We start from the raw sequence: 56,260 nt of genomic DNA on the forward strand, positions 1-56,260 counted from the left end.
GATCGGCGTCATGGGTGGCCGTCAGCGACTCATGCGCGCTGACCAACAGTTCCAGATTGTCACGGGCCATCAAATCCAGGCAGTCGCCAAGGTCGATGATCGCGCCAACGACCGCCGGTTCGGCAAACGCCCCTCGCGACACTTTCCATTCCGCCCATTCCCAGGCGCGGCGCGGATCGGCTTCCCAGAAATAGATTCCTGGCCCCAGCCAGTCATAATCCCGCGTGCTGGACGCCAAAACCGTTCGCCCCGCCAGAACATCTTCAGCGGTGGCGACGTCGCACCCGTGATAGCCGAGGATAAAGGCGGTGTGCAGACGGCTCATCCCGCGCGCTCAACCCTGGGACGAGGCGCTCGCGTCGCGGTAGTTGGGCGACAGCGTGCCGTCGGGCAAATAGATCCCCTCACGCACCAGCGTGGCGCGCGCGGCCTCCGGCGAGGCCGTGGCCTTCTCGGTGTAACGCGCCAGACCAGCCTTGATGCGGTCCCGCTGGCTCTTGGTCATGCCGCTTGCTCCTGATGATCCACACTGAGAGTAAATGGGAACGCCCCCGCTCGCAAGCCATGGGCGAATCCGCGCAAAAAAGCGGGCGGAACCCCGAAGGATTCCGCCCGCCGTCACAACCCAAGCGTCGCTGAAACGACCGAACCCGGCTTACGCCAGTTCGCGCACGTCAGCCAAATGGCCCGTCACCGCCGCCGCCACGGCCATGCCGGGGCTGACGAGGTGGGTGCGACCGCCACGGCCCTGACGGCCTTCAAAGTTGCGGTTGGAGGTGGACGCGCTGCGCTCGCCCGGGGCCAGACGGTCGGGGTTCATCGCCAGACACATCGAGCAACCCGGCTCGCGCCACTCGAAACCGGCCTCGACGAAAATCTTGTCCAGACCCTCTTCCTCGGCCTGCTCCTTGACCAGCCCCGAACCGGGGACGACCAGGGCGCGCACGCCCTCGGCCACCTTGCGGCCCTTGGCCAGATCGGCGGCGGCGCGCAGATCTTCAATGCGCCCGTTGGTGCAGGAGCCGATGAACACCGTGTCGACCTTGACGCTGGACAGCGGCTGGCCGGGGGTCAGGCCCATATAGGCCAGCGAGCGTTCGACGGCGGCGCGCTTGCCCTCGTCGGCGATGTCCGCCGGGTTCGGCACGGTCGCGGTGATCGGCAGCACGTCTTCCGGGCTGGTGCCCCAGGTGACTTGCGGGGCGATGTCGGCGGCGTTCAGCACGATGGTGGCGTCATAGACCGCGCCCTCGTCCGACGGCAGCGTCTTCCAATAGGCGACGGCCTGCTCGAACGCGCCCGCCTTCGGGGCCAGCGCGCGGCCCTGGACATAGGCGTAGGTCTTGTCGTCCGGGGCGATCAGACCGGCGCGCGCGCCGCCTTCGATCGCCATGTTGCAGACGGTCATGCGGCCTTCCATCGACAGATCGCGGATCGCCTGACCCGCGAATTCGATGACGTAGCCGGTGCCGCCCGCCGTGCCGATCTTGCCGATGATGGCCAGCACGATGTCCTTGGCGGTGACGCCGGGGTTCAACGAACCGTCAACCCGGACCAGCATGTTCTTGGCCGGTTTTTGCAACAACGTCTGGGTGGCGAGCACATGCTCCACCTCCGACGTGCCGATGCCGAAGGCCAGCGCGCCGAAGGCGCCGTGCGTGGCCGTGTGGCTGTCGCCGCAGACGATGGTGGCGCCGGGCAGCGTGAAGCCCTGTTCCGGCCCGACGATGTGGACGATGCCCTGGCGGACGTCGTCCATCGGGAAATAACGGATGCCGAAATCCCGCGCGTTCTTGTCCAGCGCCTCGACCTGGATCCGGCTCTCTTCCTCGACGATGCCCTTGGAGCGGTCGGTCGTGGGGACGTTGTGATCGGGAACCGCGAGAGTGGCCATCGGGCTGCGCACCGGGCGACCGGCCACGCGCAGCCCCTCGAACGCCTGCGGGCTGGTGACTTCATGCACCAGATGGCGGTCGATGTAGAGGATGCAGGTGCCGTCATCCTGGCGATGCACGACGTGGCTGTCCCAAATCTTGTCGAACAGAGTGCGCGGCTTGGACATCGGAAAAACTCTCTCTCGCGGTACGAACAGGCGCGGAACCATGGAAGGCCGCACAATAGCGTTGTGTCGCGGCGGGGACAAGCGCGGCCAAGCGTCTTTCGCCGCAAGCCTGTCCCCCGCAACATTCTGACGATCCCGTCGCCCTTTCTACGCGGCGCGGTCCTCACGCCGCCGCGCTCATTCCGGCGAGCGCCGCAGGAACAGCGAGGCCAGCGCCGCCGTCACGCAGACCGCCGCCGTAGCGAGAAAGGCGGCGTGATAGCCCGCCAGGGCGGCGGCCACGCTCCCCGCGCCCGCCGCGTCGCGCGCCACGGCCTGCGCCAGCGTCGCCAACGCCGCCACCCCGACCGCCCCGCCCAATTGACGCGCGGTGTTCAACAGGCCGGACGCCAGACCGACGTCCTTGCCGGGCACCCCGGCCAGCGCGGCTTGCGTGGCCGTCATAATCATCAAACCCAGACCGCCGCCCACCAGCAGCGTCGGCCCCAGCAGATCGGCGGCATAATCGGGAACCGCCGGAATCCGGCTGAGCCACGCCATGCCGACCGCGCCGACCAAGCCGCCAACGAACGGCAGCCGGTTGAACCCGGCGTCGCGCAAGGGACGGGACGCGATGGCGGCGACCGCCAGCGACAGGCTCATCGGCAGCATCGCCAACCCGGCGTCAAGCGCGCCATAACCGGCGATCCGCTGCAACACCACCGACAGCAGGAACATCGACGCGGTCAACGCCGCCCCCAGCCCCATCACCAGCGCGTTGCCGAACAGGATGTTGCGCAGCCGGAAGATCCCCAACCGCACCAACGGCTGCTCCACCCGCGCCTCGACGACGACGAACAGGACCAGCAGCGCCAACGCGCCCCCCAAGGCGCCGCGCACCAGCGGCGACTCCCAGCCCCAATGAACCGACTGGGTGACGCCCAGGATGAAGGATCCCAGGCACAGCGTGATCGCCAGCGCGCCGACGACGTCCAGCGCGGGCCGTTGCGCCGCCGGGGCGGGCGGCTTCAGCGACGCCGCCACGATCAGGCTGAGCAGCGCCCCGACCGGCGCGTTGACGAACATCACCCAACGCCAATCGGCGAACGCCGTCAGAACCCCGCCGATGGTGACGCCAAAGGCCGCCGCCAGCGCGCTGGACGCCGCCCACAGGGAAATCGCCGTCTCCCGCCCGGACCCGTTGGGGTGGACCGCGACGATCACCGCCAGGGTGGAGGTGGCCAACGCCGAGGCCCCCAACCCTTGAAAGGCCCGCGCCGCCAGCAACGCCGGACCGGACGCGGCGAATCCCCCGGCCAGGCTGGCCAGGGTGAACAGGACAAGGCCGGATTGCAGGATCGCCTTGCGCCCATACAGGTCGCCAGCCCGCGCGGTCAGCAGCATGAAGCCGCCCAAGGTCAGCAAATAGGCGTCGACCACCCATTGGAGTTCAACGGCGCTCAAACCCAAATCGGCCTGCATCGCGGGCAAGGCGACGTTCACGATGGCCCCGTCCATCACCACCATGAAGGAGGACAGACAGGCGACGGCGACCGCGACCCAGCGCGGACAGCCGGGATGAAGCAACGGCGAGGGAGCCGCCAAGGCGGCGGAGGATGCGGACATGCGGCGAAACTCCGAAGAATTGGGAGGATTGGACAGCGCGCCCGTCGCCCTTCGATCCGGGGCGGGCGCGTCTGACGGTCATCCTCGCCGCGACGCCGCTTGTCACGGTATCGGCATCATGACAATAAACATCGAGAAACTGCCAAACCGCCTCACGCCCACCTTGCCCCCCCTCCCTTGGTCCCCTCCATGACCGACCCGTTTCCGCCAACCGACGACGTCACCGAATGGGCCGATGGTCCGGCGCTGGTCGTCCAGTGGGGCGACGACGGCGACGCGCGCGAGTTTCGCCTGGGCACCCGCGAGTATGATTGGCACAGCCACCGGCGCGGTCAGCTCTCCTGCATCGAAAGCGGGCTGGCCCATGTCCGCACCGTGCATGGATCCTGGCTGTTGCCGCCGCACCGGGCGGGTTGGCTGCCGCCGGGCGAACCCCATCGCGTCGCCGTCAGCGGCGCGCTCAGCGGTTGGACGGTGTTGATCGCGCCGGAGGCCGCCCGCGCGCTGCCCGACCGGCCCTGCGTGGTCGGCGTCGGGGAATTGATGCGCGCCCTGGTCCGGCGGGCGGCGGGATGGGAGTTGCGGGACCGGCTGGATCCCGATCAGGAACGGCTGACGGCGGTGCTGTTCGACGAGATCCGCCGCGCCCCGCAAGAGCCGTTGCACCTGCCGATGCCGTCCGACCGCCGCCTGCTGCGCATCGTCAACGGCTTGCTCGACCATCCCGACGATGGGCGGACGCTGGAGGCGTGGGCCAAGGCGGCGGGCCTGTCGCCGCGCACCGCCCGTCGGCTGTTCCTGACGGAAACCGGCTTCACCTTCGCCCAATGGCGCCAACAGGCGCAATTGACCCACGCGCTGGAACGGCTGGCGCGCGGGGAGCCGGTGGCCGAGATCGCCGACGCGCTGGGCTACGCCACGCCCAGCGCCTTCATCGCCATGTTCAAACGCAGCTTCGGCGTTCCCCCGGCCCGCTATTTCGCCAGCCGGGGGACGCCGCCGTGATGATTACGCCGTGATGATTACGGCAGCATCTTGCCGGGGTTCAGCAGGCCGTTCGGGTCCAGAGTCGCCTTGACCGCGCGCAGCAGGTCGAACTCGACCGGCCCCTTGATCGTCGGCATCTCATCCTTCTTGAAGCGCCCGACGCCGTGTTCGGCGGAGATCGAACCGTCCAGCGCGAAGATCACCTCGTTCACCACATGGCAAATCTCGTCCCAGCGGGCCAGATAGGCGGCGCTGTCGGCCCCTTCGGGCTGGCTGAGGTTGAAGTGGATGTTGCCGTCGCCGACATGGCCGAAGGGGGTTGGGCGGATGCCGGGGCAGGCCTTGGCGACGGCGGCCTCGGCCAGTTCGATGAACTCGGCGACGCGCGACACCGGAACCGACACGTCGTTCTTGATCGAGCCGCCCTCGAACTTCTGCGCCTCGACGATGGCCTCGCGGATGAACCAAAGCTGTTTGGCCTGGGTTTCCGATTGGGCCAGCGTCGCGTCGGTCGCCAATTCGGCCTCGAACGCCTCGCCCAGCGCGGTTTCGACCGTCTCCTGGAAGGCGTCGGACTGGGTGCCCGCCGTCAGTTCGGTGATGACGTACCAGGGCGAGCGCTCGGTCAGCGGGTCGATGGTCCCGGCGACGTGCTTCAACGCGAAATCCAGGCAGCGGCGGGACATCAACTCGAACGCCGACACGGCGTCGCCCGACGCGGCGCGCAGCCGGGCCAGCAACTCCACGGCGGCGGCGGGGCTGGGCACGGCGACGAAGGCGGTGATCGACTGGCGCGGGCGCGGGAACAGCTTCAGCACGGCGGCGGTGACGATGCCCAGCGTGCCTTCGGCGCCGATGAACAGATTTTTCAGGTCATAGCCGGTGTTGTTCTTGCGCAGACGGCGCAGACCATCCCACACCCGGCCATCGGCCAACACGACCTCCAGCCCCAGCACCAGATCGCGGGTGTTGCCATAGCGCAGGACGTTGATGCCGCCCGCGTTGGTCGAAATCAACCCGCCCATCTGCGCCGTGCCTTCCGCGCCCAGGCTGAGGGGGAACAGCCGGTCCACCTCGGCGGCGGCGTTCTGCACGCTGGTCAGGACCACCCCGGCCTCGACCGTCATCGTGTAGTTCAGGGGGTCGATCTCGCGGACGCGGTTCATCCGCGACAGGCTCAGCACGATCTCGCGCCCCTCCTCATAGGGGATGGAGCCGCCGACCAGACTGGTGTTGCCGCCCTGCGGCACGATGGGGATCCCGGCGTCGGCGCAAATCCGGACGACGGCGGCGACCTCCCCGGTGTTGGCTGGACGGACCACCGCCGGGCTGTTTCCCTTGAAGCGCCCGCGCCACTCCGCAAGATAGGGGGCCATGTCCGACGCCTCGGTCAGGATGCCGGTCGGGCCGACGACGGCGCGAATCTGGTCCAGGGCGTTCTGAAGAGCGGCGGCGGAAATGCTGGTCATGGTGCGGGGTCCGGCGATGGTGAGGGGCCTCGTGGCGCTTCCCTTCTACAATCTCCCGCCCGCCATTTCCATCGACGATGGGCGCGCGTCAGGAACGCGGCGCCGCCGCACGGCGCAGGCGGTCGTTGATCGCCACGCCCAGCCCTTCGTCGGGGATCGCCATCACGGCGATGCGGGGGGCGCCGCTCTGGTCGAGTTGACGCAAGTGGCTGAACAGGTTGGCCGCCGCCTCGTTCAGGTCGCCTTGCGGGCTGAGATTCAGGCGGGCGGTTCCGCCAAAGACGAAGCGGTCGGGGCCGAAGGTCAACAGCGCCTCGTCCTCCTCCGCCGATTTGGCGTTCAGCCGCACCGCCGCGTTGGGGGCGTAGTGGCTTTCCAACTGGCCCGGCGCTTTCGGCGCGGTCGGGTCGCCCGCCGACAGACGGACCGGGCCGATCAGCCGTTCCATCTCCTCGGGCAGCACCGCGCCGGGGCGCAGGATCACCGGCTCCGGCCCGGTCAGGTCGATGACGGTGGATTCCAGCCCGACCGCGCATTTCCCCCCGGTGACGACGGCGTCCACCCGGTCGCCCAGGCTTTCCAGCACATGATGCGGCGTCGTCGGGCTGACCGCGCCGGAACGGTTGGCGCTGGGCGCGGCGATGGGCCGCCCCGCCGCCCGCAGCAGGGCTTGCGCCACCGGATGGCCCGGCACGCGGATCGCCACGCTGTCCAGACCGGCGCTGACCAGCAACGACAGCGCCGAATTGGCCGGGCGCGGCAGCACCATGGTCAGCGGGCCGGGCCAGAACTGATGCGCCAGCTCCAACGCCCGCTCGTCAAACAGCGCCCAGGATTGCGCCGCCGCCAGATCGGGAAGATGGGCGATCAGCGGGTTGAATTGCGGGCGGCCCTTGGCGGCGAAGATCGCGGCGACGGCGCGGTCGTCGGTGGCGTCGCCGCCCAGCCCGTACACCGTCTCGGTCGGAAAGGCGACCAGCTTGCCCGCGCGCAGCAGCTCGCCCGCGCGGGCGATTCCGGGCGGCGTGGTCGGCAGCAACGCCGGGCGCTTGTCGGCGACAGGAGCGGCGGCGGAGTCGGGCGTGGTGGGGGCTTGGTCGGTCACGGGGGTCTTTGTAGCGGGTGGCGACGCTGTGTCAATTCGCACGGGTTGCGCCCGCGTCATGGCAGGGCTATGACGGAAGCAGCGTTGGCGCGACGACACAACAATCAACAACAATGATGGGTGCGGGCATGACGGGCAAGGTCTTCACCGTGGCGCAGCAAAAGGGTGGCGCCGGCAAGACCACGCTGGCCGCCCATCTGGCCATCGCCTGGGCGCAGTTGGGCCATTCGGTGGCCACCGTGGACATCGACCCGCAAGGCAGCCTGACCCGCTGGCACGCCGTGCGGACGGAGGCGACCGGCGGCAAGCCCGGCTTCACCCATGTGCAGATCAACGGCTGGCGCACCCAGGCCGAGGTTGAGAAGCTGGCCCGCAGCCACGCCATCGTGGTGATCGACAGCCCCCCGCACGCCCAGACGGAGGCGCGGATCGCCGTGCGCGCCGCCGCCCTGGTCGTCGCCCCGGTGCAGCCCAGCCCGATGGATCTGTGGGCGGTCCACCCGACCATCGAATTGGCGACTCAGGAAAAGCGCCGCCTGCTGCTGGTGCTGAACCGCGTGCCGCCGCGCGCCAAAATCGCCGACGAGCTGATCGCCAAGGTCCATGAACTGGCCAACCCGCCCGCCGTCCAACTGGCCGAGGCCCAAATCGGCAACCGCACCGCCTACGCCGGAACCCTGATGAGCGGCTTTTCGGTGACGGAAGCCGCCCGCAAGTCGCAGGCGTCGGCGGAAATGCAGGCGCTGGCCGAAGAGATTTTGCGGCGGGCGTGACGCCGCCCGCTCAATAGCGCGCCGCGACGAAATACAGCCCATCGGGCGGACAGGTCGGTCCGGCCTTGCTGCGGTCGCGGGCCTCCAGCGCGGCGCGCAAATCGGCGGCGGTCCATTTGCCCGCCCCGACCAGTTCCAGCGTGCCGACCATGTTGCGCACCTGATGGTGCAGGAAGGAGCGGGCGGCGGCGTGGATCCGCACCTCCTCGCCCACCCGTTCGACGTCCAGGCGGTCGAGCGTCTTCAACGGTGATTTGGCTTGGCAGAGCGCGGCGCGAAAGCTGGTGAAGTCGTGCGCGCCGACCAGAACCTGCGCCGCCTCGTGCATCGCCTCGGCGTTCAGCGGGCGGGTGACGTGCCAGGCGCGGCCCGCGTCCAGCGCCAGCGGCGCACGCCGGTTGACGATGCGGTAGACGTAGGAACGCCCGATGGAGGTCAGCCGGGCGTGGAACTGCTCGTCCGCCGCCTCGACCTCCCGCACCGCGATGGGGGCGGGTTTCAGGTGGAAGTTCAGCGCGTCGCGCAGCTTCAGCCCGGTGAAGGGTTTTCCCAAATCAAAATGGCAGACCTGCCCCAGCGCGTGGACGCCCGCGTCGGTGCGGCCCGAGCCATGGACGCGCACCGTCTCGCCGGACAGGCGGAACACCGCCTCTTCCAAATTCTGCTGCACCGAAGGGCCGTTGTCCTGCCGTTGCCAGCCGACGAAGGGCCGACCGTCATACTCGACGGTCAGTTTCCACCGCTGCATCAGGGGGCGCCGATCACGGAGCCGACCGGCAGGGCGAAACCGCGCAGGAAGGCCGCGCCATCGACCGGGGCCTTGCCGGGCCGCTGCACGCGGGTCAAGCGCACCGCGCCATCGGCGCAGGCCACCGTAAGACGGTCGTCCAGCAACGTTCCCGGCGCCGCCATGGCCGCGCCGCCCGGCTCCGCCGCCAGAACCTTGATGCGCTCCGCCCCAATGTCGAACCAGCAGCCGGGCCAGGGGGTCAGCGCGCGGACCTGCCGCTCGACAAAGGCGGCGGGTTGGCTCCAATCGAGCCGACCATCCTCGCGCGTCAGCTTGGCGGCGTAGGTCACGCCCTCCTCGGGTTGCGGCTGCGCGGTCAGGCTGCCGTCGGCCAGACCGGCCAGCGCCGGACCGATCATCCGCGCGCCCAGCGCCGCCAAATCATCGTGCAGGCCGCTCGCCGTCGTCGCGGGCGTGATCGCCACCGCCTCTTTCGACAGCATCGCCCCGGTGTCCAGCCCGACGTCCATCTGCATGATGGTGATGCCGGTTTCCGCGTCGCCCGCCAGAATCGCCCGCTGGATCGGCGCCGCCCCGCGCCAACGCGGCAACAAGGATCCATGGACGTTGACGCAACCCAGACGCGGCGCGTCGAGGATCGCTTGCGGCAGGATCAAGCCATAGGCGGCGACCACCGCCGCGTCGGCGTTCAACCCGGCGAACTCGGCCTGCGCCTCGGCGTCGCGCAGGCTTTTGGGCGTGCGAACGGGGACGCCCTTTTCCTCGGCGAAGCGGTGGACGGGGGATTTCTGCACCTGCTGCCCCCGCCCGGCGGGGCGCGGCGGTTGGCTGTAGACGCAAACGATCTCATGCCCCGCCGCGATCAACGCGGCCAGACTGGGCACGGCGAAATCGGGCGTGCCCATGAAAACAAGACGAAGCTGGGTCATCGGGACATCGCGCGCCAGAGGGGGATCAGGCGCTCGCCTTCTGCTGCTTCTGCACCTTGCGCAGGATCATGTTGCGCTTGAGCAGCGACAGGTGATCGACGAACAGCACGCCGTTCAAATGGTCGATCTCATGCTGAAGGCAGGTCGCCAGCATGCCGTCCGCGTCAAGCTCGCGCCGTGTGTTGGTCTCGTCGAGGTAGCGGACGCGCACCGCCACCGGGCGGATGACGTCGGCGTATTGTTCGGGCACCGACAGGCACCCTTCCTCGCACGGGCCTTTGTCCTCCGACGACCAGATGATTTCCGGGTTGGCGAGGCGGATCGGGTTGCGCGGCTGGTCCTTTTCATGGACGTCGACGACGATGATCCGCTCCAGCACGCCGACCTGCGGCGCGGCCAGCCCAATGCCGTTGGCGGCGTACATGGTTTCCACCATGTCGTCCATGAACGCGGCGACGCGCGCGTCCACGGCGGCGACGGGCTTCGCCTTCTGCTTCAGGACCGGGTGAGGAGCGACGAGGATCGGAAGGACGGCCATGGGTGCTCGACAGGGAAGAAAGGGGGAAATGGCGACCAGCGCCCGCGACAAACCATCAAATTAAGTGCAGCGCGTCACTGGGTCAAGGAATCGCCCGCGCGCAAACGCGCAGGCCCGCCTTGCGACGGCGCCGCAAAGATAGCCAAACCCATCGCCTGATTGAACGTTTTCGCTTATGGTTTTCCCGCTGAACGGGAACATCCCCGCTTCGGCGCACCGGAAGGAGGTGACGCGTTTGAGAAAGTTCCTGAAATGGTTCGACCGTTTCTGGTTCAAGGTGAAGATCGAGTTGGAAGCCGGCTTCAACAAGGACCAGGATAAGTAAGAACCCAAGGGCGGGGTCGGGAAACCGGCCTCGCCTGTTCAGGGAACCGAAGGCGCGTCACCTCCTTGCCACGCAGGATAGCACGGACGTTCGGAACTTCAAGGACGACCCGATCTTTTGGGCAGACCCAACGGGCCGTCACCGACGGGAATCGGCTCCGTCAGCAAGGCGCATGGTGGTATAGACCATCATCCCATCCTGATTGAGGCGAGCGTCCCATCATGATCGTTCTGCACGGTTCCGCCGGTTCTCCCTATGTCGCCCGCGTGCGGATGCAGGGCTACGCCAAGGGCATCGACATCGCGCTGCGTCCGGCCGCGCTCGGCACCCCGGAATTTCAGGCGATGAATCCCATCGGCAAGATGCCGGTTCTGGAGCACAACGGCTTCATCCTGCCGGAAAGCCTGATTATCTGCGAGTATCTCGAAGACCTACACCCCACCCCATCGATGCTGGGCGTCACCCCGCAGGAACGCGCGCTGGCCCGGCTGATCCCGCGCACGGTGGATCTCTATTGCGCCAGCCTGTTCAGCCTGCTGCGCGCCGCCTCCGATTCCAGCTTCAAAATCGAGGAGGCGACGGAGCGCGCCAGCCTGGACAAGGGCTTGAACGCGCTGGAGCATTTTCTCCAACCCACCGGCTACGCCGCGCGGGCGGACTTGTCGTTGGCCGATTGCGTGCTGGTTCCCTGGCTCTATTACGGCAACAAGCTGGCGGCCTTTGGTGACGACACCCTGTCGCGCTTCGCCAAGCTGTCCCGTTACATTGAGACGGTGGCCGACGACCCCATCGCCCAACGGGTGTGGGCGGAGATGGACGAGGCGTTCCGCGCCTTCATGACCAAATGGAAGGCGGAGCAGGAGGCCGCCGCCCAAAAAGACTGATCCAAGAAAGACTGACCCCAGAAGGACGGGCTGGGCGCCTTTGACCCGGCAGAGTCGGCGCCCATACCGGCAAAAGCTGCCGGTCAGGCCGCGACCTTGACCGTCGCGGCGGATGAGGCGGCGGCGGTCGACGCCGAGGTCACGGTGTTGACCAGACCGCCCGGCGTCGATTCCGACCCGACGACGCGGCCCAGCCCCAGACCAAAGCCGACGCTGACCCCGGCGTCGGCGGCCTGGTCGGTGCGCACCGGCTCGTCGCGCATGCGGCGGTGCTCCTTGTCGCGCGGGCGGGTCTGCTTGCCGTTGGCGCCGTCCACCTCGTCGGGGGTTTCCAGCGCGTTCAACGCCAAGACCTGATAGATCGACAGCGGCGTGCCGTTCAGCGCCTTGCTGGGCATCATCGGCACCTGGGTGGTGAAGCCGTCGGTCATGTCCTGCTTGCGCACCGCGTCGGTCGCGGCCTGGGCCGGGGCGAATTTGGCGACCGGGTTTTCCGAGAATTTCGAGGCGAAGCGGTCGTAAATCTCCTTCAACGACTTGCCCTTGCCCGTTTCCTTGTCGGTGAAGACGTTTTTGTTGGCCGCCGCCGCCTCTGGGAACAGATCGCGGGCGGAGCGGTTGGGATTCTCCTGCATCGCGTTGAGGAATTTGGAGGCGCCGCCCGCGCCCAGGAAATGCGCCATGTAGAGTTCGGTCGAGCCAATGTTGCCGTTCACCGTCTCTTCCAGATAATCCTTGTTGTCCTTGGTGAAGGCCGCCGCCATCAGGGCTGACGTGTTGGGATCCTTGCGCAAATCCAGGATCTCCTGCTTCATCGCAGGGTCGGCGACGTAAGGGCGTCCGTCGCTGCGGGTTTGGATGGCGTTGGCGTATTTGCCAAGGCCATACTCCGCGCCATGCTCCTTCATCGTCTGCAACCAGGTGCTGTCGATGAACTGGTACAGCCCGGTCGCCGAGGAGGAGGAGGACTTTACGTCCGTGCGATAGCCGCTCTCCACGGCAGCTTTTTCCATCAGATAGGAAAAATCGACCCCCGTCTTGGCGCTGGCGTTGCGCACCGCCGCCTCCACATTGGCCGGGCCGCGCGGGGCGTTGGCGGCCTGAGCGGCTTGGGCGGCGGCGGCGTTGCTGGACAGGCCAAGGGCGGAAGCGTAGGTCATCGGGCGATCCTCTCTCGCGGTCGATGATATCAATGCAGGGAGCGTGCCAATTTCCCGCCCGCCCCCCGCACGCAACCGCTCCGGCTTACAGGGACGCGCCGAACGTCACCGGCACCGGCTGCCACCAACTGTCCGTGACCCCGGAACCCTGATTGCTGATGCTCCACAGCGACAGGTTCGGACCAGGGCCGGGGTTGTTGTTGTTGGTCAACCACACCGACACGCCCGTGGTCTGCGGGCCGGGCGCGCAGGCCAGGCAATAGCCGCCCATCACGGTGGGAACCGGGAACCAGACCGAGGGCGTGCTGGACGACGGCGCGGCGGCGAGGGTGACATGGGCGGTCGCCGTGTCGCCGTTCAGGAAGCGCGCGCCGGTGTGGGTGGACAGCGAAATCAGATAAATCCCGGCCAGGGTCTGGCCGTTGTAGGTCGCGGTCTGCCCGGCGTCGGCCACCTGCCAATAGGCGCCGTTCGCCGCGCCCGACGTGGAGGACGCCATGGTCAGAGCGCCGGTCGACGGTTGAGCGACCAGGATCGACGACAGGTTTGATCCCGCCGTCAAGGATTGCAGAAGGATTTGCGAACCCGGCACGAACCCGGTGGTCACAGAGCTGGTCATGTCCGATTTCTCCTGACGAAACTGTGGGATGCGCGTTTCCGGCTACGCCTTTTGCGGGAAAATCCCGTGGCGGTCTCGGTAGAAACAAGCGTCGCTTTTGCAATTTCAGTTCGTCAAATGATTGTTTTAGTCAATTATAGTTATACATACGCAGGCGTTCCACCAAGGGGCGGGTTTGCCGCGCCGCGCGGCTTGCCGCCGGACGATCCCCGGCATAGCCTTCGCGTCAATCGTGACCAGACGCCGCGTCAACAGCGCCCCTCGCCAAACGCCATGCGATGCTGTATGTTGACGTATACGTCAATTAATCAACGCCACCAAATCAACACCCTGGGAGGCCGCGCCGCCATGAGTTCCTACACCGCTCCGGTCGATGATCTGCGCTTTGTCCTGAATCATGTGGTCGGGCTGGACGCCATCGCCGCTCTGCCGCATTGCGAATCGGCGGCCCCCGATCTGGTGGACGCGATTTTGGAAGAGGCCGGGAAATTCTCCTCCGGCGTGCTGGCCCCGCTGAACCGGGTGGGCGACAAGGAAGGCTCGCGTCTGGAAAACGGCGTCGTCCGCACCCCCGCCGGCTGGAAGGAGGCTTACAGCCAGTTCGCCGAGGCCGGGTGGAACAGCCTGCCGTTCGAGCCGGAGCATGGCGGCCAGGGCCTGCCCTGGACCGTCGCCTTCGCGGTGAACGAGATGTGGCAGTCGTCCAACCTCTCCTTTGGCCTGTGCCCGCTGCTGAATCAGGGCGCCGTCGATCTGCTGACCGAACACGCCAGCGCCGAGCAAAAGGCGCTCTATTTGCCCAAGATGATTTCGGGCGAGTGGACCGGCACGATGAATTTGACGGAGCCGCAGGCCGGATCCGACCTCGCCGCCGTCCGAACCCGCGCGGTGCGGGCCGAAAATGGGACCTACCGCATCACCGGCCAGAAGATCTTCATCACCTATGGCGAGCATGACCTGACGGACAACATCATCCATCTGGTGCTGGCCCGCCTGCCCGACGCCCCCGCCGGGATCAAGGGCATCAGCCTGTTCATCGTGCCGAAATTCCTGCCCAACGCCGATGGAACGCCGGGCCGCCGCAACGATCTGCGCTGCGCCAGCCTGGAGCACAAGCTGGGCATCATGGCCAGCCCGACCGCCGTCATGGCCTATGGCGACGAGGACGGGGCCGTCGGCTTCCTGGTCGGCCAGGAAAATCGCGGCATCGAATACATGTTCACCATGATGAACAACGCCCGCCTGGGCGTCGGCATCCAGGGCGTGGCGGTGGCCGAACGCGCCTACCAGCAGGCCCGCGATTACGCCAAGGCGCGGGTGCAAAGCAAGGATCTGGCCGACGCCAAGGGTTCGGCGGTGTCGATCATCAAGCACCCCGACGTCCGCCGCATGCTGCTGGACATGCGCGCCAAGACGGAGGCCGCGCGCGCCCTGGCGCTTTACGCCGGAACCCAGCTTGACGCCGCCCGCCACCACCCGGACGAGGCCGCGCGCGCGGCGGCCACCGCGCGGGTGGACGTGCTGACCCCCATCGTCAAGGCGTGGTCCACCGACATCGGTTGCGACGTGGCGTCCACCGGCGTGCAGATCCATGGCGGCATGGGCTTCATCGAGGAAACCGGCGCCGCCCAGCATTACCGCGACGCCCGCATCACCCCGATTTACGAGGGCACCAACGGCATCCACGCCAACGATCTGGCTTTCCGCAAGACCGGGCGCGACAAGGGCGCCTCGGCCAAGGCCTTCATCGCCGAGATGCGGGCGACGGCGGACTCCCTGGCCTCCGTCCCCGGCGACGACGTCGCGGTGATCCGGGCGGAGCTGTCGGCGGGTCTGGACGCGCTGGATACAGCGGTCGATTGGATCGTCGCCACCCAGGCCGAAGGCGACCTGCGCGGGGCCGCCGCCGGGGCGGTGGCCTATCTGAAGCTGTGGGGCAACGTGGCGGGCGGCTGGATGCTGGCCCGTTCGGCGGTCGCCGCGCTGGACGGCCTGCGCGCCCCCGGCGCCAACGCCCCCTTCCTGGAAACCAAGCTGATCGTCGCGCGTTTCTACGCCGAACAGATCCTGGCCCCGTCCCCCGCCCTGCTGCCGACCATCCGCAGCGCCCGCAACACCGTGATGGCGCTGAGCGAAGACCAGTTCTGACCACCGCAAATCCCTCTCCTCCCCTCGGGGGGGAGAGGGATCGCGTCAGGGCGCTGGCCGCGAAAGGGAAGCCAGCCGTTGGTTGAACGCGGCGGTCACAGCGTCGGGCGGCATATCCCCTGCCGTCAGAGCGGCCTCCGAACAGGGCGCTTGGAACTTTGCCCATTGCCGATCAAACGAATTTCCCGGACGCCAGACATAGACCGCCGTCTCGTTGCCCACATACCAACCGACCAGAATCTTGTCGGCCAAACGACGGTAAAAAGTGTCCTCGAAATTGCGCAGCGGGGGAAAGCCGCCGATGCGCGCGTGGGCGGCGCGGCGGATCGCGAAGGGGCCGATGGCGGCGGCGGAGATCGCCGGGATCCAACTTGGGTCGATGGGGCGGCTTGTGGTGAAGCGGGTGCAGACAAAATCAATGTTCGGCCGCTGGCCGAAGGCTCCGGCGCACACCGCCAGATGAGACGGCAGATATTGATCGTCGGCGTCCAGAAAGCACAGGATGTCTCCCGTCGCCTGAGCCGCCCCGGTGTTGCGGGCGCAGCCAGCCCCCTGGTTTTCCGTGTGATGCAGGACTCGAATCGGCAGGTCGGGCGCGTCGTGGGCCACCGCGATGGCCACGCTGTCGTCGGTGGAGCGATCATCGACGACGATCACGTCGCAGGCGCCGACAGCCCCTCTGTCACGGGCGAAGCGCACCGCCGCGCGGATGCTGGCCAGGGTGTCGCCGATGGTGTCGGCGGCGTTGTAGGCGGGCACGACGATGGTGAAGGAAAGCGACGCGGTCATGAAGGCTGCACTCTCGGTCCTGTTTGACGGATGCGTTGTTCCACAACCGAACACCGGCGTCGCGAACGAACCCCATCCGGTCGGATTATAGAACCCGCCGGCATCACCTCCAACGGCGATTTCAGAGCGCCGCCATCAACGCGCTGCGGCTGACCGGCCCGATTGGCCGCTGGTTCAACCGCGTCGCCGCCTTTTGATTCCTCACCCCAACGGCGCGCGCGCGAACCAGACGCTGAGAAAGCGGATGCAAGCGCGCAGCCGCCCGGACTGGTCGAGCCGTTGGGCGTAGAGCGCCGTCACGTCGGCGTCCTGCCGATAGGCGGGCAGCACATGCGTCAGCCGCCCGGCGCGCAAATCCGCCGCCACGTCCCAAATCGAGCGCAAAAACACCCCATGCCCGTCCACGCCCCACTGATGGACGACCTCGCCGTTGTTGGACGACAGGCCGGGCGGCGGCCTGACGCTCTCCACCCCGTTCGGCCCGCTCAAGCGCCAAACGCCGGACTGGTCGCGCTCGCGGATCACGATGCAGCGGTGGCGCGTCAAATCCGCCAGCGTGTCCGGCGCGCCCGCCGCCGCCAGATAGGACGGAGCGGCGCACAGCACCCGCCAATTGCGCGCCAGCGGCTTTGACAGCAGGTTCGGTTCGTGGACGCCGCCGACGCGGATGTCGACGTCGAAACCCTCCCCCACAATGTCCACCGGGCGATCCAGCAACTCCAGTTGGACGCCCAATTCGGGATGGACGCGCATCAGCTCCGACAAGGCCGGGGCCAGCCGGTTGCGGCCAAAGCCGGTGCTGCTGGCGATGCGCAGGACGCCGCGCGGCTGGTCGTGCGCCTTCATGATGACGTCCTGCATCTGGCCGACATCGTCCAGGATCTTCACCGACCATTGATGCAGGGTTTCGCCGTCGTCGGTCAGGCTGACGGCGCGGGTGGTGCGGTGGAACAGCCGGGTTTCCATCGCCGCCTCCAGAATCGCCACCCGTTTGCTGACCAGCGCGGGCGACACCCCCAGCGCGCGCGCCGCCGCCGCGAAACTGCCCGCGCGGATGATTTGGCAGAACAGATCCATGTCCTGCAACGTCAGCCGATTGTTCACGATACGTGAACTCCTTCTTCAGAAATCAGCCAATTGTGAACCAAAAACCGTTGCGGATACCATCAATCCATCCACCAAGGGAGGCATGGAGTGCCGCAACACACAATCGCGGTCATCCCCGGCGACGGCATCGGCGTCGAGGTGATGATCGAGGGCGTCCGCGTGGCCAAGGCCGCCGCCGCCAAACACGGGATCGAGCTGGTTTTTGAAGAGTTTGACTGGTCGTGCGCCGCCTATTACCAGCGCCACGGCAAGATGCTGCCCGACGATTGGTTCGAGCGGCTGAAGCCGTTCGACGCCATCCTGTTCGGCGCGGTCGGCTGGCCGGAGGTGGTGCCGGACCATATTTCGCTGTGGGGGTCGCTGCTCCAGTTCCGCCGGGGTTTTGACCAGTACGTCAACCTGCGCCCGGTGCGGTTGATGGAGGGGGTTCCGTCGCCGCTGGCCAACCGCAAGCCGGGCGACATCGACATGATGATCGTCCGGGAAAACACCGAGGGCGAATATTCCTCGGTCGGCGGGCGGATGTTCGAGGGGACCGACCGCGAATGCGTGATGCAGCAGTCGATCTTCACCCGCAAGGGGGTGGATCGGATTTTGACCTACGCCTTTGATCTGGCCCGGACGCGGGCGCGCAAGCACGTCACCTCCGCCACCAAATCCAACGGCATCGCCGTCAGCATGCCCTATTGGGACGAGCGGACGGAAGCGGTGGCGGCGGCCTATCCCGATGTGACGTGGGACAAGCAGCACATCGACATTCTGGCCGCGCGCTTCGTCCTGCACGCCGACCGCTTCGACGTGGTCGTCGCCTCCAATCTGTTCGGCGACATCCTGTCGGACCTTGGCCCGGCCTGCGCCGGGACCATCGGCATCGCGCCGTCGGCCAATCTGAACCCCGAACGGGCCTTCCCGTCGCTGTTCGAGCCGGTGCACGGCTCCGCCCCCGACATTGCGGGGAAGAACATCGCCAACCCGATCGGCATGATCTGGTCGGCGGCGATGATGCTGGATTTCCTGGGCGACGGGACCGGGGCGCACCGCGCCGCGCACGACGACATCCTGCGCGCCATCGAAACCACCCTGCGCGACGGCCCGCGCACCCGCGACCTGACCGGAACCGCCACCACCACCGAGGTCGGGGCCGCCATCGCCGCGCGGATCGCCTGACGCCACACCACAACAAACAGGGAGGACAACGCCATGACCAGCAAGGCCATGACCAAGAACCGCTTTTTCGCCGCGCTCCTGACCGGGGCGCTGCTGCTGGGCGGGAGCGTCGCAGCGTGGGCGCAGACGACGCCGATCATCATCAAGTTCAGCCATGTGGTGGCGGCGGACGCGCCCAAGGGCAAGGCCGCCCTTCAGTTCAAAAAACTGGTGGAGGAGCGATCCAACGGGCGGGTGAAGGTGGAGGTCTACCCCAACAGCCAGCTCTACAAGGACAAGGAGGAGTTGGAGGCCCTGCAACTGGGCGCGGTGCAGATGCTGGCCCCGACCATCAGCAAATTCGGCCCGCTGGGCGTGAAGGAGTTCGAGGTGCTCGACCTGCCCTATCTGTTCAAGGACATGGCCGAAGCCAAAAAGATCACCCAGGGGCCGGTCGGGCGCGACCTGCTGGCCAAGCTGGAGCCGAAGGGCATCGTCGGGCTGGCCTTTTGGGACAACTCGTTCAAGCAGATGACGGCGAACACGCCGATGAGGACGCCCGCCGATTTCAAAGGGTTGAAGCTGCGCATCCAGTCGTCCAAAGTCCTGGACGCGCAAATGCGCCAGATCGGCGCGTTGCCGCAGGTCATGGCCTTTTCCGAAGTCTATCAGGCCCTGCAAACCGGCGTGGTCGATGGGCAGGAAAACCCGATCACCAACATCTACACCCAGAAATTCCACGAGGTGCAAAAGCACATGACGCTGACCAACCACGGCTATCACGCCTATGTGGTCATCGCCAACAAGAAGTTCTGGAGCGAGTTGCCCGCTGACATTCAGGGCGTCTTGAACAACGCCATGGCCGAATCCTCCGCTTACTTCACCGATCTGGCGGCCAAGGACGACCTTGAGGCGCTGGAGGCCATCCGCCAATCCGGCAAAACCGCCATCCACACCCCCACCACCGAAGAAATGGCCGCCCTGCGCGCCGCCTTTCTGCCGGTCCACGACAAAATGAAGGACCGCTACGGCGACGCCGTGTTGACCGCGATCAACCGCGCCCTGGGCCGCTGATTCTGTCCAGCGGGAAGAGGGGCCGGACCTGGGGCGAATGGAACGTTTGAAACGCTGTGAAACAGTTTTCGGAGCTGGTGGACCGCTGGTGGACCGCCCCCCAATTTTGAGATTCTGCTAAAGTGTTGCGGCGGACGGACGCGGTGAACAGGACGGAAAAGCGGTCGTCGGCGAGCATGGGGAACTCCGGGCGGATATAGGGTATAATTCCTATATCGCCCGCGCGTCCCGAGCAACGATCCGCCAAAAATCCAGGCGTCCGCCACCCAGTCCCACACGCCGTTTCCCCTCTCCCCCCGGGGAGAGGGTCAGGGTGAGGGGGAACCCCCGCGTCCACTCGCGGGACAAACCTTGATGTTCCACGCCCGCAAGCGGGAGAACCCTGGCTTCTCCTCTCCCGCTTCGGGAGAGGGTGGCGCGCGGTGCCGGGTGAGGGGTTCGCGCATCCCGCAACATTCTGCCCCGCATCCCCCTCACCCATCCTCTCCCCGGGGGGAGAGGGGTTTTCTGGGGGGATTGGGCGCAAGGGCGCGAAACACGCGGCGCTTGTTGTTCCATCCATCCACATGGCACGATGCGCGCAGCCACAGCCGAAAACGCGCGTCACCATGCCGGAGTCTCTTCTCACCTTCGCTCAATCGCTTTGGTCGGCGCTGAACGCTGGGCCGGAGGTCGCCGCCGCGCTGCTGGCGGTGGGAAACGTCACGGGCAGCGGCCCGGCCAGCCTTGCGGTGGGCGGCGACGCGAACCACAGCACGCTCACCACCACCATCCACAACCACGGCCCGACCCCCGAACAGATCGCCGCCATTTTCGCCGGGATCCGCGACCTGTCCCCAGCCTCGGAGGCGCAAGCCGCCGCCGCGCTGTACGGCACGCTGAGCCGGGCGGCGCTGTCGTCCTTCTTCGCCATTCTGCGCGAACAGGAGGTTCCCCCCGAACAGCTCCCGGCCAAGCTGGCCGAAATCGCCCTGCGCCACCGCGAGGCGCTGGAGCGTCTGGACGCCCTGCGACTCGATTCGCCGGACGACCCGCAACGCCTGTCCGACGCCCGCGCCGCCATCGAACAGGGCGAATACGACCGCGCCGACCAACTCCTCGCCGCCATCGAAGAGGAGCAAGCCGCCGCCCACGCCAAGGCGCAAGCCAACGCCGACGCCCTCGCCCGCCGCCAAGCCGCCACCCGCGCCGAACGCGCGCGGTTGAGCGCCCTGCGTTTCGACCACCGCGCCGCCGCCGACCATTTCCTCGCCGCCGCCAATTTGCTGCCAGTTGGCGACACGGAGGCGCGCAGTGATTACCTCACCTCCTCCGCCGATGCCCTTCGGCAGCATGGCGATGAGCGCGGCGACAACAACGCTCTGCACGCTGCCATCACCCGCTTCCGTGAGGCTTTACCACCGCGCGACCGTTACCCTATCCTGTGGGCGCGCGTTCAGAACAATCTCGGAAACGCTCTATCAATCATCGGAGAGCGCGAGGGCAACAACGCTCACCTGCGGCAGGCCGTAGACGCCTACACAAAAGCTTTGCTCGAATGGACTCGTGATCGCGCTCCCCTTGATTGGGCTCTGACGAAGAACAATATGGGAAATGCCTTGCAGATCCTCGGGCAACGTGAGGACGACTGCACACAGTTGCGACAGGCTATAGACGCTTACACAAATGCCTTGCTCGAACGAACACGCGACCGTGCTCCCCTCGAATGGGCCGCAACTCAGAACAATCTTGGAAACGCCCACTCAATCCTTGGAACGCGCGAGAACGACAGTACGCGGTTACAGCAGGCTGTGGACGCCTACAGGAACGCCTTGCTCGAACGAACACGCGCCCGTGCTCCCCTTGAATGGGCCACAACGCAGAACAACCTCGGAAACGTTCTCCAAACTCTCGGACAACGCGAAAATGGTAGCGAACGGCTGCAACAAGCCGTGGACGCCTACTCAGATGCCTTGCTCGAACGAACACGTGACCGCGTTCCCCTCAATTGGGCCATGACCCAGAACAATCTCGGAGGCGTTCTCTCAATCCTCGGGAAACGCGAGGATGACAGCACACGGCTGCAACAAGCTGTGGACGCCTTCCAAAATGCCCTGCTTGAACGAACACGCGACCGTGTTCCTTTCAACTGGGCCGGAACGCAAACCAACATAGGCATCGCCTTGCAAGCCTTGGCCGAATTGACCCGTAACATAGACACCGCCAAGCAAGCCGTCACCGCCCACGAGGCGGCCCTGGAGATGTTCACCCGCCTGAACACCCCCTATTACATCACCCTCACGTCCAACAACCTCGCCCGCGCCCGCGCCACCCTCGCCAAGCTCGAAGGCGGCGCGGACTCGCCCCCTCACCAGTAACGCATCGCCGCCGCGTACAGCCCGCGCAGATCCTCGTCGGACACCGGGCGGGGGGCGATGGTCAGCAGGCGTTGTTGGGCGGACGCGCCCGTCACCAGACCGGGAATGTCGGCCTCGCCATAGCCCAGCGCCGACAGGCCGTTCGGCAGGCCGGTGGCGCGCATCATGGCGATCAGGCGGGTGGCGAGCAGGTCGCCGCCATCCTCCGGGCTGGCCCCGCGCGTGTCGGCCCCCAGCGCTTCGGCGGCGCGGAGATGGGCGGCGGGGGCGGCGGGGCCGGTGAAGCGGAAGGCGGCGGGGGCGTTCAGCACCACCGAAACACCGTGCGGCACCATCGGGTCCACCGCCTCGTAACCCGTGGCGGTGAAGCTGTGATTCATCCCGGCCACCGAATAGGACATGGCGTGCGGGATGTGAACGCCCGCGTTGCCGAAGGCCAGACCGGCCAGCGTCGCCGCGAACATCAGGGCGTCGCGCGCCTCGGCGTCGGTGGGGTCGTTGACGGCGCGCTCCAGCCAGAGGCCGCCCAGCCGGATCGCCTGAAGGCTGCCAATGTCCGACCAGGGATTCGCCCCCTGATAGGGCGGGCGCAGGGAGGCGTTCTCCGGCCGGGGGCGGGAGCGGTAGGGCCGCGCCGTGTGGCTTTCAATCGCGTGGGTCAGCACGTCGAATCCCGTCGCGGCGATGGCGCCGGGGGGCAGGCTGTCAATGGTGCGCGGATCGACCACCGCCAGCGTCGGGCGCAAATGGCGGGAGGAAATGCCGGTCTTCACCTGTTTTTCCACATGGTCGAAGATCGCCACGCCGGTGGTTTCGCTGCCGGTGCCGCAGGTGGTCGGGCAGGCGATGTGCGGTTTGACCGGGCCGGGGACCGGGCGGCCCTCCCCCAACGGCTTGTTGACGTAGGCCAGAAACTCCGCCGGGTGGGTGGCGTAGAGGTTGGCCGCCTTGGCGGTGTCGATCACCGACCCGCCGCCGATGGAGACGTAGCCGTCGAAAGCGCCGTCGGCGGCGAAGGCGGCGGCCTCCAGAAAGGACGCGCTGGTCGGCTCCACCCGGCAGGCGTCGAACACCGCCACGTCCAGCCCGGCGGCCTTCAAGGAGGCCAGACCCGCCGCGAAGGGGGCGGTCGCCGCCACGCGCGGATCGGTGAACAGCGCCACCCGCCGCATGCCCAACGCCTGGGCGTCGCCGCCCAATTCGGCCAGCATGCCGGGGCCGAACTTCATGCGCGCGGCCTCGACGGTGAAGCCGACCTCGCCGTTCGGGTCGATGGGGTAAGCGTCGGGTGCCGGGGCCATCGCGGATGCTCCTGTCTTGCGCCAAGCGGGTCTTGCCGCCCGGCCAAAGGGGAGCGCGCCGCCGCGCCGCTGTCAATGCGTCTGTTCGTCCACCGGATTGTCAGCCTCCGCCGCGACTGGCGCCGCCACCGACGGCCCGCGCAGGCGCTGGTAGAGGAAACCGACGCCGACCAGACAAACCCCCAAGCCAAGGAAGGAGGCGACGCGGTACAGGCCGGTCAGCCCCTCCATGTCGCTGACGAACACCTTGGCGACCACGGCCAGCAGCAGGGCGAGGCCGACATGGCGCATGCCGCCCCAACCAAAGCGCAGCGCCGCGACCAGCAGCAGCACCGCCACAATCAGGAAGGCGGCGGAATAGCTGTACCATTCGGCGTCCGACAGGCCACCGCCCGACAGCACCGGCCCCTGGAAGACGCGGCGGATCTCAAGGGCCAGATTGGCCGCCAGCAGCGCGCCGACCAGCGCCGACGCCGCCCGGCGCAGCTCCGCCGAGGTCAGCGGATCGACCCAGAGAATCAGCGTCATCAGCGCGGCGGGCGCGCCATAGGCCAGCAGCAGGCGGTTGACCAGCAGCCAATCGCCCACCGATTCGCCGCTCCACAACGGGTTGAAACCGCCCAGATGGACGACCAGCGCCATCCCCGCCGCCAGCGCCAGCAGCAGACGCCGCCCCCAACGCGCCACCGGGCGCAGGCTCCAGCGCCGATCCACCGTCAGCAGCAGCGCCAAGCCCAGCCAGGACAGGGTGTGCAGCGACGCCTCGACCAAAGTTGACGGCCGGTCGGTCAGGTCGGCGACCATCCAACGATGGACCGCCAGCGACGCCAGCAGGGTGGTGAAGACCAGCGCCCCGGCCTCCAGCACCATCACCGTCAGATCGTCGGCCTTGTCGTCCGGGGCCTGCCGCATCCAGCGCGCCGCCGCCAGAAAGCCCAAGGCGGGCAGACCATAGCCGTAGACGATCCAGGCGACGCCCTTGTACTCCAGCACCAGCGGGTTGAACGCCAGCCGGACCAGCACGACCAAAGCGACCAGAAAGGCGACGCGGCGCAGCTCGCGCAGGGTGAAATGACGCTCCAGCCACGCCAGGACCGGCACTTGCGCGGCCAACGCCACCGTCAGCCAGGCGTCGCGCAGGATCATCGTCGCGCCCAGCGTCATCGCCCCGACGGCCCCCGCCGCCAGCGCCGCCAGCGCCAGATCGACGTCCGCCCGCGCGCCGCGCTGGCGGGCCAGGGGCGTGACGGCGGCGACCAGCAGCGCCGCCAAGGCGACGGCGGCGGCGGGCCATTCCACCGCCGAACGGTCGGGCCAAAGCAGCTCGTAGAGAAGCGCCAGCAAGGCCAGCGGCAACAAGGCCGACAGCGACGCCCACAACGCGACCCGTCGCCCGCCCAGCATGGCGAGGAAGCCGCCGACGCCGAACAGACCGGCGAAGCCCGCCGTGATCCACAAGGCGCGGCGCACCGAATCCGCCAAAGCCGCCGGAACCCCCGCGACCAACGGACGGCCATCGGGGCCGAGGGGAAGCGTCGGCGGCGGCAGGGGCGGCAGTTCCCACGGCAGCAGCGCCACGCCGACGGCCAACCCGGCGATCCAGCCCAACCCGGCCAACCGCTCCACCCGCCGCCCGGCGACCAGCCCGCCCAGCGCGAACAGGGCCAGCGTGGCGAGCGCCGCGTCGCCATGGCCGTCCGTCCACACCAAATCCACCATCAGAACGGCGAACACCCGCGCCGCCGTCATCGCCAGCCGGTCCAGCGGGTGACGGCGGCGACGCCCCAGCCACGCGGGCAAGGCGGCGCGCCAGCCGACGGCGGGCGGCGGCGGCTCCACCGGCTCCGCGTCGATCCAACGGCTGAGCAAAGCGGGCGTCAGGAACAGCGCGGCGGACAGCGTCACATACAGCCCGACCACCAATGGATCGTCGTAGCGCCCCCGGTCATCAACCCATGTCTGAAACAGCCACAGGGCGGGCCAGCCCGCCGCGCCGATCAGCGTCCCCCAGCCCAGCCAGCGCCATTCGCGCCACAGCACCAGCGCCACGCCCGCCGCGTTCAGCGCCAGCAGATAGGGGAACAGCCCCCAGGCCATCGGGTCGCCCGACGACACCAGAATCGGCGTGGCGAATCCAGCCAGCAGCCCCAGCGCGGCGATGAACGGCCCTTGCAGCAGCGACAGCGCCACGCCGCTCAAGGACAGCGCCGCCAGCAGGGCGAAGGCGACCAGCGGATCGAACAGGCCGAACAGGGCGTAACCGCCGTACACGCTGGCGAAGGCGGCGAACAGACCGGCGCCGGTCAAGGCCATCGGCACATAATCGGGGCGAAGCGCGGCGAAGGCGCGCTGCGTCGGCTGGCGGCGCAACCACTCGCCGCCGACGATCAAGCCGGCCCCGCTCAGCAGCCCCAGCGCCACGCGGACGCCCGGCCCCAGCCAACCATGCTCGACCGACAGCTTGATGAAAAAGGCGGCGGCCAAGGCCATCGTCGCCCCGCCCAGCCAGATCAACCAGCGCGAGGCCAGCGATTCCTCCAGGTCGCGCCACAGCGGACGGGCGGGCGGCGCCGGAGTTTCCGGCGGCGGCGGCGGTTCTGGCGGGGCCTCGTCGGCCAGTGGGGCGGCGGTCGCGACGTCTTCGGCGACAGGCGGCAGGGCGGCGGCGGGTTCCGGGGCAAGGTCGGGGGCAAGGTTGGCGACGACGGGCGTCGCTCCGGCTTGCGCCGACAGGCGGGCCACGGTCTGCCGCAAGTCGTCGATGGCCTTGTCCTGATCCCGCAGCCGACGGTCCATGCGGAGAACGACGAAGCCGATCACCAGAAGCAGCGCAAACAATTCCATCGTGACGCCGCCCCATCGCCGGTTCAACCGCCGATCAGGATAGCCTCACGCCGCGCGCTTGTCTTGGGTCTGAGGCCGCGATCAAGGACCGCGCAGCGTCCGCCACAGGCAGACCGCGCCGTAATAGCCGGACGAGGCCAGCCACAGGCCGAACAGCCAGCCGGGCCGGTCGGGCGACAGCACCACCAGCGCGCCGCAGCACAGCAGCCACACCGTGGTGACGCCGATGTTCAGCGGCATCAGGGCTTTGACGCGGAACGGGTGCAGGAACTTCATCGTCGTGAAGGTCAGCAGCCCCAGCGCCAGCACCACCGCCGCGTTGATCCAGGGATCGAGGTTCAGCAGCCAGAGATACAGCGCCACCACGTTCCAGATCGCCGGAAAGCCGACGAAATAATTGTCGCCGCTCTTCATTTGCACGTTGGCGAAGCAATAGAGCGAGGTCAGCAGCACCCAGGCGGCCAGCGCGATGCTGACAAGCCCCTCCGGCAGCAGCCCGAAGCGGTGCATGAACACCGCCGGGACGACGACGTAGGTGAGATAGTCGATCACCAGATCCAGAACCGACCCGTCGATTCCCGGCAGCACCTGCTTGACCGAGGCGCGGCGGGCCAGCGTGCCGTCCACGCCATCGACCACCAGCGCCACGCCCAGCCACGCCAAACACAGCTTGGCGTCGCCCGCCGCCGTCGCCAACAGCCCCAACAGGCCCAACACCGCCCCGCTGGCGGTGAAGACATGGACGCCCCAGGCCGACAGGCGGTGGGTGATTCCGTAGGCACTCATGCGGGGATTCCGTTTCGGCGGGCGGTCAAGATCGGGAGCAAGGCGGTTTTTTGACACAGACGCGCCCAGTAAAACACAGATTTATGGCGCTGCGGAATCCCCCACGCCGCAGACCCCAGGGTTATCGCCTTTGGCGTCGAATTTCCCTCTCCCTCTGGGAGAGGGAAGGGGCCTGCCGCGAAGCGGTGGGAAGGGTGAGGGGTGATCCAAGGAACCATGCGGTTTTGGCCTTTTGGGCAACCCCTCACCCTCCCCACTTCGTGGGTCCCCTCCCTCTCCCGGAACGGGAGAGGGCGATGATCGCCAAATGCGTGCGCCAGCAGGGCAGCGCGCCGGTCAGGCCGTTCCGGCCAGCGCCTCGGGCGTCGGCCCGCCGGTCGCCCAATCGAGCAGTTCCACCGTGTGGACCACCCGCAGCGTGGCCGACGGCGCGGCCCCCGCCGCGATTTGGGCGATGCAGCCCAGATTGCCCGCCGCCACGATCGCCGCGCCCGTGCTGGCGATGGCGGCGATTTTGCGGGCGCGCAACTCGTCGGCCAGATCGGGTTGCAGCAGGTTGTAGGTGCCCGCCGACCCGCAGCAGAGATGCCCGTCGGGGATCTCCTTCACCGCGAATCCGGCGGCGCGCAGCAGGGCGCGCGGCGGCTCCTTCAGCTTTTGCCCATGCTGCATCGAACAGGCGGAGTGGTAGGCCACCGCCTGCCCGGTGGCGATCACCGGCGCGATCAACCCCACGTCCGCCAACAGTTCGGTGACGTCGCGCGCCAGCCCGGCAATGTGCGCGGCCTTGGCGGCGTAGGCCGGATCGTCGCGGAACAGATGGCCGTAATCCTTCACGCTGGTGCCGCAGCCCGAGGCGTTGACGATGACGGCGTCCAGCCCCTCCCCCGCGACCTCGGCGATCCAGGCGTCGATGGTCGCCTTGGCCTGTTCGCGCGCCATCGCCTCCTTGCCCATGTGATGGGTCAGCGCCCCGCAGCAGTCAGCCCCGCGCGCCACCACCACCTCGACCCCATGGCGGGTCAGCAGACGGATGGTCGCCTCGTTGATCGACGGGGCCAGCGCCCGTTGCGCGCAGCCCAGCAGCAACGCCACCCGCTTGCGCCGGGTTCCCTGCGCCGGATGGACGCCGGGCCGGTCGCTGGCGCTGGGGTTGGGGACGGTGGCCGGGGTCAGCGCCAGCATGGCGCGCAGCCGCTTGGGCAGCAGGGCGCGGAAGGGCCGCGCTGCGGAAGCGCCCAGCATCGCCACCCGCAGCGCGCCGGGGTTGGTCAGCAGCCGGGCCAGCAACGCCCGAGTCGCCCGGTCGGCCAGCGGGCGGCGGTGGGTGTGTTCGATGTGGGCGCGGGCGTGATCGACCAGATGCATGTAATGGACGCCCGACGGGCAGGTGGTCATGCAGGACAGGCAGGACAGGCAGCGGTCGAGATGCTTGACCGTCGAATCGGGCGGCGGTCCGCCCTTTTCCAGCATGTCCTTGATCTGATAGATGCGCCCACGCGGGCTGTCCAACTCGTCGCCCAGGATGGTGTAGGTCGGGCAGGTCGCGGTGCAGAAGCCGCAATGGACGCAGGCCCGCAGAATCGCTTCGGACTCGCGGATCGCCGGGTCGGCCAGTTGGGCCAGCGTGAAGTTGGTTTGCATCGCCGCCGTCTCCTCACACGCCCGCGTAGAGGCGACCGGGGTTCAACACCCCCTTGGGATCGAAGCTGTCCTTGACCCGGCGGGTCAGCGCCATCAACGGATCGGGCAGCGGTTGAAACACGTCCGTCGCGGCGCGGACGTCGTCCGGCGCGCGGACCAGGGTGGCGTGCCCCTGCGCGCCGACCGCGCGGCGGATGGCGGCGACCGAATCGGGCGGCGCGGTCAGCCAGACCAGCCCACCGCCCCAATCATAAAAGGCCTCCACCGCCAGCGTTCGCCGAATCGCCGCGACCACCGAGGGGCCGGAGGCGGGGGGGACGGAGAGTTTCCACAAATGGGGGGTGTCGCCCCCATTGCCTCCTATGCCCCCTCCCCAACCCTCCCCCGCTGGCGCGGGAGAGGGAGTCAGGCGCGTGTCCAGATCGGCCCCCTCTCCCGCCGAAGGCGGGGGAGGGTTGGGGAGGGGGCCAGGGCGACCAGCGCCAAAACCGCCCCCATCCCCCACGCCCCCCAAGCACCCCACGTCGCGAATCTCGCGCCACGCCGCCCGCGACTCGGGCGCGTCCAGCACGGCGTCGGCGCGCAACTCCGCGCGCAGCGCGGCGACCCGCGCGGCGACGGACGGGCCGAAGCCTTCCAGCCGCACCAACGTCACCGCCCCGCCCGCCCGCGCCAGCGCCGACACGGCCGAGCGCGCCGCCAAGCCGTCAGGCAGATGCGCCGCGCCCGACACGTCGTAGGGGCTGCGCAGCGCGCGGTCCAGGACGTCGACCGCCGCCGAATCGCCCAGCCCGAACAACAACAGGGTCGCCGTGTCCTCCGGCGCGGGCAGCACCTTCACCGTCAGTTCGGTGAAGGCGGTCAGCGTGCCGAAGGATCCCGCCATCAGCTTGGGCAAATCATAGCCGGTGACGTTCTTCACCACCTTGCCGCCGCCCTTGTAGGCCTCGCCGCGCCCGCTGACTCCGGCCACGCCCAGCGCGTGGTCGCGCGCCGATCCCGCCGAAATCCGCCGGGGACCGGCCAGCCCGCAGGCGATCACCCCGCCCAGCGTGCCGCCGTCCGGCGGTTCAAAGGCCAAATGCTGCGCCCGTTCGGCCAGCAGCGGCAGAATCAGCGCCATCGGCGTTCCCGCCCGCGCCGTCAACACCAATTCCTCCGGCTCATAGGCGACGATTCCCGACAGGCCGGACAGGTCGAGCGCGTGGGTCGTCCGCAGCGGACGGCCCAACCCGCGCCGGGAACCGCTGCCCAAAACCTCCAGCGATTCGCCCGCCGACAACGCCCAGCGCACGGCGTCGACGACCTGCGCGTCGGTGTCCGGCTTCAGAATGGTGATGGTCATGCCGGGTCGCCCCTTCAAAAGCGCGGGATGTCGGGGAAGCGCAGTTCCCCCTGGTGAACGTGCAGGCGCCCAAGCTCGGCGCAGCGGTGCAGGGTGGGAAAGACCTTGCCGGGGTTGAGCAGCCCGTCGGGATCGAAGGCGCATTTCAGCCGCTGCTGCTGCTCCAGATCCGCCGCGTCGAACTGGTCGGTCATCAGGTCGCGCTTTTCCACGCCGACGCCATGCTCGCCGGTCAGCACGCCGCCGACCTCGACGCACAGGCGCAGAATGTCGTTGCCGAAGGACTCGGCGCGCTCCAACTCGCCCGGCTGGTTGGCGTCGTAGAGAATCAGCGGGTGCAGATTGCCGTCCCCGGCGTGGAAGACGTTGGCGACGCGCAGGCCATAGCGCGCCGACAGCTCCGTCATCCGCATCAGAACCTGGGGCAGCGCCTTGCGCGGGATCGTGCCGTCCATGCAATAATAATCGGGGCTGATTCGCCCAACCGCCGGGAAGGCCGCCTTGCGCCCGGCCCAGAAGGCCAAGCGTTCCTCTTCGGAGTTCGAGACGCGGGTGCAGACCGCGCCCTTGTCGGCGGCGATGGCGGCGACCCGCCCGATCAGGTGATCGACCTCCGCCGCCGGGCCGTCCAACTCGACGATCAGCAACGCCTCGACGTCCAACGGGTATCCGGCGTGGACGAAGGCCTCCGCCGCGTGGATGGCCGGGCGATCCATCATCTCCATGCCGCCGGGGATGATTCCCGCCGCGATGATCGCCGCGACGCAATCGCCGCCCTGCTCGCTGGACGGAAAACCGATCAACACCGCCCGCGCCGTCGCCGGTTTGCGCAGGATGCGCACGGTCACTTCGGTGACGACTCCCAACAACCCTTCCGACCCGGTGACGATTCCCATCAGGTCATAGCCGCCCGCCTCCAAATGCTTGCCGCCGAGCCGGACGATGGTTCCGTCCATCAACACCAGCTCCACCCCCAGCACATTGTTGGTGGTCAGCCCGTATTTCAGGCAATGCACCCCGCCGGAATTTTCGGCGACGTTGCCGCCGATGGTGCAGGCGATCTGACTGCTGGGGTCGGGGGCGTAGTAAAAGCCCTCCCCCGCCACCGCGTTGGAAATCCCCAGATTGGTCACGCCCGGCTGAACCACGGCGCAGCGGTTGGCGTAGTCGATGTCCAGGATGCGCTTGAACTTGCCCATCCCCAACAGCACCCCGTCGGCCAGCGGCAAGGCCCCGCCCGACAGCGAGGTTCCCGCCCCGCGCGGCACGACCTTCACCCCCATCTCCTGGCAGGTCTTGAGGATGCGCGAGACTTGATCGACCGTGCTGGGCAGCACGGCGACCAGCGGAAGCTGGCGGTAGGCGGTCAACCCGTCGCATTCATAGGCGCGGAGTTCCGCCTCGTCGACGATCACCCCCTCGCCGGGGACGATGGCGCGCAGCGCCTCGACGATGGCGCGGCGGCGGGCGATCACGCCGCTGTCCGGGACCGGCATCTTCATCGGCGGGCGTCCTTCTGTCCGAAACGGCTGATCCGTCCGTAAGACGTATCATCCGCGCGCGCCGGGACACAAGACGCCGGGACGCAAGACGCTGAAAAGCCGCCCAAAACGCAAGAGCCGCGCCCGAAGGCGCGGCTCTTGCGAGAAACCCGTTGGCGAAGAGGCCGGGGAGTGGTCCCAGGCCGCCCAGCCGGATCAGCCCTGACGGGCCTTGAAACGCGGGTTCTGCTTGTTGATGACGTAGACACGGCCCTTGCGACGGATGACCCGGCAGGCCTTGTGACGCGTCTTCATCGACTTCAGAGAATTGACGATTTTCATGATGATGTTCCTGGACGCTCTGGCGGCTCGATCGAAGGCGCGCACCATAGTGCGGCGTCCCCCACCTGTCAACGCCCGGCTTTGGATGAGTTTCCATCCTTCCGCCAAGATCCGGCGGCCGCTTTTCAGGCTCTTCCGCCCACGCCGCGCCGCCGGGACTTCGGCCAATTCATACGAGGACTCACGAGATCTTGGCCCAGCGCCCAACGATGCGTCAACAGACCGCCGCCGCCTTGCCGCGTGATTCCGGCGGCGGCGTCGATTCTCAAGCCCCCATCCTCCGACCGCCCGCGCGGTCATGCCCTGCCCTCGGCATCAGAGGCGCCCCTGATTGACGGGCGGCGACCCGACGGCAAGCATGGTCATTGCACGCTGCTTGGTGGGGGTTCCATGGTCGCCACACTCCGTTCGTCATTTCCCACGTCGCGGCGCCCGCTGCGGATGTTGGCGCTGGCGCTTGTTCTTCTGGGAATGAGCGCGTTGGCCCGCCCCGCCGTCGCGGAGACCGAACCGGGCCTGACCATGGCGCCAGCGCCGTCAACGCCGACCGCCGCTCCCGTCGTCGCCCCGGCGACCGAACCAACCGCCGATCCCGCCCCTGCCCCGCCCGCCGGGCCGATCAGCGTGAAGACCGGGCTGTTCATCACCCAACTCTATGATTTCGACATGGCCAAGCGCAGCTTCACCGCCACCTTCTGGGCGTGGTTTCTGCACAACGACGAAAAATACAACCCGACCCAGACCGTCGAGATCACCAACGCCAAAACGGCGACGGCCAAATTCGCCGGTCTGGACGCCAGCAAGGGCGTGAACTGGCAGCAAGCGAAATACAACGCGACGATCCAAGAGGCGTGGGACACCACCCATTTCCCCTTCGACCGGCAAGAGTTGAGCATCATCCTGGAAGACGCCCAGTCCGACGTCAGCGCGGTGAAGCTGGTCGCCGACGCCGCCAACAGCAAAATCGACTCCTCGGTCGAGGTTCCCGGCTGGACCATCGAGGGGCTGCGGGTGCGCGACGTCGACGTCACCTACAACACCAGCTACGGCGACCCGACCTTGCAGGGGACCAGCGTCTATTCGCGCGTGGTCGCCACCATCACGATGAAACGGCACGGGCTGCGCCTGCTGCTCAGCACCTTCATCGGCTTCGGCGTCGCCTTCCTGCTGTCGATGCTGACCTTCCCGCTGAGCTTCGAGGCGATGGGCGGATCGCGCATCGGCCTGTGCGCCGCCGCCGTGTTCGCCGCCATCGGCAACAAATATGTGGTGGACAACATGCTGCCGCCCGCCTCCAGCTTCACGTTGGCCGACGGCGTCCAGGCCACCAGCTTCGCGTCGATCTTTCTGGCCGCCTTCACCGTGGTGGTCATGCAAAGCCTGCACAAATCCTCCCCCCGACTCAGCCGCCTGTTCAACGCCGTCATGGGGCTGGGCACGCTGGCCTTTTACGTCGGGGTGAATGGCTGGTTGATTTCGCAGGCCGCCGCCTCCTGATCCGCAGCCTTCGACGTCACAGTGGCCGCCGGACACGCGGTCAGGCGGTTGGACGCGCCATTGACGGATCCCCTCGGCGCGCGCTCCAATGGCGGGCGGTTTCCTGGCCCCCCATTGGACCCGCCCGTCATTGGAAGAGGGTCGATCATGGCCTCCGACATTCGCGTTCGTTTTCTGCACCCGTCGGGCGCCATCGGTCCCGGCAAGATCGCGCTGTTGGAGGCCATCGACCGCACCGGCTCGATCTCCGCCGCCGCGCGGGCGCTGGAGATGACCTTTCGCCGGGCCTGGTTCCTGGTGGAGACGATGAACAGCGCCTTTCGCGAGCCGGTGGTGCGGACCAGCGTCGGCGGGCGCGAGGGCGGCGGCGCCGGGTTGACGCCGCTGGGGCAAGAGGTCGTCGCCCGTTACCGCCGGGTGCAAGAGGACGCGCGCAAGGCCGCCGCCCCGCATCTGGACTGGCTGGACGGCGTGCTGAAGGAACCGCCGCCGCCGGACGACGCGCCAAGCGCCGACGAACCGATCACGGACGCGCCCGCCTGACTCCTTCTGTTCACGCCGGGCTGTTTTCCTTCCATGCGCGCCGTGCAGCCCTGGGTGGCCGGAGCCTCTCTGGTGATACGGCGGGGAGAGGCGTAGATCTGCGTTCTGTTGCCGCTGGGCAGCAGCGTTGCCGTTTGGCGACACCAACCACCCCCACACCGACCGACCGCCCCGGCCATCGCCCGCCGGGATCGCGCCCGCGCGCCCGCCCCCCGATCCGCCTCATTCTTCGAGTCCGCCGTCATGATGTTGTCCTCGCTGTCCATCTCCGCCGCTGACGCCTTTGGCGCGGCGGCCTTCGCTGGCTCTTGCCTGTGGCCGCTGATGAAGCGGCGCCGGGGCTTGCTGGTGGGACAGGCCGTGACCAACCTTCTGTTCATCACCCATTTCATCCTGCTGGGGGCCTACACCGCCGCCGCGCTCTGCGCGCTGGTGGTGACGCAGGTGTTGACGGCGCTGCCGGAAACCCGCCGCCGCTGGCACTCCGCGCTGTTCGCCGCCACCGTGCCGGGCATCGCCGTGGTGGCCGTCGCCACCTGGGCCGGGTTGCCCTCGGCGCTGTCGAGCATCGGCATCAGCCTGTCCACCACGGCGCGTTGGCAGTCCAACACCACGCGGATGCGCCTGTTCCTGCTGGTCGCCGGGCTGTTCTGGGTCAGCCACAACATTCTGGTGATGTCGCCCTTCGCCATCGCGTCGGACGGGATGGCCGCCGTCGGCAACATCGCCCGCCTGATCGGCGACCGCCGCGCCGCCCGTCGGCAAAGCGCGGTCCCGGCGGCCGGCGCCGTCAACGGCAACCACGTTCCGGCGGCTCTGGCCGCCTGAGCGCGGGCCGGACGCCGGAACATCACTGGCGGGATCGGCGCGGCGCGGTTACAAGAGCGCTTCCCAAGTGACCCTGAGGGCGGCATCCCCCATGTTGAAGCGCGTGTATGATTGGACCATGGAAAAGGCGGCGTCGAAAAACGCCACCGGCTGGCTGGCCGGGGTGTCCTTCGCCGAAAGCTCCTTCTTCCCGCTGCCGCCCGATCTGCTGCTGGTGCCGATGGTCATCGCCAACCGGCACGCGGCGTGGCGGCTGGCCGCCATCTGCACGCTGGCGTCGGTCATCGGCGGGCTGTTCGGCTACGCCATCGGCTATTTCCTCTACGAGACGGTCGGGCGCTGGGTCATCGATTTCTACCATCTGACCGACAAGTTCGAGGCGATGCGCCAGACATTCATCGAGTATGGCGCGGAAATCATCCTGATTAAGGGGATGACGCCCATTCCGTACAAGCTGCTGACCATCACCGCCGGGGTGGCGCAGTTGAATCTGTGGGTGTTCGTCGGCGCGTCGATCATCTCGCGCGCGATGCGGTTTTTCCTGGTCGCGGCGCTGCTCTATTTCTTTGGCGAGCCGGTGCGCGCCTTCATTGAAAAGCGCCTGACCCTCGTCACCAGCGCCGTCGCCGTCGCCCTGGTCGGCGGTTTCCTGGTCGTCAAGCTGCTCTGACCCGACGCTCAGGATCCCGCCCATGCCGCCGCCCGGTCGCCCGCCCCGCCCCGCCCATCCCCGCGCCAACCGGCCCGGCCCGGTTCCTGTCCGCCCCGCCACGCCGCCGCGCGAGCCGGATGAGTCGCGCAAGCTGTTCCGCGTCGCTGGGCTGTCCGCCGTGTCGGCCCTGTTCGCCCACGACCCGGCCCGCGTCGAGCGGCTGTTCTTCGACGAGCGGCTGAAACCGGCGGTCGGGGCCTTTTGCAAGGCGATGGCCGCCGCCCGCAAGCCTTACCGCATGGTCGAGGCCGAGGAGTTGGCGAAGGTCGCCGGAACCGTGCTGCATGGCGGCGTCGTCGCCCTGATGGCCCCCCCGCGCGCCGTGCCCGCCTTTGACGGCGACGCCGCCCGGCGCTGGAGCGAGCCGTTGCTGATCCTGGACGGCGTCGGCAACCCGCACAATTTGGGCGCGATCCTGCGCACCGCCGCCTTTTTCGGCCTGCCGCGCGTCCTGCTGTCCGACCATCCGGGCCAAGCCCTGCCGTCCGAAGCCGCCTACCGCGTCGCCGAGGGCGGGTTCGAGTGGGTGGAGCTGTTCAAAGCCGACAATCTGCCGCTGGCGCTCAAGCGTCTGCGCGCCACCCATCGGGTGGTCGGCACGGCGCTGGATCCCAAACGCCCGACCATCGACGTCTCCGGCCTGTCCGCCACCGACCGCGACCGCCGCCCGCTGGCCGTCGTGCTGGGCAACGAGGAGGACGGCGCGCCGCCCGCCACGCTGGCCGCCTGCGAAGCGCTGTTGACGATTCCCGGCGGCGGGCGCGTCCAATCGCTGAACGTCGCCGCCACCGCCGCCATTCTGATTCACGCGCTGGCGGTCACGCCCCGCTGACGAAAAGGTGAACGGCGCGGCGGCCCCCCGACGCTTGCCGCCGCGCCCGCGCCGCACGACATCTGTGTCTCCACCCCCGAGAACGGAGCGTCCCCCATGTTCGGCCAATTCCTGCGCAAGCCCGCCACTCTGCCAGCGGCGACCGAGGCGCTTCCCGGTCGGGCCGACGCCATGGCGGTTCCCGCCCGCCACCACGTCAACGGCAACCCGATGACGCCGCCCTACGCCGCAGGGTTGGAGATCCTCGACGTCGGGCTTGGCTGTTTCTGGGGGGCGGAGCGCAAGTTTTGGAAAATCCCCGGCGTCTGGGTGACGGCGGTCGGCTATCAGGGCGGCCACACCCCCAACCCGACCTATGAAGAGGTCTGTTCGGGCCGCACCGGCCACACCGAAGCGGTGCGAGTCGTCTATGACCCGGCCAAAATCGCCTTGACCGATCTGCTGCGCGCCTTTTGGGAGGCGCACGACCCGACCCAGGGGATGCGCCAGGGCAACGACGTCGGCACGCAATACCGCTCCGCCCTCTACACCCACGACGCCGCCCAGATGGAAACGGTCATCGCCAGCCGCGACGCCTATCAGGCCCGGTTGAGCGCGGCGGGCTACGGCCCGATCACCACAGAAATCCGCGCCGCGCCGACCTTTTACTTCGCCGAAGCCTACCACCAGCAATATCTGGCGAAGAACCCCAACGGCTATTGCGGGTTGGGCGGCACCGGCGTGACCTGCGCGCCGTGACCGGCAAAGCCCTGTCCGCGCCGGGGGCGTTGCGCGGCGGGGCGGCTTGCGGGTATGGTTCGGGCGGTCCTTGAAAGCTCCCGTGTCGTCATGCGCCCGGGGCGCCGCCCGCCAAGCCATGATCGTCGATGACACAGAAAAAAGCCGAGCTGGCCACGCCGTATCTCAGCGGCTTGCTCGATTTCTGGCTAACCAAATGCAACGCGGGCGGCCTGCCGACCCCCAGCAGCATCGCCCCCGCCGATCTGCGGCCCTGGAAGGACCACATCGTCGTTTTCGAGGTGATCGGCGACGACGCCAATGACCCCGGCGCCTTCGTCTATTCCTATTACGGCAAGGCGCTGGCCACCGCCTTCGGCCATTCGCGGCTGGGGGCGACGCTGGACGATCTGCCCGCCGAACAGCGCGCGGTCCTGCAACCGGAATACGACGCCGTGCGGCGCGAACGGCTGCCGCTGGCCCGCGTCCACACCGCCGATTTCGCCGGACGCACGCGCAGTTGGGAACGGCTGGTCCTGCCGCTGTCGAGCGACGGCGTGACCATCGACAAGCTGCTGGTCGCCGCCTATGAGCTGGCCGTCCGGCCCAGCGGCGGCTACGTCCCCGCCCCCAGTTCGCTGCCGCCCCTTCCCACCACTGTTTTGAAGCCGGGAGTCTCGGCATGACGTCGCGTATGCCGCATCTTGCCGCCCCGCCGACCCAGGCGGGCGTCGTCACCGCCGACGAGTTCAATCTGTGGTGCGCGCTGAACGGGCGCCCCTTCAACCTCGTCCCCAACCCGCGCGGCGAAGGCCGCGTGCTGTGGGACGTCGAGGTGTTGCCGGGAACGCCGCGCGCCGGAACCGTCTATTCCACCAACATGGCGGACGAGGCGCTGGCCGTGGTCGCCGGTTTCGCCTTCATGTCCGGCGTCGATTGGGCCTATGAGGCGCGCGAGCCGGGGGAGGCGCCGCCGACCGCGCCCTCGCCCTACACGCCGTCGCCGACCCCGCCGACCGCCGACCCGCCTTCGGCGTTGCCGCCTTTGCCGCCCTCCGCCTACGGCGCGCCAATGGCGGCCCCCACCTTGTCGGATGGCCCGATCGCCTATCCGGCGGTCTATTCGCTGCCCGCCGTCACCCTGTTGCAGAACCCGCCGCCACGCCCGCCGCAGCAGCATGACGAAGGTTTGCTGGCCCGCAACGCGCGGATGCTGGAAACCGTCCTGAAGAATTTCCGCGTGCGCGGCGAGATCATGGACGTGCGCCCCGGCCCGGTGGTGACGCTGTACGAGTTCGAGCCGGCCCCCGGCACCAAATCGGCCACCGTCATCAACCTGACCGACGACATCGCCCGCTCGATGAGCGTCGTCACCGCCCGCATCGCCATCGTGCCCGGTCGCAGCGTCATCGGCGTGGAGCTGCCGAATCCGGTGCGCGAGATGGTTTACTTGCGCGAAAGCTTCGACCACGACGCCTTCCGCAACACCACGGCGCAGCTCGCCATCGGTCTGGGCAAGGACATCAGCGGCGAACCCGTGGTCGCCGATCTGGCCAAGATGCCCCATCTGCTGGTCGCCGGAACCACCGGGTCGGGCAAGTCGGTCGCCATCAACACGATGATTCTGTCGCTGCTCTACCGGCTGCCGCCGGAGCGCTGCCGCTTCATCATGGTCGATCCCAAGATGCTGGAATTGTCGGTCTATGACGGCATCCCGCATTTGCTGACCCCCGTCGTCACCGACCCGAAAAAGGCGGTCGTCGCCCTGCGCTGGGCGGTGCGGGAGATGGAAAACCGTTACGAATCGATGTCGAAGCTCGGCGTCCGCAACATCGAGGGCTACAACGCCCGGATGGCCGAGATGATCGCGGCGGGCGAAAAGATGCCGCGCCGCCCGACTCCGCCCGGCGAGCCGGAAAACGTCTTCGACCTGACGCCGCAGGACCCGACCCCGCTGCCCTACATCGTCGTCATCGTCGATGAGATGGCCGATCTGATGCTGGTCGCGGGCAAGGAGATCGAAGCCGCGATCCAACGTCTGGCCCAGATGGCGCGCGCGGCGGGCATCCATTTGATTATGGCCACGCAACGCCCCTCGGTGGACGTCATCACCGGCACGATCAAGGCGAATTTCCCCACCCGAATCAGCTTCCAGGTCACGAGCAAGATCGACAGCCGCACCATTCTGGGCGAGGCCGGGGCCGAACAGCTTTTGGGCCAGGGCGACATGCTCTACATGCAGGGCGGCGGGCGGATCACCCGCGTCCACGGCCCCTTCGTCTCCGACGCCGAGGTCGAGGAGATCGTCCAGTATGTGAAGGCGCAGGGCGCGCCCAACTACGTCACCGCGATCACCGAGGAAGAGGAAGAGGCCCAGACGGTCGAAGAGGACGAGAACGGCGCGGGCGGCGGCCTGAGCGGCGACGACCTCTACATGCAGGCGGTCAATCTGGTGGTGCGCGAAGGCAAGGTGTCGGTCAGCTTCATCCAGCGCCAGCTTCAAATCGGCTACAACCGCGCCGCCCGTCTGGTCGAGCGGATGGAAACCGAACGGGTGGTCGGCCAAGCCAACCACCAGGGCAAGCGCGAGGTCCTGCTGTCGCACGCCGGTCTGTCGGCCAAGCGCGCGGGGGTTTGAGGCGCGGGAACTCCAACTCTATCCCTCTCCCGTTTCGGGAGAGGGTGGCGCGAAGCGCCGGGTGAGGGGTTCGCAAGACTCAAAGCAACGCCATCCGGCCACCCCCTCACCCTTCCCATGCTGACGCATGGGCCCCTTCCCTCTCCCGGAACGGGAGAGGGAAACACAACACCGGCGGGGCAGGATCATGAACCCGAAAACCCATTTCGACCGTCTGGCGCTCTACAACCGTTGGGCCAACCGGCGGCTTTATGAAACGGCGGCGGAACTGACCGACGCGCAGTTCCGCGAGGATCGCGGCGCGTTTTTCGGCTCGGTGCGCGGCACGCTCAACCATCTGCTGGTCGCCGACCAGATTTGGCTGGAGCGGATCGAGGGGGCCGGCCCCAAGCACAGCGCCCTGAACCTGATCCTGCACGACGATTTCGCCGCGCTGCGCGCCGCCCGCGAAGCGGAGGACGAGCGCGTCATCCGCGTCGTCGCCGCCCAGCCGGAAGAGCGATTCGAGGCGGTCTTCGCCTACAAAAACACCGCTGGCGTTCCCCTGGAGCTGCCCTTCGCCCCGGTGCTGACCCACGTCTTCAACCATCAGACCCACCATCGCGGGCAGGCGAGCACGCTGCTCAGCCAGTTCGGGTTGACGGCCCCGGTCATCGATTTCGTCTATTTCCTGTCGCAGGGCTGAACCGATCATGAGCCAGCCCATCGCCGACCTCGCCGCGCTGGAGGCCCTGTACGGCCAACCGGGCGCCGCCTCCGTCGCCAAGGAAGTGACCAAACTCACCAGCGGCTACCGCGCGCTGATTGAGGCGTCGCCCTTCTTCGTGCTGGCGACCAGCGGGGCGGACGGGCTGGACGCCTCGCCGCGCGGCGACGCGCCGGGGTTCCTGCGGGTGGCGGACGAACGGACCCTGCTGATTCCCGACCGACGCGGCAACAACCGAATCGATTCGCTGCGCAACATCCTGCGCGATCCGCGCGTCGGGCTGCTGTTCCTCATTCCCGGCGTCAACGAGACGCTGCGGGTCAACGGTCGCGCGGTGATCGACGTGGACCCGGCGCTGTGCGACAGCTTCGCCGTGGACGGCAAAGCGCCGAAATCGGTGCTGGTCGTCACCGTGGAATCCGTGTTCTTCCAATGCGCCCGCGCCGTGCTGCGCGCCCGCCTGTGGGATCCCACAGCCCAGGTGACGCGCGACCACCTGCCGTCCACCGGCGCGCTGCTGGCCGAGGCCAGCGCCGGGCAAGAGGGGGGCGAGGCGTATGAGCGCTCGCTGAACGAACGGATCCCAAAAACGCTGTATTGAGCGGCGGTCAGACGGCGGCGTTGGGCCTGGAGGGCGTCGCTGGCGTCGGCAAATGGATGATGAAAACCGACCCCATCCCCTCTCGGCTTTCCACCGACAGCCGCCCGCCATGGGCGACGACGATCTTCTGGGTCATGTACAGCCCGACGCCCGACCCCTTGGTCCCGCGTGAGGACGACGCCCGGAAATAGATGGCGCCGATGCGCGCCACCTCCTCGCAACTCATGCCGCGCCCTTGATCGGCGACGCGGATGGCGATTCCCCCCGGCGCCTCCGCCGCCGTCACCACCACCGGGGCGTCGGGAGGGGAATAGCGCAGAGCGTTCTGAATCACGTTCGTGATGGCGACGCACAGGAATTGGAGGTCGCCGCGCAGTTCCCGGTCGGCGACGCGGGTCGTCACCACCACCCGCGCTTCGGCGTCCGCCGCCGTCACCCCATCCATCGCCGCGTCGAGCAAGCGGCCAACCGTCATCCATTCCAGTTGCAGCGCCAACGCGCCATGATCCAGCGCCTGGCTGGACAGGAACACGTCGACCAGATCGGCCAGCTTGTGGATGGTGCTGCGGATGCGGGCCAGCCGCTTGAGCGCGGGCGGCGCGTCCTGAACGTCAAGCGCGATCATCTGCGCCGCGCTGTCGATGGAGGCCAACGGCGTGCGGAACTCGTGCGACAGCATGGCGACGAAGATCCGCTGCTCCTCCGCCTGTTTGGTGGCGAAGGCGACGCCTTCCTCGGCCCGCACCCGTTCGGTCTGCAAGCGCCGAATGCGCAGCGCCAGCCCGGCCCCCAGAATCAGCGCCCCCAAAAGCGCCGCGATGGGGTAAGGCTCGATCGACAGGTCAGACGGCAACACCCCGCGCAGCTTCAATTGCGACAACGCCATGCCAAAGATCGAGATCAAAGCGCAGGCCAGATAGAAACGCAGGCTGCCGTCCCGTGAATCGCGCCGCATCAGGATCACGGTCAACATGACGCTGACCAAGCCCATCGAGGCCCCAAGGGTCGAGATCACCGGACTGACGACGCCGAACCACGGCGTCAGCGACGACGGAATCGCCAACACCGCCAACACCGCCACCCCACGATAGACGCGATGGAGCCGGGGAAAGTTGCGGCGCAGATTCAGCAGCCGCACCCACAACAGCATGACGATGGCCGTGCCAAGAAGAACCAGCCCCCCAACCGTCAGATTCATCAGCCACCCCGGCGCGTCGGGCAGAAACGCCGCCGCAATGCCCGTGGCGAACAGGAAAAACACCAGCATCCACGCGATGTGCGCCGTGTAGGTCAGCAAAACCGCGTCGCGCAGCAGCGTGCCGACCGCCAGATAGACGACCACCAAAATCATCAGAACGCCAAAGAACATGCCATAGAACACCAGCGCCGTGGTCTGGCGGGCGATGAAGGCCTTGGGCGTCCACAGCGCCGCCGACAGGCTGATGGCGCTGACCGAATCGACGCGCAGATAGACCGTCAGCACCTTCCCTTCCGGCAGCTCCAGCGGCGTGCCGTGCAATCGGGTCTGCATCGGGCGCTGGCTGTAGGGCACGAAGTCGCCCATGCGGATGACGCGGTAGTCCTCTGGCCCCGCTGGGGTTTGACCGGGGGTGAGCGGGACGTAAAGGTCAAGATGGTCGATGTAAGGTTCGCCCATCTCCAAAATCCAATCGGCGCTGGTCCCCGCCTCACGCGACAGGTCAAAGCGGTACCAGTGGATCGCCGTGGTCTGCCCCGCCCCCCGGAAATCCCCCCCGGCGACAAAGCGCCCCTCGGCGTCGGCCCGCAGGACGTCGGCGAAGGACAGCGCCCGTTGGGCGTCGATCCATTGGCTGAAATGGCCGGACAACGAGGCCCCCGCCGTCGCCGCCGTCAAACGCAAGGGCTGCGGCGCGTCGGCCCGCACGTCATGGCCGGGAGTGAACAGCCCGACGGCAAGAGCCAGGCAAACCAACAGGGCGGCGCCCCATCGGAAACGGCCCGTCCATCGTCTCGCCACCATGCCTCCCCCCATCACGCTCACGGAATCGGCGCAACGGGACTTTCCCCCGGAAAACCTTATGAGATCAAAGCAATTTCTGTGTTTCAAATCCGCGACGGCGACAGACGGAACTCCACCAGCGAATCCGTCGCGCTCAAGCCGGTGATGAGCGTCATCGGATCCAGCAGCCCGTTGGCCTGAAGCACAAGCTGATACTCAAACAGGCCGGTGCCGTTTTTCAGGTGAAAGGCCCAATCCGTCACCTCGAAGCCAAACTCCTTGGCCTTGGCGCGCAGCTCTTCGGCGGGGGGCGCCCGGTCGCGGGCGAAGACCAGAGTCATGTGGATCACCGTCTGGTGCGGCAGCTTGGCTTCCAACTGGCGGAACATGCTCATGATGAAGACGCAGACCAGCGCCGCCGCGATGGCGACGATGTAAAAGCCAAGCCCGATGGTCACGCCGATGGCCGCCGTCGCCCAGATCGACGCGGCGGTGGACAGCCCCCGGATCGACAGACCTTCGCGCATGATGACCCCGGCGCCGAGGAAGCCGATGCCGGTGACGATGCCCTGGATCACCCGGGTCGGGTCGCCCGCCCCGACCGCCCCCTGCGGCCCAACGCCGCCGTACCACATGCCGGGATAGGCGTTGACCACCGTCAGCATGGCGGACGCCACGCAGACCAGCCCATAGGTCCGCATCCCCGCCGCCCGACCATGGTAGGAGCGCTCGTACCCCATCAACATGCCAAGCGCCAGAGCGCCGAGAAGATGGAGCAAAATCAATCCATTGGTGATGATTTCGGCGTGCGACCAGTAGGACAGCAGGACATCCATCGACAATCGGTCCAATCGGTGTGGGGCGGTGGATCGGGAAGCCTACACCCTTGGATTAGCAATGTCTTTTCAAAGCCGCTCAGGCGGCAAGAATCCCCCGGCTTGACCTGGGTCAATTTCAACCCCGACCGAAGGGATCAATACTAAGGTCTGACACGGCCTCATACCTAGGGGCCAACCCGCCCTGACGGATCGAGAACCATCATGCCGCCGTCCGCATCCTCCGCCGCCCCCTCCCGCCGCGCCGAAACGCTGATGTTTCTGGCGCTGTCCGTTCTGGTCTGGCCGCTGATCGCCGTCGGCTCGGTCGGCGCCTACGGCTTTTCCATCTGGATTTACCAGATCCTGACCCATTGAGGGACGCCGCCATGCCGATCAACCCGACGCCCTCGCCCGCCGCCGACGCTGGCGCGCCCGCCAGCCGGACGCCGGAGATCCACATCTCCAGCCTCGTCATCCAGCACAACCCGGCGCAGACCGACGCCATCCAGGCGGCGGCCAGCGCCATCGACGGGCTGGAGTGGTGCGTGTCGGAAAACGGCAAGGCGGTGGTGACGCTGGTCACGCGCAGCGCCGGCGCGGTCATGGACCGCATCGCCGCGCTGAACGCCCTGCCCGGCGTCCACACCACCACCATGGTCTACCACCATTACGAATCGGCGGACGCCATCGACGGCCCAACGGACGGCCCTGCGGCCAGCCACGCCGCGCCCTGATCCCGTCCGTTCCCCCGTCCGCCTCCCCAATCGACGCCTTTCTGGCCCAGGAGTGCCCCGCATGTTGTTGTCCCGCCGCGATTATCTGAAGGCGCAGGCCGCCGCAGCCGCCGCAGCGGCGGCGGGCGTCAGCCTGCCCGCCTCCGCCGGAAACCTGCTGACCGGCGAGGGCGCCAAACTGAACTGGTCCAAAGCCCCCTGCCGCTTTTGCGGCACCGGGTGCAGCGTCATGGTCGGCGTCAAGGACGGCCACGTCGTCGCCACCCACGGCGACGTGAAGTCGGAGGTCAACCGGGGCCTGAACTGCGTGAAGGGCTATTTCCTGTCCAAGATCATGTATGGCGAAGACCGGCTGACCACGCCGCTGCTGCGCATGACCAACGGCAAGTTCGACAAAGAGGGCGAATTCACCCCGATCACCTGGGACCAGGCCTTCGACATCATGGCCGAGAAGTGGAAGGAGGCCCTGAAGAAGAAGGGGCCGACCTCCGTCGGCATGTTCGGGTCCGGCCAATGGACGATCTATGAGGGCTACGCCGCGTCCAAATTCATGAAGGCGGGTCTGCGCTCCAACAACCTGGATCCGAACGCCCGCCACTGCATGGCCTCGGCGGTGATGGGCTTCATGCGCACCTTCGGCATGGACGAGCCGATGGGCTGCTACGACGACATGGAGAACGCCGACGCCTTCGTCCTCTGGGGGTCGAACATGGCGGAGATGCACCCGATCCTGTGGACCCGCATCACCGACCGCCGCCTGAGCCACCCCGGTTGCAAGGTCGCCGTCCTGTCCACCTTCGAGCATCGCAGCTTCGATCTGGCCGACATCGGCATGGTCTTCACGCCGGGATCCGATCTGGCGATCCTGAACTACATCGCCAACCACATCATCCAAACCGGCAAGGTCGATAAGGATTTCGTCGCCAAGCACTGCAACTTCAAGCGTGGGCGCGACGACATCGGCTATGGCCTGCGGCCCGAACACCCGCTGGAGAAAAAGGCCAAGAACGCCGACAAGGCCACCGAATCCGACCCGATCAGCTTCGAGGAGTTCGCCGCCTTCGTCGCCCCCTACACGCTGGACAAGGCGCATGAGCTGTCGGGCGTGCCGAAGAACCGGCTGGAGGCGCTGGCCGCGCTCTACGCCGACCCCAAGGTGAAGGTCATGTCCCTGTGGACCATGGGCTTCAACCAGCATGTGCGCGGGGTCTGGGCCAACAATCTGTGCTACAACATCCATCTGCTGACCGGAAAAATCGCCCAGCCCGGCAACGGCCCCTTCTCGCTGACCGGCCAGCCCTCGGCCTGCGGCACGGCGCGCGAGGTCGGCACCTTCGCCCATCGGTTGCCCGCCGACATGGTGGTGACGAACCCCGAACACCGCCGCCACGCCGAAGAGATCTGGAAGCTGCCCGACGGCACGATTCCCGAAAAGCCCGGCTACCACGCGGTGTTGCAGGACCGCATGCTGAAGGACGGCAAGCTCAACGCCTATTGGGTCCAATGCACCAACAACATGCAGACGGCGCCCAACACGGCGAAGGAGACCTTCCCCGGCTACCGCAACCCGGAAAATTTCGTCGTCGTCTCCGACCCCTACCCGACGGTGACGGCGCTGGCCGCCGATCTGATCCTGCCCACCGCCATGTGGGTGGAGAAGGAGGGCGGTTACGGCAACGCCGAACGCCGCACCCAATTGTGGCGGCAGTTGGTCAACGCGCCCGACGGCGCGCGGTCGGACCTGTGGCAGATCGTTGAATTCTCCAAGCGCTTCAAGGTGGAAGAGGTGTGGCCGGAGGAGCTGCTGGCGAAAAAGCCGGAGCTGCGCGGCAAGACCCTGTTCGACGTGCTCTACCGCAACGGCAATGTGGACCGCTTCCCGCTGTCCGACTGCGCCCCGGACTATGAGAATTTCGAGGCGAAATCCTTCGGCTTCTACCTGCAAAAGGGGTTGTTCGAGGAATACGCCGCCTTCGGGCGCGGCCATGGCCATGATCTGGCGGATTTCGAGCAGTATCACGTCGAACGCGGCCTGCGTTGGCCGGTGGTCAACGGCCAGGAAACCAAATGGCGCTACCGCGAAGGGTCCGACCCCTATGTGAAGGCGGGCGAGGGCGTGCGTTTTTACGGCAACAAGGACGGCAAGGCGAACGTCTTCGCCCTGCCCTATGAGCCGCCCGCCGAAGCGCCCGACGCGGATTACCCCTTCTGGCTCTCGACCGGGCGGGTGATCGAGCATTGGCACAGCGGCTCCATGACCCTGCGCGTGCCGGAACTGCGCAAGGCCTTCCCCAACGCCGTCGCCTTCATGCACCCCGACGACGCCAAGCAACTGAACGTCCGGCGCGGGCAGGAGGTGCGCGTCGCCTCGCGGCGCGGCGAGGTTCGGGTGCGGGTGGAGACGCGCGGGCGCAACAAGCCGCCGCGCGGTTTGATCTTCGTGCCCTTCTTCGACCACACCGTGCTCATCAACAAGGTGACGCTGGACGCCACCGACCCCATCAGCAAACAGACCGACTACAAGAAATGCGCGGTCAAGATCACCCCCGTGAGCGCGTGAGGAGACCAAGCATGAAAACCCGCATCCTGATCGCCGCCCTGGTTTTGACCGCCGCCATCCCGGCGCTTCTCATGGGGGGCGTGTCCGGCGTCGTCGCCGCCGACGGCAAGCCGGGGCCACAGGTTTCCTCCGGCCCGCACCCGATCACGCTGGACGTTCCGGCGGAAGCGACCAACCGCGAGATCGTTGACGACGTGAAGCGCGTGCGCAATTACGCCGACCAGCCGCCGCTGATCCCGCACGCCGTCCGCGATTACCAGATCGACCTGAACGTCAACAAATGCCTGACCTGCCACGACCGCCGAAACGTCGGAGGCTCGCAAGCGCCGATGGTCTCGGTCACGCATTTCCAGGACCGCGACGGCCAGACGCTCGGCACCGTGTCGCCGCGCCGTTATTTCTGCACCCAGTGCCATGTGCCGCAGACCGACGCCAAGCCCATCGTCGGCAACAGCTTCCGCGATTTCGACGCGGTGCTGGGCGCAACTTCGGGCGCTGGCCCGGCGAAGGAAGGCGCGAAGTAACATGGCGATCCCCACGGCGATTCGCAACGCGGTCGCGGCGTGCTGGCGCGTCTTCGCGCGGCCCAGCGTGCATTACAGCTTGGGTTTCCTGACCTTGGGCGGCTTCGTCGCCGGGGTGCTGTTCTGGGGCGGCTTCAACACCGCCCTGGAGGCCACCAACAAGGAAGCCTTCTGCATCAGTTGCCACGAGATGCGCGACAACCCTTACGAGGAGTTGAAGCAGACCATCCATTTCACCAACCGTTCGGGCGTGCGGGCCAGTTGCCCGGATTGCCACGTCCCGCATCAATGGACCGACAAGATCGCCCGCAAGATGCAGGCGTCCAAAGAGGTCTGGGGCAAGATCTTCGGCACCATCGACACCCGCGAAAAATTCCTCGACAAGCGCCGCGAGCTGGCCGGGCATGAGTGGGACCGGCTGAAGGCCAACAACTCGTTGGAATGCCGCAACTGCCACAGCGCCGAATCGATGGACATCACCAAACAGAATCCGCGCGCGGTGAAGATGCACGAAACCTTCCTGTTCACCGGGGAAAAGACCTGCATCGACTGCCACAAGGGCATCGCCCACCGCCTGCCCGACATGACCGGCGTCGAACCGGGATGGAGCGCCAGCGCGGTGAAGTGAACGCGAATGGTCCCTCTCCCGCAAAACGGGCTACGGCATTCACACATCTTTTTCTTGCTGCAACCAATTGAAATGGAAAGGATTTTCCGTCATCCCCGCGCAGGCGGGGATCCAGAGTTTGCCAGACGAACCCTATGGATAAGTCTGGATTCCCGCCTTCGCGGGAATGACGGAGAAAAGTTCTTTTTCTTCCAATGAGTTGCCTAAACCGAAGATGTGTGAATGCCGTAGCGCGAAACAGGAGAGGGACACGCGCGCGTCAAGCGTCAGTCAACGCCTGGAAAAAGCTGAAAGTTGAAGCTGCCGCAAATCAGAATGTGCGCCGTCTTCTCCACCGCCAGCGTCAGATAGCTGGTCAGCACCGAGCTTTGATAGCTGTAGCCGGTCGGCAGGGGCAAATCGGCAAGGCCATCGACTGAATCAACGTCGTAACCGCTGTCGCTGAACGCGGCGACCAGCGCGTACCGCTCCCCCTCCGGGCCGATGATTTCCTGCAACACGCTTCCGGCGGGAAACGTCACCGACGTCTGGCGCTCAATCTCGCCCTTGGCCCATTGTTCGCTCGACGACTCGCTGGCCAACGGCGCGAAGGACAGGGTGCGCGCAATCAGTTGAAGCTGCACCGTGATCCCGTTCGACAATTGCAAACCAAGCTGTCGCGGCAAAGACGCCGGAGCGTCCCCCGGATAAGGATAAATGGTGCTGCAACAGGGAAGCGCGTTCTGCCCCGGCTCATCCGTGGTGAAGATCAAGGGGTCATTCTCCGGATCCGCCGAAAACGACACGTATTTTGGCAGAAACGGCGCGATTTGATTGACGAAATAGGTCTCGTCGCTGGTCAGGTAATTGTAAATATAGCCCGGCGACGTTTGCGGATTTTGCCGGAACTCCTGATTGAACCCTGTGCTCACCGCAATGTTGACGCTTGCCATGTTGTCCCCCCATTCGTTGGCTCTCGGGCCGGACGCCCGAACGACGATGCAACGAAAAGAGTAAACGCAAAGGGCGCTGCGTCAAAATAATTGATGAACTCGAAAGCTCACTATCACAGAAATTGCGTCACCCCAAAACATCCAGCGCGGCCAGCGCCAGCAGCGTCACCCCCACCGCTTCCAGCAGACCCAGCAGCGCGCGCAGGCCCAGCGCCACCCACCAGCTCGCCCAATCGCGGCGGTGGCGGACTTCGGTCAACAGCCGGTCCTGGACGCCGTTGACCGCCCGGCGGGCCGACAGGCCGACGAGGCCGCCGACCAGCGCCACCACCCCAGTCCCCAGCACGTAATACAGTCCGCCCTTCCACCCGGCGAAATGATCGGGGTGGGCGAGGAAGACCAGCGTTCCGACGATGATCCACACGGCGGCGGGCCAGACGCCGACGATCTCCGGGCCGACGCCGCCCGCTGGCGTCTCACCCTCTGGCTTCGGCCCATCCGTCGCCATCAGTTGGCCCCTCAGCCGCCGGGAACGTGGCGGTAGGCCAGAACGCGGGTCGCCTTACCGCCGTCCTCGTCGGCCAACGGCAGCAGCAGCTCGACAAAGCGCGTTCCCGGCAGCATCGGGTCGTCGCGCACCATCAGGCAACGCGGCTCGCCGCTCTCCAGACAGGCGCGCAGATCGGCCAGCCAGCGTTGGGCGGCTTGCGGCGGGTGGCATTCCGTCACCCGGCGGGTGGTCGGGCGCAGGGGCAGGCGGCGTTGCAAGGCCCGCCCGCAGGATTTGTAGACGAAATCCGTCCCGTCGGCGGTCGGCTCCATCAGGCAGATACGCGGCGCCGTTTCGCGGATTTGCGCGGTGTCGATCTCGCGCGCCAGCGGAATCGCCCGCTTGCGCTTCAGCCTCAGCCAATGGGTGTAGAGAACGCGGACCTGCGGGGTTTGGTCCACGTCCAGCGGGTCGGCGCGACAGGGCGGCGCTTCGGCCTCCGGCACTGCGGCGGTCGCCGATGATGGCCCCGCCGCCGCAGCGCCAGCGGGCGGCGGGGTGGTCGCCAGAATGGCGGAGGCCGAGGGCGGAACCCCGCCGGTCGAGGCCGTCGGCCCGCCGATCCGCCCGCCATGCTTTTTCAGCGTCGGCAGCGGCGCCCAGGCCTGGCAGGTGTGATAGCCCTTCGTGACCTTGCGGTAATCCTGGCTGCTGGCCGTGCGGCATTCGCCTTCAACGCCGTGACGGGCGACGCGGACCAGCGTGTTGTCTTCCGACATCACCCGCTCGCCCCCCCAGGAGACGCAGGCGGCGCAGGCGCGGCTGTCCTTGGCGAATGCGTGGCTCATCGGTGGTCCCGTGTCTCCAAAAAGCTGTCCTGACAAATTGATGCCCCCCTTTGCGATGGGGTTCAAGCCCGGCATCACGCATCCCGCGAGCCGATGGTAACGCAGTCATGTGACGGCGACATCCATGCCACCCCTTCCCCCCCGGACCCGAACCCCCTATAAGGGGGCCTTGCACGACAAACCTCGCCCGCTCCCTGCCCCCGGCTTCCGGCGGCTGGGGGTTTTCGGCTGACCAAACGCTAGAGAACCGGACCCATGCCCAAACGCACCGACATCAAATCCATCTGCATCATCGGCGCGGGTCCGATCGTCATCGGGCAGGCTTGCGAATTCGATTACTCCGGCGTCCAGGCCTGCAAGGCGCTGCGCGAGGAAGGCTACCGGGTCATCCTGGTCAACAGCAACCCGGCCACCATCATGACCGATCCCGGTCTGGCCGACGCCACCTACATCGAGCCGATCACCCCGGCGGTCGTCGCCAAGATCCTGGAAAAAGAGCGTCCCGACGCCCTGCTGCCGACCATGGGCGGCCAGACCGCGCTGAACACGGCGATGGCGCTGTCCGACGACGGCACGCTGGAACGGCTGGGCGTGGAGATGATCGGCGCCAAGCGCGACGTCATCGCCAAGGCCGAGGACCGCATCCTGTTCCGCGACGCGATGGACAAGCTGGGACTGGAATCGCCCAAGTCGCGCATGGTCAAGACGCTGAACGAGGCGATGGAGGCCCTGGACGTCGTCGGCCTGCCCGCCATCATCCGCCCCAGCTTCACGCTGGCCGGGACCGGCGGCGGCATCGCTTACAACCGGGCGGAGTTCGAGGACATCGTGCGCGGCGGCCTGCGCGCCAGCCCGGTCGGCGAGGTGCTGATCGAGGAATCGGTGCTGGGCTGGAAAGAGTATGAGATGGAGGTCGTGCGCGACGGCGCCGACAACTGCATCATCATCTGCGCCATCGAAAACCTCGACCCGATGGGCGTCCACACCGGCGATTCGGTGACGGTCGCCCCGGCGCTGACGCTGACCGACAAAGAATACCAGATCATGCGCGACGCCTCGATCGCCGTGCTGCGCGAGATCGGCGTGGACACCGGCGGGTCGAACGTCCAGTTCGCCGTGAACCCGGCGAACGGTCGCCTGATCGTCATTGAAATGAACCCGCGCGTCTCGCGCTCCTCGGCGCTGGCGTCGAAGGCCACCGGCTTCCCCATCGCCAAGATCGCCGCGAAGCTGGCCGTCGGCTACCGCCTGGACGAGCTGACCAACGACATCACCGGCACGACGCCCGCCAGCTTCGAGCCGACGATCGATTACGTCGTCACCAAGATGCCGCGCTTCACCTTTGAAAAGTTCAAGGGCGCGGAACCGCTGCTGACCACCTCGATGAAGTCGGTCGGCGAAGCCATGTCGATTGGCCGCACCTTCCAGGAATCGGTGCAGAAGGCCCTGCGCTCGATGGAAACCGGCCTGACCGGCTTCAACGAGTTGAAGATCGGCGACGGAAACCCCGACCGCTCGACCATTCGCGGCGCGCTGGCCAAGCCGACGCCCGACCGCCTGCTGGTCATCGCGCAAGCCTTCCGCCACGGCTTCACCATCGCCGAGGTGCAAAGCGCGTCCAAATACGACCCGTGGTTCCTGGAGCAGATCAAGGGCATCGTCGACCGCGAGGCGGCGGTCCGCGCCGAGGGTCTGCCGACCAGCAAGGCCGGTTGGCTGGCGCTGAAGCAGATGGGCTTCTCCGACGCCCGTCTGGCCGAACTGGCCAAGACCACCGAGCTGGCCGTCGCCGCAGCCCGCCGCGCCGCTGGCGTCACCCCGGTGTTCAAGCGCATCGACACCTGCGCCGCCGAATTCGCCTCCGCCACCCCCTACATGTATTCGACCTACGAGACCGACGGGTCGGGCGAGGCCGAATGCGAATCGGAGCCGACCGACAAGCGCAAGGTCGTCATTCTGGGCGGCGGGCCGAACCGCATCGGCCAGGGCATCGAGTTCGATTATTGCTGCGTCCACGCCGTCTACGCCCTGCAAGAGGCCGGGATCGAGACGATCATGGTCAACTGCAACCCGGAAACCGTCTCCACCGACTATGACACCGCCGACCGCCTGTATTTCGAGCCGCTGACCGCCGAAGACGTGATCGAGCTGGTCCGCGTCGAGCAGCGCGAGGGCACGGTTCTGGGCTGCATCGTCCAGTTCGGCGGCCAGACCCCGCTGAAGATCGCCCAGGCGCTGGAAACCGCCGGGATCCCGATCCTCGGCACCTCGCCCGACGCCATCGATCTGGCCGAAGACCGCGAGCGCTTTCAGCGCCTGTTGCAGGAACTGAACCTGAAGCAGCCCGCCAACGGTCTCGCCCGGTCGCTGGAAGAGGCGGAACTGGTCGCCGACCGCATCGGCTTCCCCGTCGTCATCCGCCCGTCCTACGTGCTGGGCGGTCGCGCCATGGAGATCGTCCACGACGTCGCCGGGCTTCAGCGCTACATGGCGACCGCCGTGCAGGCGTCGGGCAAGAACCCGGTGCTGATCGACAGCTATCTGCAAGACGCCATCGAGGTGGACGTGGACGTCGTGTGCGACGGGACCGACGTCTATGTCGCGGGCGTGATGGAGCACATCGAAGAGGCGGGCATCCATTCCGGCGACAGCGCTTGCGCCCTGCCGCCCTACTCGCTGCCCGGCGAAACCATCGCCGAGATCAACCGCCAGTCCGATCTGCTGGCCCACGCGCTGAAGGTCGTCGGGCTGATGAACGTGCAGTTCGCGGTCAAGGACGGCATGGTCTACATCCTGGAGGTCAACCCGCGCGCCTCGCGCACGGTTCCCTTCGTCGCCAAGGCCACCGGCACCGCCATCGCCAAGATCGCCGCCCGCGTCATGGCCGGGGAAAAGCTGTCCTCCTTCACGCTGAACGGCCCGAACCCGCCGCACACCGCCGTCAAGGAAGCGGTCTTCCCCTTCGCCCGCTTCCCCGGCGTCGACATCGTGCTTGGCCCGGAGATGAAGTCCACCGGCGAGGTGATGGGGCTGGACCACAATTTCGCCCTGGCCTTCGCCAAGGCGCAGTTGGGGGCGGGCGTCAATCTGCCGGTCAAGGGCACCGTCTTCGTGTCGGTCAAGGACCGCGACAAGCCCGCCCTGGCGGTCATCGCGGGCAAGCTGCACGAGATGGGCTTCCGCGTTCTCGCCACGTCCGGCACGGCGGCGGTCTTCCGCGACGCCGGGGTTCCCGCCGAGGCGATCAACAAGGTGGCCGAAGGGCAGCCGCACATCGTCGACTCGATGATAAACGGCGACGTCCACATCATCATCAACACGACGGAAGGCGCGCAGGCGCTGGCCGACAGCTTCAGCCTGCGCCGCACGGCCCTGACCTACAACATCCCCTACTACACCACGGTGGCGGGCGCCCGCGCGGCGGTGGAGGCAATTGCCGCGCTTAGGAACGGCAGCCTTGAAGTTGCGCCGTTGCAGTCGTACCTTAGCGGATCGTATTAGGGTGGACGACGGCGCGGCGGACCTCCTCCGCGCCGTCTTTTTCCCTGGTTTCGCCTTGGACGGGTCGAACGACTGCAAGCGGTGATGGACCGAACACATGGAAAAAGTTCCGATGACAGCGGCGGGCTTCAACCGCCTCCAGGAGGAATTGAAGCATCTTAAAGTTTCCGAGCGTCCGGCGGTCATCAAGGCCATTGCCGAAGCGCGCGAACATGGGGACTTGTCGGAAAACGCCGAGTATCACGCCGCGCGCGAACGCCAGAGCTTCATCGAAGGCCGCGTTCTGGAGCTTGAGGACAAGATCAGCCGGGCGGAGGTCATCAACCCCGCCAAGCTGACGGGCGACACCGTGAAGTTCGGGGCCACCGTGACCCTGGCCGATCAGGACACCGACGAAGAGACGACCTACCAGATCGTCGGCCAGGACGAGAGCGACATCAAGTTGCGTCTGCTGTCGATCCAGGCCCCGCTGGCCCGCGCGCTCATCAACAAGTCGGTCGGCGACAATGTGGAAGTGTCCACGCCGGGCGGTTCCAAGCTGTATGAAATCGTGTCGGTCGAGTTCCGCTAAGCTCCTGTCACGCTTGCCCCCCTCCCCATCCCTCCCCCGCTCACGCGGGAGAGGGGGCAGGACCATTGCAAAGCGCCACAGTCCCCTCCCCTGCGAAGCGGGGGAGGGTTAGGGAGGGGGCAACAGCGACAGCCCTATCCCCGCCCGCCCTTCACCCGTTCTTGCAGAAAATTCGTCACCCGCGTGATCGAATCCTGACGCGCGTCCTCGTTGGTGCCGACATGGGCGGCGCCGCCGGGGGCGGTCGCCAGATTCTTGCGCTTGCGCACCGGCGCGTCCGGTGAATCAAAGCCGTGATAGGCGTTGGGGTAGACGACCAACTCCGTCCGCTCCTTCACCCCGTCGCGCTGGGCCAGATCGACGCAGGGTTGGGCGGGCGTCCAATCGTCCTTTTCCCCGACCAACAGCAACAACGGGCCGTCGGGCTGCCAATCCTCGTTCTTCAGCGGCGTTTTGCAGCCGGGATAAAAGGCGATGGCGGCGCGGAATCCGCCGCCCTCCTTGCCCGCCGGGCCATCCTCTCCCGCGCCATAGGCCGACAGAACGGTCCCGGCGCCCTGCGACCACCCCATCAGGGCGATACGGTCGCGGTCCACCTCAGACCGGCTGCGCAGATAGGCCAGCGCCGCCCAGGCGTCGCGCTTGCGCTCCACCCCGGCGCGAACCGGACGATCCTTCAGCGGCCCGGAACAGACGTCGGTGACGCCGCGCGGGCCGAAGCTGTCCACCATCAGAACCTCATAGCCCTGCTGCTGGAGCATCGTCGCCCACCAGACATGGCGCGCCGCGACCCGCCCCGTGCTCTTGGCGTAGAGGCCGCCACAGCCGTGCAGCAGCACCACCGACGGGTGCGGTCCGGCCCCGGTCGGGCGCAGCAAACGCCCGGTCAACGGAGTCGGCGCGCCGCCGGTCAGATCGCCATCCTGCGAGGGAAAGCGCACGATCTCTTCCGCGTGCACGCCGGGCGCGGCCTGGACGTCGATGGGAACGGCGGCCAACGCCGCCCCAACGCTCAACGCCGCCACAGCCGCCTGACGGAGAGTAGATGCCATCATCCTCGAACGTCCCCGCTACGCCGCGCCAACCCCTATGGCGGCGCTCGCAATTGCAACATTAGCACCCTTGCGAAAGAAAGCATCCACTCCGAAGGGAGGAGGGGGCAGGCCACGGACGGAGCGCGCGCTAAAAACAAAAACGGCGGCGTCGGGCTTTCAGGCCCGCGCCGCCGCTCTCACATCCGATGAACAAACGTGTCAGAGGCCGTCAGTCCTCGACATACTCGTCCTCGTCCTCCTCGGTCCCTTCCGGGATGTCGGGCGAATCGACGTCGATCGGCACGCCGGGGGTGTGCTTGGAGGTTCGGATCGACAGCGCCGACTTCACATGGGCGACGTTGGGGGCCGCCGTCAGCTTGGTCGTCAGGAAGCGCTGGTAATCGTCCCAGTCCTCCGCCACGATCTTCAGGACAAAGTCATACTCGCCAGCCAGCATGTTGCATTCACGCACCAGCGGCCAACTGTTGACGAGATCCTCGAACTTCTTTAGGTCGGTTTCGGCCTGACTGCTCAAGCCCACCTGGGCGAACACGGTGACGCCGAACCCGAGTTGATCGGGGTTGACGTCGGCGTGATAGCCACGGATGAATCCAGCCTCTTCCAACGCGCGAACGCGGCGCAGGCAGGGAGGGGCGGAGATGCCGGCGCGCCGGGCAAGCTCCACGTTGGTCATCCGACCGTCGTTCTGCAAATCGCGCAGAATTCGACGGTCAATTCGGTCGAGTTTGACCCGCCGCATGGTTTACTCGGTCGCTCCGGGGGTGATTTGGAGAAAGGATATTACACGGTGATGGTGTCTACGCCAAGGCCCAAACCCTGACAAGAGCGCGCAACCCCAATTCTGTCCCGATCCCCGCGCAGCGGCGACGGTCGCCTCCTCCTTTTCAACAGTCCGAGACATGATGCAACACCTCACCTGCTGGGTGGTTTCCGACGGCAAGCCGGGCATGGAAAACCAGTGCGTCGGCTTGGC

General features: G+C 67.3%; 52 protein-coding genes (2 of these 52 only partly in view). 25 read left to right on the forward strand and 27 right to left on the reverse strand.

Annotation, left to right across the window (positions count from 1 at the left end):
- The 4 genes from ACODS4_RS07510 to ACODS4_RS07525 form a co-directional block, all read right to left on the reverse strand.
- Positions 1–325, reverse strand: partial view of a hypothetical protein gene (locus ACODS4_RS07510; protein ID WP_488862257.1) — the 5' portion only. It extends 269 nt beyond the left edge of the window; the window shows 325 of its 594 coding nt (coding positions 1–325); it begins with the start codon at positions 323–325; its stop codon lies beyond the left edge, outside the window.
- Positions 326–334: 9 nt separating this feature from the next.
- Positions 335–505 (reverse strand): hypothetical protein, encoded by a 171-nt coding sequence (locus ACODS4_RS07515; RefSeq protein ID WP_488862259.1) that lies wholly within the window; start codon positions 503–505, stop codon positions 335–337.
- A gap of 150 nt (positions 506–655) precedes the next feature.
- Positions 656–2,062, reverse strand: coding sequence for a 3-isopropylmalate dehydratase large subunit (gene leuC, locus ACODS4_RS07520; RefSeq protein WP_488862261.1), 1,407 nt, complete (start codon positions 2,060–2,062; stop codon positions 656–658).
- A 177-nt stretch (positions 2,063–2,239) separates the two neighbouring features.
- Positions 2,240–3,667: an MFS transporter gene (locus tag ACODS4_RS07525; protein WP_488862262.1), complete on the reverse strand. Its 1,428-nt coding sequence runs from the start codon at positions 3,665–3,667 to the stop codon at positions 2,240–2,242.
- Between the two features lie 189 nt (positions 3,668–3,856).
- On the opposite strand from ACODS4_RS07525, the gene ACODS4_RS07530 reads away from it, so the two are divergent.
- Positions 3,857–4,672 (forward strand): AraC family transcriptional regulator, encoded by an 816-nt coding sequence (locus tag ACODS4_RS07530; protein ID WP_488862264.1) that lies wholly within the window; start codon positions 3,857–3,859, stop codon positions 4,670–4,672.
- A 17-nt stretch (positions 4,673–4,689) separates the two neighbouring features.
- On the opposite strand, the gene ACODS4_RS07535 is transcribed toward ACODS4_RS07530, so the two are convergent.
- Entirely contained in the window at positions 4,690–6,123 is a 1,434-nt protein-coding gene (locus ACODS4_RS07535) for an FAD-binding oxidoreductase (protein WP_488862266.1), read from the reverse strand.
- Between the two features lie 88 nt (positions 6,124–6,211).
- Complete coding sequence (locus tag ACODS4_RS07540) at positions 6,212–7,228, reverse strand: L-threonylcarbamoyladenylate synthase (protein WP_488862268.1); 1,017 nt, start codon at positions 7,226–7,228, stop codon at positions 6,212–6,214.
- A gap of 128 nt (positions 7,229–7,356) precedes the next feature.
- Between ACODS4_RS07540 and parA the strand changes: the two genes are divergently transcribed.
- Positions 7,357–8,001 carry a ParA family partition ATPase gene (gene parA, locus ACODS4_RS07545; RefSeq protein WP_488862270.1) on the forward strand — a complete coding sequence of 215 codons (645 nt, stop codon included), beginning with the start codon at positions 7,357–7,359 and terminating at the stop codon, positions 7,999–8,001.
- Between the two features lie 10 nt (positions 8,002–8,011).
- Here parA and truA read toward each other — a convergent pair whose 3' ends face one another.
- Genes truA through def form a run of 3 tightly spaced genes read right to left on the reverse strand, consistent with a single transcriptional unit; the run spans position 8,012 to position 10,219 of the window.
- Positions 8,012–8,749: a tRNA pseudouridine(38-40) synthase TruA gene (gene truA, locus ACODS4_RS07550; RefSeq protein ID WP_488862272.1), complete on the reverse strand. Its 738-nt coding sequence runs from the start codon at positions 8,747–8,749 to the stop codon at positions 8,012–8,014.
- Complete coding sequence (gene fmt / locus ACODS4_RS07555; protein WP_488862274.1) at positions 8,749–9,681, reverse strand: methionyl-tRNA formyltransferase; 933 nt, start codon at positions 9,679–9,681, stop codon at positions 8,749–8,751. The genes truA and fmt overlap by 1 nt, the downstream gene beginning before the upstream one ends.
- A gap of 25 nt (positions 9,682–9,706) precedes the next feature.
- Complete coding sequence (def, locus tag ACODS4_RS07560; protein ID WP_298374334.1) at positions 9,707–10,219, reverse strand: peptide deformylase; 513 nt, start codon at positions 10,217–10,219, stop codon at positions 9,707–9,709.
- A 546-nt stretch (positions 10,220–10,765) separates the two neighbouring features.
- On the opposite strand from def, the gene ACODS4_RS07565 reads away from it, so the two are divergent.
- The gene (locus ACODS4_RS07565) at positions 10,766–11,428 is read left to right on the forward strand and encodes a glutathione S-transferase family protein (RefSeq protein ID WP_488862277.1); all 663 of its coding nucleotides are present in this window, start codon (positions 10,766–10,768) and stop codon (positions 11,426–11,428) included.
- An 83-nt stretch (positions 11,429–11,511) separates the two neighbouring features.
- On the opposite strand, the gene ACODS4_RS07570 is transcribed toward ACODS4_RS07565, so the two are convergent.
- Positions 11,512–12,588 (reverse strand): transglycosylase SLT domain-containing protein, encoded by a 1,077-nt coding sequence (locus tag ACODS4_RS07570; RefSeq protein ID WP_488862279.1) that lies wholly within the window; start codon positions 12,586–12,588, stop codon positions 11,512–11,514.
- Between the two features lie 85 nt (positions 12,589–12,673).
- A complete protein-coding gene (locus ACODS4_RS07575; RefSeq protein WP_488862281.1) occupies positions 12,674–13,207 on the reverse strand; it encodes a hypothetical protein in 534 nt (177 codons plus the stop codon).
- 348 nt (positions 13,208–13,555) lie between these two features.
- On the opposite strand from ACODS4_RS07575, the gene ACODS4_RS07580 reads away from it, so the two are divergent.
- Positions 13,556–15,355, forward strand: coding sequence for an acyl-CoA dehydrogenase (locus ACODS4_RS07580; protein WP_488862283.1), 1,800 nt, complete (start codon positions 13,556–13,558; stop codon positions 15,353–15,355).
- Positions 15,356–15,400: 45 nt separating this feature from the next.
- On the opposite strand, the gene ACODS4_RS07585 is transcribed toward ACODS4_RS07580, so the two are convergent.
- Both ACODS4_RS07585 and ACODS4_RS07590 read right to left on the reverse strand, forming a co-directional pair.
- Positions 15,401–16,144, reverse strand: a complete 744-nt coding sequence (locus ACODS4_RS07585) for a glycosyltransferase family 2 protein (protein WP_488862285.1) — start codon at positions 16,142–16,144, stop codon at positions 15,401–15,403.
- Between the two features lie 201 nt (positions 16,145–16,345).
- Positions 16,346–17,248, reverse strand: coding sequence for a LysR substrate-binding domain-containing protein (locus ACODS4_RS07590; protein ID WP_488862287.1), 903 nt, complete (start codon positions 17,246–17,248; stop codon positions 16,346–16,348).
- A gap of 90 nt (positions 17,249–17,338) precedes the next feature.
- Between ACODS4_RS07590 and ACODS4_RS07595 the strand changes: the two genes are divergently transcribed.
- The 3 genes from ACODS4_RS07595 (at position 17,339) to ACODS4_RS07605 (ending at position 21,828) form a co-directional block, all read left to right on the forward strand.
- On the forward strand, positions 17,339–18,418 hold the full coding sequence (locus ACODS4_RS07595) for a tartrate dehydrogenase (protein WP_488862289.1): 1,080 nt from the start codon (positions 17,339–17,341) through the stop codon (positions 18,416–18,418).
- Positions 18,419–18,451: 33 nt separating this feature from the next.
- Positions 18,452–19,471, forward strand: a complete 1,020-nt coding sequence (locus tag ACODS4_RS07600) for a TRAP transporter substrate-binding protein (RefSeq protein WP_488862291.1) — start codon at positions 18,452–18,454, stop codon at positions 19,469–19,471.
- 422 nt (positions 19,472–19,893) lie between these two features.
- A complete protein-coding gene (locus ACODS4_RS07605) occupies positions 19,894–21,828 on the forward strand; it encodes a hypothetical protein (RefSeq protein ID WP_488862293.1) in 1,935 nt (644 codons plus the stop codon).
- Here the strand turns inward: ACODS4_RS07605 and ACODS4_RS07610 are convergent.
- The 7 genes from ACODS4_RS07610 to ykgO all read right to left on the reverse strand — a co-directional run bounded on the left by ACODS4_RS07610 (position 21,819) and on the right by ykgO (position 31,571).
- Positions 21,819–23,129 (reverse strand): hydroxyacid-oxoacid transhydrogenase, encoded by a 1,311-nt coding sequence (locus ACODS4_RS07610; protein WP_488862295.1) that lies wholly within the window; start codon positions 23,127–23,129, stop codon positions 21,819–21,821. The genes ACODS4_RS07605 and ACODS4_RS07610 overlap by 10 nt on opposite strands.
- Positions 23,130–23,201: 72 nt before the next feature.
- Positions 23,202–25,973 carry a DUF2339 domain-containing protein gene (locus ACODS4_RS07615; protein WP_488862297.1) on the reverse strand — a complete coding sequence of 924 codons (2,772 nt, stop codon included), beginning with the start codon at positions 25,971–25,973 and terminating at the stop codon, positions 23,202–23,204.
- Between the two features lie 81 nt (positions 25,974–26,054).
- Positions 26,055–26,759, reverse strand: a complete 705-nt coding sequence (gene pcsA / locus ACODS4_RS07620) for a phosphatidylcholine synthase (RefSeq protein WP_488862299.1) — start codon at positions 26,757–26,759, stop codon at positions 26,055–26,057.
- Positions 26,760–27,095: 336 nt separating this feature from the next.
- Positions 27,096–28,403 (reverse strand): glycolate oxidase subunit GlcF, encoded by a 1,308-nt coding sequence (gene glcF / locus ACODS4_RS07625; protein ID WP_488862301.1) that lies wholly within the window; start codon positions 28,401–28,403, stop codon positions 27,096–27,098.
- A 13-nt stretch (positions 28,404–28,416) separates the two neighbouring features.
- Positions 28,417–29,748 carry an FAD-binding protein gene (locus tag ACODS4_RS07630; protein WP_488862303.1) on the reverse strand — a complete coding sequence of 444 codons (1,332 nt, stop codon included), beginning with the start codon at positions 29,746–29,748 and terminating at the stop codon, positions 28,417–28,419.
- Positions 29,749–29,762: 14 nt separating this feature from the next.
- Positions 29,763–31,250, reverse strand: coding sequence for an FAD-linked oxidase C-terminal domain-containing protein (locus tag ACODS4_RS07635; protein ID WP_488862305.1), 1,488 nt, complete (start codon positions 31,248–31,250; stop codon positions 29,763–29,765).
- A 195-nt stretch (positions 31,251–31,445) separates the two neighbouring features.
- A complete protein-coding gene (ykgO, locus tag ACODS4_RS07640; RefSeq protein WP_012973122.1) occupies positions 31,446–31,571 on the reverse strand; it encodes a type B 50S ribosomal protein L36 in 126 nt (41 codons plus the stop codon).
- 390 nt (positions 31,572–31,961) lie between these two features.
- Here ykgO and ACODS4_RS07645 point away from each other — a divergent pair, with 390 nt between their 5' ends.
- From ACODS4_RS07645 to ACODS4_RS07690, 10 genes are all read left to right on the forward strand, one after another.
- Positions 31,962–33,068, forward strand: a complete 1,107-nt coding sequence (locus tag ACODS4_RS07645; RefSeq protein WP_488862307.1) for a hypothetical protein — start codon at positions 31,962–31,964, stop codon at positions 33,066–33,068.
- Between the two features lie 147 nt (positions 33,069–33,215).
- Positions 33,216–33,611, forward strand: coding sequence for a winged helix-turn-helix domain-containing protein (locus ACODS4_RS07650; RefSeq protein ID WP_488862309.1), 396 nt, complete (start codon positions 33,216–33,218; stop codon positions 33,609–33,611).
- Between the two features lie 243 nt (positions 33,612–33,854).
- Positions 33,855–34,439 carry a YgjV family protein gene (locus ACODS4_RS07655; protein WP_488862311.1) on the forward strand — a complete coding sequence of 195 codons (585 nt, stop codon included), beginning with the start codon at positions 33,855–33,857 and terminating at the stop codon, positions 34,437–34,439.
- 91 nt (positions 34,440–34,530) lie between these two features.
- Positions 34,531–35,109 carry a YqaA family protein gene (locus tag ACODS4_RS07660; RefSeq protein WP_488862313.1) on the forward strand — a complete coding sequence of 193 codons (579 nt, stop codon included), beginning with the start codon at positions 34,531–34,533 and terminating at the stop codon, positions 35,107–35,109.
- A 22-nt stretch (positions 35,110–35,131) separates the two neighbouring features.
- Positions 35,132–35,983, forward strand: a complete 852-nt coding sequence (locus tag ACODS4_RS07665; RefSeq protein WP_488862315.1) for a TrmH family RNA methyltransferase — start codon at positions 35,132–35,134, stop codon at positions 35,981–35,983.
- Positions 35,984–36,079: 96 nt separating this feature from the next.
- Positions 36,080–36,721 carry a peptide-methionine (S)-S-oxide reductase MsrA gene (gene msrA / locus ACODS4_RS07670; RefSeq protein WP_488862317.1) on the forward strand — a complete coding sequence of 214 codons (642 nt, stop codon included), beginning with the start codon at positions 36,080–36,082 and terminating at the stop codon, positions 36,719–36,721.
- A gap of 128 nt (positions 36,722–36,849) precedes the next feature.
- Positions 36,850–37,386, forward strand: a complete 537-nt coding sequence (locus ACODS4_RS07675) for a PAS domain-containing protein (RefSeq protein WP_488862319.1) — start codon at positions 36,850–36,852, stop codon at positions 37,384–37,386.
- Entirely contained in the window at positions 37,383–39,338 is a 1,956-nt protein-coding gene (locus ACODS4_RS07680; RefSeq protein WP_488862321.1) for a DNA translocase FtsK, read from the forward strand. The genes ACODS4_RS07675 and ACODS4_RS07680 overlap by 4 nt, the downstream gene beginning before the upstream one ends.
- A 187-nt stretch (positions 39,339–39,525) precedes the next feature.
- The gene (locus ACODS4_RS07685; RefSeq protein ID WP_488862323.1) at positions 39,526–40,023 is read left to right on the forward strand and encodes a DinB family protein; all 498 of its coding nucleotides are present in this window, start codon (positions 39,526–39,528) and stop codon (positions 40,021–40,023) included.
- 7 nt (positions 40,024–40,030) lie between these two features.
- A complete protein-coding gene (locus tag ACODS4_RS07690) occupies positions 40,031–40,645 on the forward strand; it encodes a pyridoxamine 5'-phosphate oxidase family protein (RefSeq protein ID WP_488862325.1) in 615 nt (204 codons plus the stop codon).
- A 7-nt stretch (positions 40,646–40,652) separates the two neighbouring features.
- Here ACODS4_RS07690 and ACODS4_RS07695 read toward each other — a convergent pair whose 3' ends face one another.
- Positions 40,653–42,647, reverse strand: a complete 1,995-nt coding sequence (locus tag ACODS4_RS07695; RefSeq protein ID WP_488862327.1) for a sensor histidine kinase — start codon at positions 42,645–42,647, stop codon at positions 40,653–40,655.
- A gap of 83 nt (positions 42,648–42,730) precedes the next feature.
- Positions 42,731–43,462 (reverse strand): MgtC/SapB family protein, encoded by a 732-nt coding sequence (locus ACODS4_RS07700; RefSeq protein ID WP_488862329.1) that lies wholly within the window; start codon positions 43,460–43,462, stop codon positions 42,731–42,733.
- 204 nt (positions 43,463–43,666) lie between these two features.
- On the opposite strand from ACODS4_RS07700, the gene ACODS4_RS07705 reads away from it, so the two are divergent.
- The 5 genes from ACODS4_RS07705 (at position 43,667) to ACODS4_RS07725 (ending at position 47,890) form a co-directional block, all read left to right on the forward strand.
- The gene (locus ACODS4_RS07705; RefSeq protein WP_488862331.1) at positions 43,667–43,819 is read left to right on the forward strand and encodes a periplasmic nitrate reductase, NapE protein; all 153 of its coding nucleotides are present in this window, start codon (positions 43,667–43,669) and stop codon (positions 43,817–43,819) included.
- Positions 43,820–43,830: 11 nt separating this feature from the next.
- Complete coding sequence (locus ACODS4_RS07710) at positions 43,831–44,178, forward strand: chaperone NapD (protein ID WP_488862333.1); 348 nt, start codon at positions 43,831–43,833, stop codon at positions 44,176–44,178.
- Positions 44,179–44,239: 61 nt separating this feature from the next.
- Complete coding sequence (gene napA / locus ACODS4_RS07715; RefSeq protein ID WP_488862335.1) at positions 44,240–46,738, forward strand: nitrate reductase catalytic subunit NapA; 2,499 nt, start codon at positions 44,240–44,242, stop codon at positions 46,736–46,738.
- Positions 46,739–46,749: 11 nt separating this feature from the next.
- Positions 46,750–47,262 (forward strand): nitrate reductase cytochrome c-type subunit, encoded by a 513-nt coding sequence (locus ACODS4_RS07720; RefSeq protein ID WP_488862337.1) that lies wholly within the window; start codon positions 46,750–46,752, stop codon positions 47,260–47,262.
- Position 47,263: 1 nt separating this feature from the next.
- Entirely contained in the window at positions 47,264–47,890 is a 627-nt protein-coding gene (locus tag ACODS4_RS07725) for a NapC/NirT family cytochrome c (RefSeq protein WP_488862339.1), read from the forward strand.
- Between the two features lie 266 nt (positions 47,891–48,156).
- Here ACODS4_RS07725 and ACODS4_RS07730 read toward each other — a convergent pair whose 3' ends face one another.
- The 3 genes from ACODS4_RS07730 to ACODS4_RS07740 all read right to left on the reverse strand — a co-directional run bounded on the left by ACODS4_RS07730 (position 48,157) and on the right by ACODS4_RS07740 (position 50,160).
- Positions 48,157–48,822, reverse strand: a complete 666-nt coding sequence (locus ACODS4_RS07730) for a hypothetical protein (RefSeq protein ID WP_488862341.1) — start codon at positions 48,820–48,822, stop codon at positions 48,157–48,159.
- A gap of 127 nt (positions 48,823–48,949) precedes the next feature.
- Positions 48,950–49,330: a hypothetical protein gene (locus tag ACODS4_RS07735; RefSeq protein WP_488862343.1), complete on the reverse strand. Its 381-nt coding sequence runs from the start codon at positions 49,328–49,330 to the stop codon at positions 48,950–48,952.
- Positions 49,331–49,341: 11 nt separating this feature from the next.
- The gene (locus ACODS4_RS07740) at positions 49,342–50,160 is read right to left on the reverse strand and encodes a PAS domain-containing protein (protein ID WP_488862345.1); all 819 of its coding nucleotides are present in this window, start codon (positions 50,158–50,160) and stop codon (positions 49,342–49,344) included.
- A gap of 255 nt (positions 50,161–50,415) precedes the next feature.
- On the opposite strand from ACODS4_RS07740, the gene carB reads away from it, so the two are divergent.
- The gene (gene carB, locus ACODS4_RS07745; RefSeq protein ID WP_488862347.1) at positions 50,416–53,661 is read left to right on the forward strand and encodes a carbamoyl-phosphate synthase large subunit; all 3,246 of its coding nucleotides are present in this window, start codon (positions 50,416–50,418) and stop codon (positions 53,659–53,661) included.
- Positions 53,662–53,758: 97 nt separating this feature from the next.
- Positions 53,759–54,232: a transcription elongation factor GreA gene (gene greA, locus ACODS4_RS07750; RefSeq protein ID WP_119831993.1), complete on the forward strand. Its 474-nt coding sequence runs from the start codon at positions 53,759–53,761 to the stop codon at positions 54,230–54,232.
- Between the two features lie 134 nt (positions 54,233–54,366).
- Here greA and ACODS4_RS07755 read toward each other — a convergent pair whose 3' ends face one another.
- The gene (locus ACODS4_RS07755; protein WP_488862350.1) at positions 54,367–55,287 is read right to left on the reverse strand and encodes a dienelactone hydrolase family protein; all 921 of its coding nucleotides are present in this window, start codon (positions 55,285–55,287) and stop codon (positions 54,367–54,369) included.
- A 208-nt stretch (positions 55,288–55,495) separates the two neighbouring features.
- Positions 55,496–56,026: an Lrp/AsnC family transcriptional regulator gene (locus ACODS4_RS07760; protein WP_488862352.1), complete on the reverse strand. Its 531-nt coding sequence runs from the start codon at positions 56,024–56,026 to the stop codon at positions 55,496–55,498.
- A 160-nt stretch (positions 56,027–56,186) separates the two neighbouring features.
- Between ACODS4_RS07760 and ACODS4_RS07765 the strand changes: the two genes are divergently transcribed.
- On the forward strand, positions 56,187–56,260 hold the 5' end (the start) of the coding sequence (locus ACODS4_RS07765) for a mitochondrial fission ELM1 family protein (protein WP_488862354.1). It continues 919 nt past the right edge of the window; 74 of the gene's 993 nt are visible here — the first part of the coding sequence; it begins with the start codon at positions 56,187–56,189; its stop codon lies off the right edge, out of view.

Source organism: Azospirillum sp. FG154 (assembly GCF_057809575.1).

What these genes read in the sequence shown, in the direction of transcription:
- ACODS4_RS07515 (WP_488862259.1), bottom strand. Translation starts at nt 505, where the DNA reads ATGACCAAGAGCCAGCGGGACCGCATCAAGGCTGGTCTGGCGCGTTAC.
- leuC (WP_488862261.1), bottom strand. Translation starts at nt 2,062, where the DNA reads ATGTCCAAGCCGCGCACTCTGTTCGACAAGATTTGGGACAGCCACGTC.
- ACODS4_RS07525 (WP_488862262.1), bottom strand. Translation starts at nt 3,667, where the DNA reads ATGTCCGCATCCTCCGCCGCCTTGGCGGCTCCCTCGCCGTTGCTTCAT.
- ACODS4_RS07530 (WP_488862264.1), top strand. Translation starts at nt 3,857, where the DNA reads ATGACCGACCCGTTTCCGCCAACCGACGACGTCACCGAATGGGCCGAT.
- ACODS4_RS07535 (WP_488862266.1), bottom strand. Translation starts at nt 6,123, where the DNA reads ATGACCAGCATTTCCGCCGCCGCTCTTCAGAACGCCCTGGACCAGATT.
- parA (WP_488862270.1), top strand. Translation starts at nt 7,357, where the DNA reads ATGACGGGCAAGGTCTTCACCGTGGCGCAGCAAAAGGGTGGCGCCGGC.
- truA (WP_488862272.1), bottom strand. Translation starts at nt 8,749, where the DNA reads ATGCAGCGGTGGAAACTGACCGTCGAGTATGACGGTCGGCCCTTCGTC.
- fmt (WP_488862274.1), bottom strand. Translation starts at nt 9,681, where the DNA reads ATGACCCAGCTTCGTCTTGTTTTCATGGGCACGCCCGATTTCGCCGTG.
- def (WP_298374334.1), bottom strand. Translation starts at nt 10,219, where the DNA reads ATGGCCGTCCTTCCGATCCTCGTCGCTCCTCACCCGGTCCTGAAGCAG.
- ACODS4_RS07565 (WP_488862277.1), top strand. Translation starts at nt 10,766, where the DNA reads ATGATCGTTCTGCACGGTTCCGCCGGTTCTCCCTATGTCGCCCGCGTG.
- ACODS4_RS07570 (WP_488862279.1), bottom strand. Translation starts at nt 12,588, where the DNA reads ATGACCTACGCTTCCGCCCTTGGCCTGTCCAGCAACGCCGCCGCCGCC.
- ACODS4_RS07575 (WP_488862281.1), bottom strand. Translation starts at nt 13,207, where the DNA reads ATGACCAGCTCTGTGACCACCGGGTTCGTGCCGGGTTCGCAAATCCTT.
- ACODS4_RS07580 (WP_488862283.1), top strand. Translation starts at nt 13,556, where the DNA reads ATGAGTTCCTACACCGCTCCGGTCGATGATCTGCGCTTTGTCCTGAAT.
- ACODS4_RS07585 (WP_488862285.1), bottom strand. Translation starts at nt 16,144, where the DNA reads ATGACCGCGTCGCTTTCCTTCACCATCGTCGTGCCCGCCTACAACGCC.
- ACODS4_RS07600 (WP_488862291.1), top strand. Translation starts at nt 18,452, where the DNA reads ATGACCAGCAAGGCCATGACCAAGAACCGCTTTTTCGCCGCGCTCCTG.
- ACODS4_RS07610 (WP_488862295.1), bottom strand. Translation starts at nt 23,129, where the DNA reads ATGGCCCCGGCACCCGACGCTTACCCCATCGACCCGAACGGCGAGGTC.
- ACODS4_RS07615 (WP_488862297.1), bottom strand. Translation starts at nt 25,973, where the DNA reads ATGGAATTGTTTGCGCTGCTTCTGGTGATCGGCTTCGTCGTTCTCCGC.
- pcsA (WP_488862299.1), bottom strand. Translation starts at nt 26,759, where the DNA reads ATGAGTGCCTACGGAATCACCCACCGCCTGTCGGCCTGGGGCGTCCAT.
- glcF (WP_488862301.1), bottom strand. Translation starts at nt 28,403, where the DNA reads ATGCAAACCAACTTCACGCTGGCCCAACTGGCCGACCCGGCGATCCGC.
- ACODS4_RS07630 (WP_488862303.1), bottom strand. Translation starts at nt 29,748, where the DNA reads ATGACCATCACCATTCTGAAGCCGGACACCGACGCGCAGGTCGTCGAC.
- ACODS4_RS07635 (WP_488862305.1), bottom strand. Translation starts at nt 31,250, where the DNA reads ATGAAGATGCCGGTCCCGGACAGCGGCGTGATCGCCCGCCGCCGCGCC.
- ykgO (WP_012973122.1), bottom strand. Translation starts at nt 31,571, where the DNA reads ATGAAAATCGTCAATTCTCTGAAGTCGATGAAGACGCGTCACAAGGCC.
- ACODS4_RS07645 (WP_488862307.1), top strand. Translation starts at nt 31,962, where the DNA reads ATGGTCGCCACACTCCGTTCGTCATTTCCCACGTCGCGGCGCCCGCTG.
- ACODS4_RS07650 (WP_488862309.1), top strand. Translation starts at nt 33,216, where the DNA reads ATGGCCTCCGACATTCGCGTTCGTTTTCTGCACCCGTCGGGCGCCATC.
- ACODS4_RS07655 (WP_488862311.1), top strand. Translation starts at nt 33,855, where the DNA reads ATGATGTTGTCCTCGCTGTCCATCTCCGCCGCTGACGCCTTTGGCGCG.
- ACODS4_RS07660 (WP_488862313.1), top strand. Translation starts at nt 34,531, where the DNA reads ATGTTGAAGCGCGTGTATGATTGGACCATGGAAAAGGCGGCGTCGAAA.
- ACODS4_RS07665 (WP_488862315.1), top strand. Translation starts at nt 35,132, where the DNA reads ATGCCGCCGCCCGGTCGCCCGCCCCGCCCCGCCCATCCCCGCGCCAAC.
- msrA (WP_488862317.1), top strand. Translation starts at nt 36,080, where the DNA reads ATGTTCGGCCAATTCCTGCGCAAGCCCGCCACTCTGCCAGCGGCGACC.
- ACODS4_RS07675 (WP_488862319.1), top strand. Translation starts at nt 36,850, where the DNA reads ATGACACAGAAAAAAGCCGAGCTGGCCACGCCGTATCTCAGCGGCTTG.
- ACODS4_RS07680 (WP_488862321.1), top strand. Translation starts at nt 37,383, where the DNA reads ATGACGTCGCGTATGCCGCATCTTGCCGCCCCGCCGACCCAGGCGGGC.
- ACODS4_RS07685 (WP_488862323.1), top strand. Translation starts at nt 39,526, where the DNA reads ATGAACCCGAAAACCCATTTCGACCGTCTGGCGCTCTACAACCGTTGG.
- ACODS4_RS07690 (WP_488862325.1), top strand. Translation starts at nt 40,031, where the DNA reads ATGAGCCAGCCCATCGCCGACCTCGCCGCGCTGGAGGCCCTGTACGGC.
- ACODS4_RS07695 (WP_488862327.1), bottom strand. Translation starts at nt 42,647, where the DNA reads ATGGTGGCGAGACGATGGACGGGCCGTTTCCGATGGGGCGCCGCCCTG.
- ACODS4_RS07700 (WP_488862329.1), bottom strand. Translation starts at nt 43,462, where the DNA reads ATGGATGTCCTGCTGTCCTACTGGTCGCACGCCGAAATCATCACCAAT.
- ACODS4_RS07705 (WP_488862331.1), top strand. Translation starts at nt 43,667, where the DNA reads ATGCCGCCGTCCGCATCCTCCGCCGCCCCCTCCCGCCGCGCCGAAACG.
- ACODS4_RS07710 (WP_488862333.1), top strand. Translation starts at nt 43,831, where the DNA reads ATGCCGATCAACCCGACGCCCTCGCCCGCCGCCGACGCTGGCGCGCCC.
- napA (WP_488862335.1), top strand. Translation starts at nt 44,240, where the DNA reads ATGTTGTTGTCCCGCCGCGATTATCTGAAGGCGCAGGCCGCCGCAGCC.
- ACODS4_RS07720 (WP_488862337.1), top strand. Translation starts at nt 46,750, where the DNA reads ATGAAAACCCGCATCCTGATCGCCGCCCTGGTTTTGACCGCCGCCATC.
- ACODS4_RS07725 (WP_488862339.1), top strand. Translation starts at nt 47,264, where the DNA reads ATGGCGATCCCCACGGCGATTCGCAACGCGGTCGCGGCGTGCTGGCGC.
- ACODS4_RS07730 (WP_488862341.1), bottom strand. Translation starts at nt 48,822, where the DNA reads ATGGCAAGCGTCAACATTGCGGTGAGCACAGGGTTCAATCAGGAGTTC.
- ACODS4_RS07735 (WP_488862343.1), bottom strand. Translation starts at nt 49,330, where the DNA reads ATGGCGACGGATGGGCCGAAGCCAGAGGGTGAGACGCCAGCGGGCGGC.
- ACODS4_RS07740 (WP_488862345.1), bottom strand. Translation starts at nt 50,160, where the DNA reads ATGAGCCACGCATTCGCCAAGGACAGCCGCGCCTGCGCCGCCTGCGTC.
- carB (WP_488862347.1), top strand. Translation starts at nt 50,416, where the DNA reads ATGCCCAAACGCACCGACATCAAATCCATCTGCATCATCGGCGCGGGT.
- greA (WP_119831993.1), top strand. Translation starts at nt 53,759, where the DNA reads ATGGAAAAAGTTCCGATGACAGCGGCGGGCTTCAACCGCCTCCAGGAG.
- ACODS4_RS07755 (WP_488862350.1), bottom strand. Translation starts at nt 55,287, where the DNA reads ATGATGGCATCTACTCTCCGTCAGGCGGCTGTGGCGGCGTTGAGCGTT.
- ACODS4_RS07760 (WP_488862352.1), bottom strand. Translation starts at nt 56,026, where the DNA reads ATGCGGCGGGTCAAACTCGACCGAATTGACCGTCGAATTCTGCGCGAT.